This is a genomic window from Marinobacter mangrovi, assembly GCF_016798325.1.
Classification (GTDB): Bacteria; Pseudomonadota; Gammaproteobacteria; order Pseudomonadales; family Oleiphilaceae; genus Marinobacter_A; species Marinobacter_A mangrovi.
In genome coordinates this window covers 1-56762 of the sequence record NZ_JAERVO010000007.1, presented here as the reverse complement: position 1 = coordinate 56762, position 56762 = coordinate 1, and the positions used below count along the sequence as shown (strand labels likewise).

General features: G+C 62.9%; 56 protein-coding genes (1 of these 56 running past the window's edge). 29 read left to right on the top strand and 27 right to left on the bottom strand.

Annotated elements, in window-relative coordinates; genetic code table 11:
* From JL474_RS18365 to JL474_RS18345, 5 genes are all read left to right on the top strand, one after another.
* On the top strand, positions 1-947 hold the 3' portion of the coding sequence (locus tag JL474_RS18365; protein WP_203143211.1) for an amidase. The gene continues 511 nt to the left of window position 1, outside the view; 947 of the gene's 1458 nt are visible here — the last part of the coding sequence; the start codon falls outside the window, past its left edge; the stop codon is at positions 945-947.
* A 151-nt stretch (positions 948-1098) separates the two neighbouring features.
* Entirely contained in the window at positions 1099-2142 is a 1044-nt protein-coding gene (gene dctP, locus JL474_RS18360) for a TRAP transporter substrate-binding protein DctP (protein WP_131483033.1), read from the top strand.
* Positions 2143-2222: 80 nt separating this feature from the next.
* Complete coding sequence (locus JL474_RS18355; protein WP_123635593.1) at positions 2223-2771, top strand: TRAP transporter small permease subunit; 549 nt, start codon at positions 2223-2225, stop codon at positions 2769-2771.
* Positions 2768-4078, top strand: coding sequence for a TRAP transporter large permease (locus tag JL474_RS18350; RefSeq protein ID WP_203143210.1), 1311 nt, complete (start codon positions 2768-2770; stop codon positions 4076-4078). The genes JL474_RS18355 and JL474_RS18350 overlap by 4 nt, the downstream gene beginning before the upstream one ends.
* A 216-nt stretch (positions 4079-4294) precedes the next feature.
* On the top strand, positions 4295-6154 hold the full coding sequence (locus JL474_RS18345) for a methyl-accepting chemotaxis protein (RefSeq protein WP_203143209.1): 1860 nt from the start codon (positions 4295-4297) through the stop codon (positions 6152-6154).
* A 39-nt stretch (positions 6155-6193) separates the two neighbouring features.
* On the opposite strand, the gene JL474_RS18340 is transcribed toward JL474_RS18345, so the two are convergent.
* The 12 genes from JL474_RS18340 to JL474_RS18285 form a co-directional block, all read right to left on the bottom strand.
* Positions 6194-7186 (bottom strand): DctP family TRAP transporter solute-binding subunit, encoded by a 993-nt coding sequence (locus JL474_RS18340; protein ID WP_203143208.1) that lies wholly within the window; start codon positions 7184-7186, stop codon positions 6194-6196.
* Positions 7187-7525: 339 nt separating this feature from the next.
* The gene (msrB, locus tag JL474_RS18335; protein WP_203143207.1) at positions 7526-8716 is read right to left on the bottom strand and encodes a peptide-methionine (R)-S-oxide reductase MsrB; all 1191 of its coding nucleotides are present in this window, start codon (positions 8714-8716) and stop codon (positions 7526-7528) included.
* A 76-nt stretch (positions 8717-8792) separates the two neighbouring features.
* The gene (locus JL474_RS18330; protein WP_203143206.1) at positions 8793-10298 is read right to left on the bottom strand and encodes a sensor histidine kinase; all 1506 of its coding nucleotides are present in this window, start codon (positions 10296-10298) and stop codon (positions 8793-8795) included.
* Between the two features lie 3 nt (positions 10299-10301).
* Positions 10302-11003 (bottom strand): response regulator transcription factor, encoded by a 702-nt coding sequence (locus JL474_RS18325; RefSeq protein WP_203143205.1) that lies wholly within the window; start codon positions 11001-11003, stop codon positions 10302-10304.
* Positions 11004-11078: 75 nt separating this feature from the next.
* Positions 11079-11378 carry a hypothetical protein gene (locus tag JL474_RS18320; RefSeq protein WP_123635600.1) on the bottom strand — a complete coding sequence of 100 codons (300 nt, stop codon included), beginning with the start codon at positions 11376-11378 and terminating at the stop codon, positions 11079-11081.
* 441 nt (positions 11379-11819) lie between these two features.
* The gene (locus JL474_RS18315) at positions 11820-12698 is read right to left on the bottom strand and encodes a carboxylate/amino acid/amine transporter (RefSeq protein ID WP_203143204.1); all 879 of its coding nucleotides are present in this window, start codon (positions 12696-12698) and stop codon (positions 11820-11822) included.
* Between the two features lie 259 nt (positions 12699-12957).
* A complete protein-coding gene (gene folE / locus JL474_RS18310) occupies positions 12958-13653 on the bottom strand; it encodes a GTP cyclohydrolase I FolE (protein WP_131483042.1) in 696 nt (231 codons plus the stop codon).
* 268 nt (positions 13654-13921) lie between these two features.
* Positions 13922-14563 (bottom strand): tetratricopeptide repeat protein, encoded by a 642-nt coding sequence (locus JL474_RS18305; RefSeq protein WP_223807982.1) that lies wholly within the window; start codon positions 14561-14563, stop codon positions 13922-13924.
* Complete coding sequence (locus tag JL474_RS18300; RefSeq protein ID WP_203143203.1) at positions 14560-15345, bottom strand: SDR family oxidoreductase; 786 nt, start codon at positions 15343-15345, stop codon at positions 14560-14562. The genes JL474_RS18305 and JL474_RS18300 overlap by 4 nt, the downstream gene beginning before the upstream one ends.
* Positions 15332-16015: a TenA family transcriptional regulator gene (locus JL474_RS18295; RefSeq protein ID WP_203143202.1), complete on the bottom strand. Its 684-nt coding sequence runs from the start codon at positions 16013-16015 to the stop codon at positions 15332-15334. Before JL474_RS18295 ends, JL474_RS18300 begins: the two co-directional genes overlap by 14 nt.
* Positions 16016-16038: 23 nt before the next feature.
* A complete protein-coding gene (locus JL474_RS18290; protein WP_203143201.1) occupies positions 16039-17544 on the bottom strand; it encodes an AMP-binding protein in 1506 nt (501 codons plus the stop codon).
* Positions 17528-18214 (bottom strand): thermostable hemolysin, encoded by a 687-nt coding sequence (locus JL474_RS18285; RefSeq protein ID WP_236012370.1) that lies wholly within the window; start codon positions 18212-18214, stop codon positions 17528-17530. Before JL474_RS18285 ends, JL474_RS18290 begins: the two co-directional genes overlap by 17 nt.
* A 135-nt stretch (positions 18215-18349) precedes the next feature.
* On the opposite strand from JL474_RS18285, the gene JL474_RS18280 reads away from it, so the two are divergent.
* Both JL474_RS18280 and JL474_RS18275 read left to right on the top strand, forming a co-directional pair.
* Positions 18350-19036 (top strand): response regulator, encoded by a 687-nt coding sequence (locus tag JL474_RS18280; RefSeq protein WP_123635604.1) that lies wholly within the window; start codon positions 18350-18352, stop codon positions 19034-19036.
* Positions 19036-20430 carry an ATP-binding protein gene (locus tag JL474_RS18275; RefSeq protein WP_203143200.1) on the top strand — a complete coding sequence of 465 codons (1395 nt, stop codon included), beginning with the start codon at positions 19036-19038 and terminating at the stop codon, positions 20428-20430. The genes JL474_RS18280 and JL474_RS18275 overlap by 1 nt, the downstream gene beginning before the upstream one ends.
* On the opposite strand, the gene JL474_RS18270 is transcribed toward JL474_RS18275, so the two are convergent.
* Positions 20417-21331, bottom strand: coding sequence for an alpha/beta fold hydrolase (locus JL474_RS18270; RefSeq protein ID WP_203143199.1), 915 nt, complete (start codon positions 21329-21331; stop codon positions 20417-20419). The two genes, JL474_RS18275 and JL474_RS18270, sit on opposite strands and share 14 nt — an antisense overlap.
* A gap of 178 nt (positions 21332-21509) precedes the next feature.
* Between JL474_RS18270 and JL474_RS18265 the strand changes: the two genes are divergently transcribed.
* Positions 21510-22910: an MATE family efflux transporter gene (locus JL474_RS18265; RefSeq protein ID WP_203143198.1), complete on the top strand. Its 1401-nt coding sequence runs from the start codon at positions 21510-21512 to the stop codon at positions 22908-22910.
* On the opposite strand, the gene JL474_RS18260 is transcribed toward JL474_RS18265, so the two are convergent.
* The gene (locus tag JL474_RS18260; protein ID WP_328797847.1) at positions 22831-23862 is read right to left on the bottom strand and encodes a GGDEF domain-containing protein; all 1032 of its coding nucleotides are present in this window, start codon (positions 23860-23862) and stop codon (positions 22831-22833) included. The genes JL474_RS18265 and JL474_RS18260 overlap by 80 nt on opposite strands.
* Positions 23863-24086: 224 nt before the next feature.
* Here JL474_RS18260 and JL474_RS18255 point away from each other — a divergent pair, with 224 nt between their 5' ends.
* From JL474_RS18255 to JL474_RS18235, 5 genes are all read left to right on the top strand, one after another.
* The gene (locus JL474_RS18255; RefSeq protein WP_203143197.1) at positions 24087-24533 is read left to right on the top strand and encodes an acyl-CoA thioesterase; all 447 of its coding nucleotides are present in this window, start codon (positions 24087-24089) and stop codon (positions 24531-24533) included.
* Between the two features lie 140 nt (positions 24534-24673).
* On the top strand, positions 24674-25807 hold the full coding sequence (locus JL474_RS18250; RefSeq protein ID WP_131484034.1) for an HD-GYP domain-containing protein: 1134 nt from the start codon (positions 24674-24676) through the stop codon (positions 25805-25807).
* 44 nt (positions 25808-25851) lie between these two features.
* Positions 25852-26658, top strand: coding sequence for a phosphotransferase (locus JL474_RS18245; RefSeq protein ID WP_203143196.1), 807 nt, complete (start codon positions 25852-25854; stop codon positions 26656-26658).
* A 153-nt stretch (positions 26659-26811) separates the two neighbouring features.
* Entirely contained in the window at positions 26812-27492 is a 681-nt protein-coding gene (locus JL474_RS18240) for a type 1 glutamine amidotransferase domain-containing protein (RefSeq protein ID WP_203143195.1), read from the top strand.
* 4 nt (positions 27493-27496) lie between these two features.
* Complete coding sequence (locus JL474_RS18235; RefSeq protein ID WP_123635612.1) at positions 27497-28468, top strand: NAD(P)H-quinone oxidoreductase; 972 nt, start codon at positions 27497-27499, stop codon at positions 28466-28468.
* A 72-nt stretch (positions 28469-28540) separates the two neighbouring features.
* Here the strand turns inward: JL474_RS18235 and fghA are convergent, their stop codons facing one another.
* Together fghA and JL474_RS18225 are read right to left on the bottom strand one after the other, a co-directional pair.
* Positions 28541-29377, bottom strand: coding sequence for an S-formylglutathione hydrolase (gene fghA, locus JL474_RS18230; protein WP_203143194.1), 837 nt, complete (start codon positions 29375-29377; stop codon positions 28541-28543).
* A 251-nt stretch (positions 29378-29628) separates the two neighbouring features.
* Positions 29629-30057, bottom strand: a complete 429-nt coding sequence (locus JL474_RS18225) for a CBS domain-containing protein (RefSeq protein ID WP_123635614.1) — start codon at positions 30055-30057, stop codon at positions 29629-29631.
* 279 nt (positions 30058-30336) lie between these two features.
* On the opposite strand from JL474_RS18225, the gene JL474_RS18220 reads away from it, so the two are divergent.
* From JL474_RS18220 to JL474_RS18210, 3 genes are all read left to right on the top strand, one after another.
* Positions 30337-31380 (top strand): GAF domain-containing protein, encoded by a 1044-nt coding sequence (locus JL474_RS18220; protein WP_123635615.1) that lies wholly within the window; start codon positions 30337-30339, stop codon positions 31378-31380.
* Positions 31381-31648: 268 nt separating this feature from the next.
* The gene (locus JL474_RS18215; RefSeq protein ID WP_190294922.1) at positions 31649-31807 is read left to right on the top strand and encodes a hypothetical protein; all 159 of its coding nucleotides are present in this window, start codon (positions 31649-31651) and stop codon (positions 31805-31807) included.
* Between the two features lie 236 nt (positions 31808-32043).
* Positions 32044-32484, top strand: coding sequence for a VOC family protein (locus JL474_RS18210; protein ID WP_203143193.1), 441 nt, complete (start codon positions 32044-32046; stop codon positions 32482-32484).
* A gap of 4 nt (positions 32485-32488) precedes the next feature.
* On the opposite strand, the gene JL474_RS18205 is transcribed toward JL474_RS18210, so the two are convergent.
* Positions 32489-33415, bottom strand: coding sequence for an alpha/beta fold hydrolase (locus tag JL474_RS18205; protein WP_407944071.1), 927 nt, complete (start codon positions 33413-33415; stop codon positions 32489-32491).
* A 225-nt stretch (positions 33416-33640) separates the two neighbouring features.
* Between JL474_RS18205 and JL474_RS18200 the strand changes: the two genes are divergently transcribed.
* The gene (locus tag JL474_RS18200) at positions 33641-34996 is read left to right on the top strand and encodes an alanine/glycine:cation symporter family protein (protein ID WP_123635618.1); all 1356 of its coding nucleotides are present in this window, start codon (positions 33641-33643) and stop codon (positions 34994-34996) included.
* Between the two features lie 123 nt (positions 34997-35119).
* Complete coding sequence (locus JL474_RS18195) at positions 35120-35773, top strand: peroxiredoxin (RefSeq protein WP_123635619.1); 654 nt, start codon at positions 35120-35122, stop codon at positions 35771-35773.
* Positions 35774-35847: 74 nt separating this feature from the next.
* On the opposite strand, the gene JL474_RS18190 is transcribed toward JL474_RS18195, so the two are convergent.
* The 3 genes from JL474_RS18190 to JL474_RS18180 all read right to left on the bottom strand — a co-directional run bounded on the left by JL474_RS18190 (position 35848) and on the right by JL474_RS18180 (position 38369).
* A complete protein-coding gene (locus JL474_RS18190; RefSeq protein WP_131484087.1) occupies positions 35848-36627 on the bottom strand; it encodes a MetQ/NlpA family ABC transporter substrate-binding protein in 780 nt (259 codons plus the stop codon).
* Positions 36628-36696: 69 nt separating this feature from the next.
* Positions 36697-37362 (bottom strand): methionine ABC transporter permease, encoded by a 666-nt coding sequence (locus tag JL474_RS18185; RefSeq protein WP_123635640.1) that lies wholly within the window; start codon positions 37360-37362, stop codon positions 36697-36699.
* Positions 37362-38369, bottom strand: a complete 1008-nt coding sequence (locus JL474_RS18180; protein WP_123635621.1) for a methionine ABC transporter ATP-binding protein — start codon at positions 38367-38369, stop codon at positions 37362-37364. Before JL474_RS18180 ends, JL474_RS18185 begins: the two co-directional genes overlap by 1 nt.
* A 169-nt stretch (positions 38370-38538) precedes the next feature.
* On the opposite strand from JL474_RS18180, the gene JL474_RS18175 reads away from it, so the two are divergent.
* Positions 38539-39939, top strand: coding sequence for an HDOD domain-containing protein (locus JL474_RS18175; RefSeq protein WP_236012366.1), 1401 nt, complete (start codon positions 38539-38541; stop codon positions 39937-39939).
* Positions 39940-39948: 9 nt separating this feature from the next.
* Here the strand turns inward: JL474_RS18175 and JL474_RS18170 are convergent, their stop codons facing one another.
* Together JL474_RS18170 and JL474_RS18165 are read right to left on the bottom strand one after the other, a co-directional pair.
* Positions 39949-40653: an anti-sigma factor gene (locus JL474_RS18170; RefSeq protein WP_203143191.1), complete on the bottom strand. Its 705-nt coding sequence runs from the start codon at positions 40651-40653 to the stop codon at positions 39949-39951.
* Positions 40650-41204 carry a sigma-70 family RNA polymerase sigma factor gene (locus JL474_RS18165; protein ID WP_203143190.1) on the bottom strand — a complete coding sequence of 185 codons (555 nt, stop codon included), beginning with the start codon at positions 41202-41204 and terminating at the stop codon, positions 40650-40652. Before JL474_RS18165 ends, JL474_RS18170 begins: the two co-directional genes overlap by 4 nt.
* 212 nt (positions 41205-41416) lie before the next feature.
* On the opposite strand from JL474_RS18165, the gene JL474_RS18160 reads away from it, so the two are divergent.
* From JL474_RS18160 to JL474_RS18145, 4 genes are all read left to right on the top strand, one after another.
* Positions 41417-42940 carry a DUF4331 domain-containing protein gene (locus JL474_RS18160; RefSeq protein ID WP_203143189.1) on the top strand — a complete coding sequence of 508 codons (1524 nt, stop codon included), beginning with the start codon at positions 41417-41419 and terminating at the stop codon, positions 42938-42940.
* A 12-nt stretch (positions 42941-42952) separates the two neighbouring features.
* Positions 42953-43180 carry a hypothetical protein gene (locus tag JL474_RS18155; protein WP_148079187.1) on the top strand — a complete coding sequence of 76 codons (228 nt, stop codon included), beginning with the start codon at positions 42953-42955 and terminating at the stop codon, positions 43178-43180.
* Between the two features lie 184 nt (positions 43181-43364).
* Positions 43365-44372 carry a tetratricopeptide repeat protein gene (locus JL474_RS18150; protein ID WP_328797846.1) on the top strand — a complete coding sequence of 336 codons (1008 nt, stop codon included), beginning with the start codon at positions 43365-43367 and terminating at the stop codon, positions 44370-44372.
* Positions 44369-45490, top strand: a complete 1122-nt coding sequence (locus tag JL474_RS18145) for a HupE/UreJ family protein (protein WP_203143188.1) — start codon at positions 44369-44371, stop codon at positions 45488-45490. The genes JL474_RS18150 and JL474_RS18145 overlap by 4 nt, the downstream gene beginning before the upstream one ends.
* Before the next feature lie 88 nt (positions 45491-45578).
* On the opposite strand, the gene JL474_RS18140 is transcribed toward JL474_RS18145, so the two are convergent.
* The 3 genes from JL474_RS18140 to JL474_RS18130 all read right to left on the bottom strand — a co-directional run bounded on the left by JL474_RS18140 (position 45579) and on the right by JL474_RS18130 (position 48469).
* Positions 45579-46169, bottom strand: a complete 591-nt coding sequence (locus JL474_RS18140) for a hypothetical protein (RefSeq protein ID WP_123635627.1) — start codon at positions 46167-46169, stop codon at positions 45579-45581.
* A gap of 179 nt (positions 46170-46348) precedes the next feature.
* Positions 46349-47842, bottom strand: coding sequence for an amidase (locus JL474_RS18135; RefSeq protein WP_203143187.1), 1494 nt, complete (start codon positions 47840-47842; stop codon positions 46349-46351).
* Positions 47843-47923: 81 nt separating this feature from the next.
* Positions 47924-48469, bottom strand: coding sequence for a glutathione peroxidase (locus tag JL474_RS18130; RefSeq protein WP_203143186.1), 546 nt, complete (start codon positions 48467-48469; stop codon positions 47924-47926).
* Between the two features lie 146 nt (positions 48470-48615).
* On the opposite strand from JL474_RS18130, the gene JL474_RS18125 reads away from it, so the two are divergent.
* On the top strand, positions 48616-49707 hold the full coding sequence (locus JL474_RS18125; RefSeq protein ID WP_236012364.1) for a hypothetical protein: 1092 nt from the start codon (positions 48616-48618) through the stop codon (positions 49705-49707).
* 13 nt (positions 49708-49720) lie between these two features.
* Entirely contained in the window at positions 49721-50485 is a 765-nt protein-coding gene (locus JL474_RS18120) for a TSUP family transporter (RefSeq protein ID WP_203143185.1), read from the top strand.
* Here JL474_RS18120 and JL474_RS18115 read toward each other — a convergent pair.
* Positions 50447-51361, bottom strand: a complete 915-nt coding sequence (locus JL474_RS18115; protein ID WP_236012363.1) for a DMT family transporter — start codon at positions 51359-51361, stop codon at positions 50447-50449. The two genes, JL474_RS18120 and JL474_RS18115, sit on opposite strands and share 39 nt — an antisense overlap.
* 48 nt (positions 51362-51409) lie before the next feature.
* Positions 51410-53788 carry a sensor domain-containing diguanylate cyclase gene (locus JL474_RS18110; RefSeq protein ID WP_203143184.1) on the bottom strand — a complete coding sequence of 793 codons (2379 nt, stop codon included), beginning with the start codon at positions 53786-53788 and terminating at the stop codon, positions 51410-51412.
* A 191-nt stretch (positions 53789-53979) separates the two neighbouring features.
* On the opposite strand from JL474_RS18110, the gene JL474_RS18105 reads away from it, so the two are divergent.
* The 4 genes from JL474_RS18105 to JL474_RS18090 are packed head-to-tail and all read left to right on the top strand — an operon-like array spanning position 53980 to position 56402.
* Entirely contained in the window at positions 53980-54756 is a 777-nt protein-coding gene (locus JL474_RS18105; protein ID WP_203143183.1) for a MotA/TolQ/ExbB proton channel family protein, read from the top strand.
* Complete coding sequence (locus JL474_RS18100; protein ID WP_123635633.1) at positions 54743-55156, top strand: ExbD/TolR family protein; 414 nt, start codon at positions 54743-54745, stop codon at positions 55154-55156. The genes JL474_RS18105 and JL474_RS18100 overlap by 14 nt, the downstream gene beginning before the upstream one ends.
* Positions 55153-55566 (top strand): ExbD/TolR family protein, encoded by a 414-nt coding sequence (locus JL474_RS18095; protein WP_203143182.1) that lies wholly within the window; start codon positions 55153-55155, stop codon positions 55564-55566. The genes JL474_RS18100 and JL474_RS18095 overlap by 4 nt, the downstream gene beginning before the upstream one ends.
* A complete protein-coding gene (locus JL474_RS18090) occupies positions 55563-56402 on the top strand; it encodes an energy transducer TonB (RefSeq protein WP_203143181.1) in 840 nt (279 codons plus the stop codon). The genes JL474_RS18095 and JL474_RS18090 overlap by 4 nt, the downstream gene beginning before the upstream one ends.
* Positions 56403-56762: the final 360 nt, after the last annotated feature.

Genomic DNA, 56762 nt, shown 5'->3' with positions numbered 1-56762 from the left:
AGCTGGGCAGTGACATTGGCGGCTCGATCCGCACGCCCTCGGCGTTCTGTGGCATCTACGGCCTGAAAACCACTTACGGCATCGTGCCCACCCGCGGCCACGTCCCGGGCACGCCGGGCAGCCGGGGCAAGCGCGATATTGCAGTTGCCGGCCCCATGGGGCGCCATCTGGAAGATCTGGACCAGGCACTGGCGTTATTGGCCGGGCCGGACGAGGCGGACGCGCCGGCCTGGCGCATCGAACTGCCCGAACCGACGACGGCCACGCTGGGCAATCTGCGCGTGGCCGCCTGGCTGGATGATGTGTTCTGCCCGGTCGATCAAGCGGTGCGGGACGGCCTGCAGAGCTGCGTGGACGTGCTGCGCGCCGAAGGGGCGCGGGTGAATGAAGCGGCCCGGCCGGATCAACTGACCCTGAAAGCCAACCACGACCTGTATTACAACCTGCTCGCCGCCGCCATGGGCGCGGGACTGACCCCGAAAATCCGGGAGAAGCTGAAGCCGCTCACCGAAGACCCGAACGCCGACGACTACCGCAGCCGCTTTGCCCGCGGCGCCCTGCAGTCCCATGCCGACTGGATGGCCGGCGACGAACAGCGGGCCCAACTGCAACACCGCTGGGGGCAGTTCTTCGAGCGTTTTGACGTGGTGTTGTGTCCGGTCGTCAACACACTGGCCTTCCCACACGATCAGGAAACCGCCGCCACCGAGCGCACCCTGACCATCAACGGCCAGCCCCAGCCCTACATGGACGTGACCGTGTGGGCCGGCATTGCGGCGATTTCCGGGCTGCCCGCCCTGAGCCTGCCCGTGGGCTATTCTGACGAAGGACTGCCGCTGGCCGTGCAGCTGATCGGTCCGGCCTACAGCGATCGCAACCTGCTGCGGATCGGGCAGCTCCTGGCCCGGCACCTGCACCCGGACGGCCTCCCTTTCCCCCGGCTGTAAGTCGGGCGCCCGGGACGCGGGAAGATTCCACCCGCGTCCTATTGCAAAACGCGATGCGTATGATAAATTCGGAAAACAAAGATTCATTCTGCAGTCACAAGTACCGCAGAGCGAAACATAACGAATGACACAACAACAAAGAGGTCACGTCATGCCATCGCTAACCCTGTTCCGCAAGCAACTGACGGTGTTCGCGTCAGCGGCCACCCTGAGCCTGGGCGTGTTGTTCAGTGGCAGCGCAGCTGCTGCCGACACCATCACCTGGAAGGTACAGTCTCACTGGCCGGGTTCCAGCAGTTCCTACACCGACAGCCTGGAGCGCATCAAGCGTGTCATCGAAGAGCGCAGCGACGGCCGCCTGGAGCTCAAGCTTTACGAAGCCGGCGCGCTGTTCAAGGCCAAGCAGACTTTCGACGCGGTCAGCCGCGGCATCCTGGAAATGGGCACCATTTCCCCGTCCTACGCCCAGGACAAGATGACCCTGGCTGGCATCGCCTCCGGTCTGCCGTTTGCCTTCCGCCATGTGTGGGAAGCGGCCTACTTCCACAAGGGCCTCGGCTTCGAGCAGATGCTGCGTGACGAAGCCGCTCAATACGGCGTTTACTGGGCCACCGACAAAGTCTACCCGACCGAGATGGTGGTCAAGAAGCCGATCAAGAGCTGGGATGACTTCACGTCCCTGAAGCTGCGCTCCTCCGGTGCCCTGCAGAAATTCCTGACCGAAGCCGGTGCCGCCGCGTCCTATATTCCGGGCAGCGAACTCTACCCGGCCCTGGACAGTGGCGTGGTCGACGGTGCTCACTGGGGCGCGGCCCAGGGTGCGTACTCCATGGGTCTGTATGAAGTAGCCAAGTACCACGTAAAACCGGCCCTGAACATCGCCGGTACCGACGTCATCATCGTCAGCCAGAAGGCTCTGGACAAGCTGCCTGAGGACTTGCAGAACGTTGTGAAGCAGGCGCTGGAAGAAGAGTTCTGGTTCCGCACCAACGAGTACCAGTACAAAGAGCAGCTGGCCCTGGCCAAGGCCGAGAAAGAAGAAGGTGTCCAGGTCAACACCCTGCCGGACGACGTCCAGAAGCGCCTGACCCAGGTCGCCCAGAAAATGTGGGACGAGGAAGGCGAGCGTAGCGAGCGCTCCAAGAAAGCACTGGCTATGCTGAAAGATTACCTGCGTCAGCTGGGTTACCTGTAACACCCGTCAACACAGACCGGCGGGCCCCGCTCGCCGGTTTTTCCCGTTCCTGAAGACCCGATATTCCCCCGGAGGACACCATGCGTGCGCTGACCGCATTCATGAATGGGGTCACCCGTCTCAATGATTTCATTGGGCGCTGGGTTTCCCTGCTCGTCTTTGCCATGTTTGCCTTCCTGCTCCTTGAGGTCGGCTTCCGCTACCTGCTCGGCTCACCCACCGTCTGGACCAACGAACTGACCCAGATGCTGTTTGGTGTCTACGCCGTTATGTCCGGCGGCTACATCATGGCCCACCGGGGGCACGTGAATGTCGATCTCCTCTATTCCCATCTGGGCCCGCGGGTCCAGGCCGGGCTCGACATCTTCACGTCCACCATGTTTTTCGCGTTTACGCTGGCGCTGTTCTACTTCGGTTACGACATGGCCAGTGAATCCGTGGCCAGTTTCGAAACCACCTATTCCGCCTGGAACCCGCCGATCTGGCCGGTGAAGGTGGCGATTCCCCTGGGCACTGGCCTGCTGATCCTGCAGGGCGTGGTCAAGCTGCTGCAGGACATCGCCATTGCCCTGGACCTGGATTACTACAAACCTTCCGAGACCGATGACGAGCAGGGAGACGTGTTGTGAGCATTGAAGTCCTGACCCTGCTGTTTTTCGGCGCGCTGCTGTTCTTCCTGGTCCTCGGCCTGCCGCTGACCTTTGTCCTGGGCGGCGTGTCCGTCGTCTTCCTCTATTTCACCTGGGGTTTCGACTCCTTCTTTATGGTGGCTTCGCAGATCTGGAGCACCATGGAGAGTTTCACCCTGGTGGCGATTCCCCTGTTCGTCTTCATGGCGATGATCCTGGAACGCACCGGCGTCGCCAATGACCTCTACCGCATGATGCACCTGTGGTGGGGCGGCGTTCGCGGTGGCCTGGCCATCGGTACGCTGGGGATCTGTGCGCTGTTTGCCGCCATGTGTGGCATCAGTGGCGCGGCCGTGGTGGCCATGGGCACCATCGCGCTGCCATCAATGCTGGAACGGGGCTACGACAAGAACATGGCGCTGGGCTGCATCAATACCGGCGGCGGTTGGGGCATCCTGATTCCACCCAGCATTCTGATGATCCTGTATTCGCTGATTACCGGCGTGTCCGTGGGCAAGATGTTTGCGGCCGGTATTCTGCCCGGCATCCTGCTGATGGTGCTGACGACGGCGTACATCATCATCCGCTGCTACCTGCAGCCGCACCTGGCCCCGGCCCTGCCGCCGGAAGAGCGGGCCAGTTGGGGTGAGAAGTTCCGCGCCCTGCGGGCGGTCATCCTGCCGATCGCCATTGTGGTGATGGTGCTCGGCTCCATCATCGGCGGGATCACCACGCCAACGGAGGCCGCTGCTGTGGGCGTGCTGGGCGCGCTGATCTCCGCTATGGTCTACCGCAAGTTCACCTGGTCACTCATGCACGAGGCGGCGATTCGCACGTTCAAGCTGACCGGCATGATCATGTGGATCCTGTTCGCGGCCCACGCGTTCAGTGCCGCCTACCAGAGCATGGGCGCGCAGGAGCTGATCGAAGGCCTGATGGAAATGATCCCGGGCGGTCCCTGGGGCGTCATCCTGTCGATGATGCTGATTGTCTTCCTGCTGGCCATGGTGCTGGATCCGGTGGGCATCATGCTGATCACGTTGCCGGTGTTCATGCCCATCGTGGAGGGGCTGGGCTTCGATCCGATCTGGTTCGGCATCCTGTTCGTGATCAACATGGAAATCGGCTACATGACACCGCCGTTCGGCTTCAACCTGTTCTACCTGAAAGGCGTGGTGCCGCCGAGCATCACCATGCAGGACATCTACAAGTCGATCATTCCGTTCGTGCTGGTCCAGGTGCTGGGCATGGCCGTGATCATGGTGTTCCCGGACATTGCCACCTATCTGCCGGAACTCTTCTTCTGACCGCACTCCGCCAGGCCGCTGTGATTCCCCTCACAGCGGCTCACCCGGCCATCATGCGGTAGCATTCTGTAACGCTTGACTCATTGATCGAGTTCAATTTTCAAACTTAAATAGTGATACTCCGATCACACTATGAACAAAACGACCTATAACCAAAAACGCTAGCGCTTCAGAGCAGCCCCACGCTCGATGACGCCCCATTCCAGGAAGTTCATCATGCGACTGCCCCAGTTTTTCACGTCCCTCTCGATTGGACGCAAACTCGGTATCGGCTTTGCGATCCTGATCATCCTCTCGGTTATTACCGGCTCAATCGGCCTCACCGCCCTGGACAACTACGCCGATCGCGGTGATGTGGTGGGCCTGGTCGGCGCCATGGAAACCAACCTGTTGCAAGCCCGTCTGGCGGAGAAATCCTTCCTGATGGAAGCCGCCGACGACGACCTGGCCAAAGCCCGAAAGCAAAGCGCCGCGGCCGGCCAGATGGCCGAATCCCTGAGTCATCAGGTGAGCAACAGCACCGACCAGGCCCGACTCGCCACGGTCATTGACGGCTCTGCCCACTACGGCGATCTATTGGCCGAGGTTGCGACTACCCAGAAGTCGCGCGACGAGACCGTCAAGAAACTTGAAGTCGATGCCCGCAAAACCGAGAGCCGCCTGAGTACCGAAGATCAGCTCTACGTCGCCAGTGCCGCCCTCAAGCAGATGCGCCGCAGTGAGCGCAATTTCCTGATCGAGGGCGACGACAAGGCCATCAAGGCGTTTGACGATGCGAACAACCGGGCCCTGAAGTCCGTCAAATCCTCCTTTGTCGACAAATCCGTCAAAGAGGAAGTCAGCGGCCTGTTCCAGGCCTACAGCGACAGTTTCCACAGTGCCGTCGACCAGGTTCGGAAGACCCACACGCTCGAGCAGGACATGATCGATACGGCGCGTTCCATCCTGCAGGCAACCAACGACATGAAGCAGGACCAACTGGCGAAGATGAAGAGCGATCACCAGTCGGCCATCGTCATGATTGCGGTGACCATGGTGATCGTGATCCTGATGGGCATCGGGCTGGCCTGGGTGCTCGGTCGCTCCATCGTGCGTCCGATTCGGGAAGCGGTGGATGTGGCGTCCAAGGTGGCGTCCGGCGATCTGCGCCAGCAGGTCAGCAGCAACCGCAAGGACGAGCTGGGACAACTGCTCAGCGCCCTGGGCGGCATGGTCACGAACCTGCGCGCGTTGGTACAAGGCATTGACCAGGGCTCCAACGACATCGCCGCTTCAACAGGCGAACTGTCCACGGTCACCGAACAGACCAGCCTGGGTATGACCCAGCAGCGCGATCAGACCGACCAGGTAGCCACCGCCATGAATGAAATGGTGGCCACCGTCAGCGAAGTGGCGCGCAGCGCGGAGGAAGCCTTCTCCGCCGCCAACCAGGCCAGCCAGACCGCCGCCGACGGGGAAACCGCCGTGGGCGAAACCCTGGCTTACGTCAGCGAACTGAACACACTGGTTGAGAACGTCATGCAGAAGCTCAATGGCCTGCAGGCGGACACCCAGAACATCGGTACCGTGCTCGACGTCATCAAGTCGGTGGCGGAACAGACCAATCTGCTGGCGCTGAACGCAGCCATCGAGGCGGCCCGTGCCGGCGAACAGGGGCGCGGCTTTGCGGTGGTCGCGGACGAAGTACGCTCCCTGGCCCAGCGCACGCAGAGCTCGGCGACGGAGATCGAGACGCTGATCACCAATCTGGTCAGCAGCGCGGAGAGTTCCGTGACGGCCATGGAATCCGGCACCCGCCTGGCCGGGCAGACCCTGGACAGCGCACGCACCACCGGCCAGACCATTGAAGCGATTGCCAGCGCGGTGGAACAGATCCGCCAGCTCAACAGTCAGATCGCCACGGCGGCGGAAGAACAGTCGTCGGTGGCCGAGGACATCAACCACAACGTCACGAGCATCCGGGACATCAGCGACCAGTCCGCCACGGCGGCCACCCAGGTGGCGTCGTCCTCGACGGAGCTGGCGCAGTTGGGCGAGAACCTGCGCCGTCAGGTGGCGCAGTTCAGCGTACAATAGGCAGGATGGCGGCCGGCCCCACGGGCCGGCCAAGGTTGATCAGTTGGTACGCGCAGCCGCCTGTTCCGCTGCCTGCAATGTTTTCTCTCCCACCGCAGACGCATACTCCTGCCACAACGGCTTCATCGCCGCCTGCCAGTCGGACAGTTCCTGGGGTGTTGGCTTCACCAGGGTGACGCCACGGGCATTCTTCAGCGCTTCACGATCGTTCATGCTCTTGGCCTTGGCCACCGCATTGCCGTAGCCCAGCGCGTTGCTCATGGCATAACTGAAGTGGCGACGCTCGTCGTCGGTCAGGCTCTGCCAGAAGGTCGCGTTGGTGATCACCATGTAATCCAGCACACCGTGGTTGGATTCCATGATGTAGGGCTGGTACTCGTAAAAGCGTTTCGAGTAGATATTGGACCAAGTGTTTTCCTGCCCCTGGATCCGGTCATCCGCCAGCGCCTGATACACGTCGGAGAACGCCATCGGGACCGGTATGGCATTGATGGTTTCGAACTGTTTTTTCAGCACGTCGGAATTCATGATGCGAAAGCGCAGGCCCGCCAGGTCGCCCGGCTCACGGAACGGCTTGTTGGCGGACAGCTGCTTGAGCCCGTTATGCAGATAGCCCAGACCGACAATGCCTTCCTGCGTCATGCTGGTCAGCAGGGCTTGGCCGGTGGCGCTCTGCTGGAATTGCTCGACCGCGTCCATATTGGGGAACAGGAACGGGAGATCGAAGACTTTCAGTTTCTGGGTGTAGGCATCGAACTTGGAGACCGACGGCGCCGCAAACTGGATGCGACCGTCGGCAATCGCACTGACCGCCTCGTTGTCGTCCATCAGGGTGCCGTTGGGGTGGATCTCGATGCGAAACCGATCGCCCATCTTGCGCTCGACAATCTTCTTGAACATCTCCGCCATCTTGCCCTTGGGGGTATCCGGGCTCACGACGTGGGAAAAGACGAGCGTGCGGGGTTCAGCCGACAGGGCGAGAGGCAGCGCCAGCAGAATCGCCAGCGCTATCCGGGGGAAAATCCGTGTCATCAATTTGCTCCTGAGTCTTGTTTCTTTTTATCGGGACTGCCAAAAGGCTTCTAATCGGTAGCAATTGTGAGACCAGTCACAGGAACAGCGGCTTTAACCGCCCCGGGCAACCGTTGCGTTACGTGATGGATTCATTCAGCAACAAACGGACACGCGCAACCGGCTGAAATGGGTAAACATTCACCCATTACTTGGAATTGATGGGCGAACATCCACCCATTCTTTGGTGCCATGGAAAAGTCGAGCGTTCCGGAAAGCGAGCGAACAGGAGGTGCCTGAGTGGGGGGAAGCGAATGGGTGGAAACCCACCCATTCGCGAACGGATTGATCAGGGAGCGACTACATCTTGCCGTGGGGCGGGCCCACCTTGTCGAGATACTCGCCGTAGCCGGCCGCCGCCATCTGATCCTTGGGAATGAATCGCAGGGCCGCCGAGTTCATGCAGTAACGCAGTCCGGTGGGTTGCGGGCCATCCTTGAAGACGTGCCCCAGATGGGAGTCCGCCACACGGCTGCGGATTTCAGTGCGGGTCATGAAGAAGGACTTGTCCTCTTTTTCCACCACGGCGTTGGGCTCGATCGGCTGGGTGAAACTCGGCCAGCCCGTGCCAGATTTGTACTTGTCCGCCGAGGAGAACAGGGGCTCGCCGGAGACCACATCCACATAGATTCCTTCTTTCTTGTTGTCCCAGTAGGCGTTATCGAACGCCGGTTCGGTGCCGTCCTCCTGGGTCACCTTGTACTGCATGGGCGTCAGCGTCGACTTCAACTTCTTGTCGCTCGGCTTGACGAAGCTGGCTTCCTTGAAGCCCAGGCTATCGGCACCGGCTTTCGCCTGATCTTCACCGCCGGCCGCCATGTTATCCGGGCGGTACTTCGACCAGTCGACTTTCTGGTCCTCGCCCCAGACCCGGTCGATAAACTGGTAACGGCCGGAGTTGAAGGTATAGAACTTGTAGCGGACCGGATTCTTCTTGTAGTAATCCTGATGGTATTTTTCCGCCACGTAGAAGGTACTGAAGGGCGTGATTTCGATCACCACCGGCTTGTCATAGCGGCCGGACTCGTCCAACGCCTTGACCGCGGCTTCGGCCAGCCGTTTCTGCTCGGCATTGTGATAGAAGATCGCCGGACGGTACTGGTTGCCGCGGTCGACAAACTGGCCTTTGGCGTCGGTCGGATCCATAAATCGGAAGAAGCCCTGGAGCAGCCCCTCGTACGTGATCTTCTTTGGATCGTAGTAGACCTGGACCGATTCCGTGTGCCCGGTGGTGCCGGAAGAGACTTCCTCATAAGTGGGATTTTCCTTGTCCCCACCGGTATAGCCGGAGACGGCCTCGACCACGCCGGGAATCTTCTCGAAACCGGCTTCAACACACCAGAAGCAGCCACCCGCGAAGGTCGCCACTTTCAGTGACGGATCGTTCGGCGCGTATTCGCCATCCGCCTTTTCATCATCCGCCATGCTGACCTGCAGCCCGGCCAGACTGGCCAGCAGGATCAACAGGGCGGCCACAAATGTCCGTTTCATGCTACTCACCTCATGGGGTCTCAAGGGTTGAGACTCTACTTTCGCGCGAAAATTTCACGCGGTTTTCTCCCGGATGTTACGAATTCATAACGGCTTCGGTTTCCCGGGCGGCGGATTCCAGAGGCAGCTGAATCGTAAACGCAGCACCACCCCCGGCGCGGTTGCACACGTCGATGCGGCCGCCCTGCAGCACCATGATGCGTTTGGCGATGGCCAGGCCCAGGCCGGCATGACCGGGCTCGTCGCGGTTCTCGCCGCGATACAGGGCGTCGAACACATGGGGCAGATCCGCTTCGCTGATGCCCGGCCCGGCATCGGACACGGTGACGGTCAGCCAGTCGTCGTCCGCCGCCAGATCGAGCGTGACCTCACGCCCGGACGGGCTGTATTCGAGGGCGTTGCGGATCAGGTTATCCAGCACCCGCTCGGTCATGCCCAGATCCCCCAACACCCGGGGCAGCGTCATGGAGCCGGTGACCTGCAGGCGGATGTCCCGCTTGGCGGCCTCATGGCCGTGCTTCTGGGCCACGTCGTGGATCAGCTCAGCCGGCACGAAGGGTTCAAGCCGGGGCTGTTTCTCCCGGGCTTCCAGGGCGGCCAACTCGAACAGTTCATCCACCAGATGGCTCAGACGACGCCCCTCTTCCAGAGCGATATCCAGGAAACGGGCCTGTTCGTCAGGCGACAGGCTGTCGCGTTTCATGCGCAGGCTTTCCACATAACCTTGCATCGAGGCCAGCGGCGTGCGCAGGTCGTGGGACACCTGGGCGATCAGGCGCCGGCGCAAAGCGTCCTTTTCCTGGAGCTGTTCGATCTGGGAGGCAATGCGATCCGCCATGCGGTCGAACGTCATGCCCAGATAGTCGATCTCGTCATGGCCCCGGCCGCGCTCGTCCGCCCAGCGCAGGCGATCCGGACGCAGGCCGTCGGCTTGTTCGAACTGCTCCACCAGTCGGGTCAGGCGGGTGAGCCGGCGGGTCAGCAGACGGAACACCCAGAGCCCGGCCAGCAGCCCGAACAGCAGACTGACCGCCATGGCCCAGGCGCTCATGCTGATGAAGTGGCCTTCCCGCGCCATCATTTCCACCGAGTCGTATTCCTCGCCGCGCAGGACCACGTAGAGGTACCCCTGCAGGTTGCTGGCTGAGGGCACCGGGGTGACGGAAAACACTTTCTGCCGGTCGTGGCTGCGGGGATCATCGCCCAGCACCGGATACGCTTTCCTGTCGTCGAGCAGCTTGTGGATCGGGCCCAGGGAGACGCGATTGCGCTTGATTTTGGCCGGGTCCGCGGAATAGGACAGGATCTTGCCCTGGGGATCGAGCAGGTAGATCTCGATGCTGGGGTTGATCGTCATGTAGAGGGCGAACAGCTTTTTCAGAGCCGACTGATCGATGCGCCCTTCGTCCACCAGGTTGCGGTCGGATACCAGATCCCGGGCCAGGTCCCGGTTCAGTTCCTGGTTGACGGAGGCGTAGTACTCCCGCAGGGAAAAGGTGCTCACTACGGTGTACACCAGCCCCACGGCAATCAGCAGAACAATCAGACCCGCGGCGAGGCGGGTGTACAACGATTTCAGCATGGGTCAGTCCCGGAAACGATAGCCCACCCCCCAGACGGTCTGGACATAATAGGGGTCGGAAGGGTCGCGCTCGATCTTGCCGCGCAGGCGGTTGATGTGGGTGTTGACGGTGTGCTCGTAGCCTTCGTGGTTGTAGCCCCAGACGGCATCCAGCAGTTGGGTGCGGCTGAACACGCGACCGGGCTGGCGCGCGAAGTGGAACAGCAGGTCAAACTCGCGGGCGGTCAGGTCCACCTCGTCGCCGTTCACGGTAACTTTGCGCCGGTCCGGATCGATGGTCAGGCCGTCCACTTCGATCCGACCGCCGGTAGCTTCCGGTTCGCGGGGAGCAGACAGGGCGTCCACGCGGCGAAACAGCGCTTTGATGCGGGCCGCCAGCTCCGCCACGCTGAAGGGTTTGGTCAGGTAGTCGTCGGCGCCCATTTCCAGGCCCAGTACCCGGTCCAGTTCGGTGGTCTTGGCGGTGAGCATCAGCACGGGCACATAGCCGGGGCCGGAGCGGATTTCCCGGCAGATGGACAGGCCGTCCAGGCCAGGGAGCATCAGGTCGAGGACCACCAGGTCGATGCCGCCTTCCTGGTAATGGGCCAGGCCGTCGTCGCCCCGGGTCATCAGGATGGCTTCACAGCCCAGGTCTTCGATGTGCATCTTGACCAGCTGGCCGATGCCGGGGTTGTCTTCGATGATCAATACGGTTCGGGTCATGGAGACGTCTCTGTCGCAGGCGGACCGGAAGAGCGTGCCACCGGTTCCGTCGCCGGTGGCACTGCCCCCGGCCGGTTACATGCTGTCCTTTTTGTCGTCGGACATCATGTCGTCCTTCATCATGTCATCCTTTTTCATATCATCATGATGCATGTCGTCCTGCATCATCTCATCCTTTTTCATGTCGTCGTGATGCATGCCATCGTCCTGCATCATGCTGTCTTTCTTCATGTCGTCATGGTGCATGCTGTCGTCCTGCATCCTATCGTCATGGCTCTTGTCGCCTTTCATCATGTCGTCCGCCTGCGCCAGGCCGGCGCCGAGGCCGAACAGGGCGGTGGTGAGTGCGAAGGCGATCGGGGTCAGTGTTTTCATCGTGCATTCTCCTTGTCATCCGAGCCCGCGGCCGCATGCCGTGGGTGTCACGATGCAGAATGGAGGACAGCACTCACAGCCCCATCACGTGGGCCTAAAGACTCTATAAAGGAAAGATCACAAAAACATCACGGGCAAGGGATTGGACGATACGGGGATGTGGGAGTTGGGCAAGCTTGCAATCTCGTGCCGGGAAGCGAGTGGGCGCCCTTGCCTTCGCTGGATTAGACGGCCATCCGTGGCCGCTAATCCGACCAGGACGTCCCTGTCCTTCCTTCGGCAAGGGCACCCACTCGCTTCCATCGAACCTTTGAGATACCGCAGCTACTTCAAAAGCGATGCGGATCTTCCCTGAAAACGACTACTCCCTCTTCCCTCTGATGGGACAGGAGCTGGGTGGTCCGACGCATCGGAGAGGGGGGAACGTTTTGCCGGAGGACCCTACTTCGCCGCCCCACGCAAAGCCAGCCGCCCCCGCGAAAACCGCGCATTGACCCACAGCGACAGCGCCATCACCGCACCGCCCGCCAGCAACCGGCCCAGATCGGCATCACGGTTCCAGATCAGCAGGTTCACCAGCAACCCGGCCGGCACCAGCGCGTTGTTCATGATCGCCAGGGTGCCGGCGTCCACCAGGCACGCCCCGCGGTTCCACAGGAACAGGCCAATACCGGAGGCGGCCAGCCCGAGCCAGGTCAGAATGCCCCACTGCAACGCGGTGTGCGGCAGCTTGTCGGGATTACCGAAGATCAGGAAAGACGGCAGGGCGAACAGCAGCGCACCGGCGTAGAAGTAGCCAAAGAAACGGTAGAGTGGGATGTCAGTCGGGAAGCGCTGAATCAGGTGTTTGTAACCCACCTGCCCCGCTGCGAATGTAGCGTTGGCCACCTGCAGCAACAGGAAGCCGGTGAGGAAGTCCTCACTCAAGCCGTCGTAGCGGATAATGCCCGCCCCGAGGGTGGCAATTGCGGCTGCAACCAGGGCCATGGGCGAGAAGCGCCGGTTGAGGGCGTCGTCGATCAGGGTGACGTAAAGCGGCGTGAAGATGGTGAACAGCAACACTTCCGGCACGCTCAGGTAGGCGAACGAGCGGTAGAGGCACAGGTAAGTGATCCCGAACTGCAGCGCGCCGACGACGGTCACCCCGGTTTTCAGCTCCCAGCGCACGCCGCGCCAGCGGGTCAACGGCAGGAAGGCCAGGCCGGCCAGCACCACGCGGCTCATCACCGCAAAATCGCTGTCCACGTGACCGGCCAGGAACTCACCGATCAGGCTGAAAGAAAAGGCCCAGAGAACCGTTACGAAAACCAGCAGCGCCACAGAAAACTCCCTAAACGGCGAAAGGTGGATAACCCGGAAATGCAGCAACAGCGGGATCAATGGGAACGGGTTCGATTCTCGCTTGAGCCGATGTAGCGGACGCTTCAGCTTCCGAGCAGGCCGCAGGCCTGCCGATATACCCGGGGCCCTGGCGGGCCCTCCGAAGCTGAAGCGTCGGCTACATCGAAACGCCAACCGCACGGCATCTTCTCAGGCCGCGCAGTATACGGGATTGAGAGGGGAAGTGTCGCGACGACCGTCAGGCCAGAAACTCGCGACGATACTGCGGATCCGTCTTGAAGCGCCCGCCCAGCGCCATCGTCTCGGTACTGGAGCTGGTGTCCTGCACGCCGCGGGCTTTCACGCAGTAGTGGGTCGCGTCGATGTGGACCGCCACGTCCTCCACTTCCAGCAGGGTCTGCAACGCCACCAGGATCTGGTGGGTCAGTCGCTCCTGCACCTGCGGGCGCTGGGCGAAGAAGCGCACGATGCGGTTGATCTTGGACAGGCCGATCACCTTGTCCTTCGGCAGGTACGCCACCCGGGCCAGGCCGTCGATGGTGACGAAGTGGTGCTCGCAGGTGCTGGTCAAGCTGATGTCACGCACCTTGACCATCTCTTCCACACCCATCTTGTTCTCAATCTGGGTGATCTTGGGGAACTGGCTGTAATCCAGGCCGGCGAAGATCTCGTCCACGTACATGCGGGCGATGCGCGCCGGCGTGTCCATCAGACTGTCGTCGGTCAGGTCCAGCCCCAGCGTCTCGGCGACCCGGGCCATCAGGTCCGAGATGCGCTCGACTTTCTGGTCACGGGACAAGCGGTTATCCACCATCGGTGTTTCCAGCCCCTGCTCCACCAACGCCGATCGCACCGCCAGCGCTTCCTGGCTCAAGCTGGATACCGCTACGGACTGGCCGTCAAGAAAGGATGAGGTCTGCAATTGCTGCGACATGGGAAAGCCTCTGCCCTGATTTCTGCACACATTGACGCTATCTACGCTGGCGCCCGCAGGTGGATTACTTTGACGGCCACCGCCGTTGACCTGGATCGCGTAAACCAGGCCAGCCTGCCGGACCCCGTTAGGGTGTTCCGGAGAAAGGCGGCAATTATCCTTGTCACGGGAAAGAAGCGCAAAAAAAGATCGCATAAGACCGCGATAGTCAGGCCCTATGCGACGAAGGGAAGACCAGCCGGTTGCGGCTATCAACCGGCTGCAAGACTCACTGGATATCTTTGAGCAGCGCCTGGATTTCCTGGCGGCGGCCGGCGTCGGCGACCGGTCGTTCGGGCCGATCCGGCGCGGCGAGGGCGCGTTCCAGGTAGACCTTGGCCCGTTCGGGCTGGTCCTGGTCGACCAGGTAATCCCCGTAGAAGTAGTTGGGATCGATCCCGTTCGGATTGATCTTCAGGGCCGCTCGCAGGTGCTCTTCCGCCTTTTCATCGTCGCCGAAGGAAATCGGCCAGCCCGGCACTTTGTAGTAGAGGCTGCCAAGGGAGGTGTGGGCGGATCCCTCGAGCGCGTTCTCATCGATCTTCAGCGCCTTTTCCAGGGACGCTTTGGCGTCCTTCACCAGACCCAGGGCGCCCAGGCCGCCCTTGGCGCCGGCATAGGTGCTGAGAATGATGCCCTGCCAGATCAGCGGCTCAGCCCGGTCCGGGTAGGCCTTCACGAAGGCTTCCGCCTCGGGGACGAGATCCTTGAAGGCTTTCTCGCGGGCATCGTCGCCTTTCACTTCGTAATTCACGTGGGCCCAGTCACGCTGGACTTTCAGCAGGTCCTGGTCGAGGTTCGCGGCCTGGGCCTGGCCAAAGGCCAGCAGCGTCAGGGCCAGTGCGGCCGTCCAATGGATCAGGGTTTTCATGAAGACACTCCGGATTGCAGGAAACGACGGATAATGGGCAACTGTTTGAGCATGGCGCGATCCACCAGCCGTGGCAGTATCCCGTTGAGACGAACGAACAGCTTTTCCGGCCAGCCCAGGTAACGACGCTGCTGGTCGCTCTTCATGGCGGCCAGGATCTCCCCGGCAACGGCTTCCGGCGAATCCATCCGGTTGCCCAGGGCGGCATTAAGGTCGTTGACCGCGGTTGGATTCATCGACGTCTGGGTCGCCCGGGGCGCAACGTAAAGCACCTGTATCGCGGTATCCGCCAGTTCCCGACGCAGGGATTCGCTGAAGCCCCGCACGCCAAATTTGGTGGCGCAGTAGACGCCATAGCCGGGAAAGCCGATGCTGCCGAAGGTGGAACCCACAAAGACCAACGCGCCGCGCCCCTGACGCCGGAAACGCGGCACGAAGTGGTGAGCCACCAGGATAGCGCTGCGCAGGTTGACGCTGAGCAGGCTGTCCAGCGCCGCCACCGGCAGGTCCTCGATACCGGTGAAGATGTTCTGGCCGGCGCAGTGAATCACACCGTCAATGTCGGGATAGGCTTTCGACAGATCCGCCAGCACCCGGGGCAGGTCCGGCGCAGCCAGGTCGAGACTGACCTGCTCCACGCCATCGGCCTGACCGACCATCGGCTTGGGGTGGCGACTGGCCACAATGACCCGGCTGCCGGCTTCCACCAGCGGCTGGATCAGGGCCTGGCCGATGCCGCCACTGCCGCCCAGCAGCAGGAAAACGCGGTTACGCAGTTCCATACAGTCGACTCTCCTCCTGGTCGGGCAACGGAATGGCGTGCAGCATGTCGCCGTACAACCGGTACACCACCTTGGCGGTGTCCACGATCGCCGCCTGATCAGCCGGGTCGGTGATGCTGTCCATCAGGTTGCGGAAAAAGTCGAAGTGGTCCTGGTCCAGGCTGCCGTGGGAATAGAGGTAGCTGAAGGCCTGGTTGGGCAGCCCCAGGTGCTTCTGGATCTGCTGGCCCATCGGCGTGGCCAGCGACACGCTGGTGCCCTCCAGCACCTGGACCATGCCGAACAGACCAACCGGGTTGCCCCGCGCAATCAGGTCATACAGGTAGGACACCATCAGACGGATCGGCAGATCCGGCGTGCCGTGACGTACGGCGTCAGCCTCGGCGCCGCAGGCGGTGAGGTCGTTCAGGATCCACTCGTGGTGGCCGTACTCTTCCTCGATGTATTCCACCAGGGCCTTGCGCACGTGTTCCAGACGCTCCGGCAAACGACCGCCACAGGCCATCATCAACGGCGCCGTGTGTTTGACGTGGTGATAGGCCTGGCTCAGGAAGTACGTGTAGCTGTCCAGGGTAAAGCGCCCTTCCTGGATGGCCCCCATCACCGGTGCGCCGGTCACGTGCGCCCGGTCCGGTTCGGTCTGTGCCTGGAGTTGGTCAAAGAAAGCCATGGATCATTCCTCGTGGTTCTGGATCAGCCGCAACGGGCTTCGGATAGGGTGATGGCGGCCGGATCGCTTTGTTCAGCGGCCGCCAGCAGCTCACCGAGATCGGCCATTAAACGGGGCCGGATCAGGCGGCCATTGGGAGTAACGTGCCCCTGATGCGGTGACAACGGTTCACGGCGGATATAGAGCTGTGACAAGCGGGCGTAGTCCGGAAGCGTCCGATTCAGCTCCGCCACGGCACGCGCCACGGCGTCACTGTCCCGGCTGTCGGCTATCACCAACAGGGCACGGGGTCTCGGCTCACCGTCACCAAACACCAGCGCCTGACGCGCGCCGACAGACTGCACCAGCTCACTCTCCAGCCACTCGGGATTGATATTGCGACCGTAGCTGGTGATCAGCAGGTTCTTGGAACGGCCGTTGACGACCAGGAAGCCATCGTCATCGAACCGGCCCAGATCGCCGGTAGCCAGAGGCTCCCGGGGACGTTGTTCATCGCCCAGATAGCCCAGGTGGGTATTGCCGCGCACCAGGATCTCGCCCAGATTGCTCACCGACACCTCGACATGGGAGAGCGGCTTGCCCACGCAACCGGGCCGGTTGGCGTCGGGGCCGTTGAGCGCCACCACCGAGCCACACTCGGACAGGCCATAGCCTTCATAAAGCGGCAGGCCCTGAGCATCGGCGCGATCCAGCAACGCCGTCGAGACCTTACCGCCTCCCACAGCCAGGAAGCGGAAGCGCAGTCCCGATAGTGCGCCCTGTTCCGCGGCGGTCACCAGCAGCGTGGCCAGCTCCGGCACCAGGATCAGCGAATCGGGCTGACAGGCGTGCAAGGCCTGCAGCAACTTCGGCACATCCAGCTGGCTGCTGCCGGTGAAGCCCAGCTGGCTGACTGGCCAGACATGGACCGTCGCCCCCAGGGACAAAGGCAGATAGACGCCGGCGACGTTCTCCAGCAGCGTCGCCAGCGGCAGCACACAGAGGTGGCGTCGAATGCCGAGGGAGCCGACCCGCTCCGCCAGTGCCCGGACCGTCGCATCCTGATGCTCGCCGGACAGGCAGACGCCGCGTGGGGTGCCCGTGCTGCCAGAGGTAAAGGTGATCTTGGCCGTACTTGCCGGCACGTGGCCTTCAACGCCGGTCGTGTGCAGCGTCCGCAGGCAGACCGGCCCCCAGATCGGGACCGATTCGATATCGCCTGACGGCAAATCCGCAGGGCGACCGAACAGCAGCCCCTGTAATCCGGCGCTGTCGCACAGATGCTGCACCTGTTTCTCCGAAAAGAAACCGGGGACCGGCACACACACCAGCTCGGCCAGACGGCAGGCCAGATCCGCAATGATCCACCCCGGACTGTTGTCACCACACAGACCCAGCCGCTGCAAGCCACTCTCACGCAGGCGTTCTGCCAGCACTTCCACGGCGGTCATCAGTTCTTCGTAAGTGAAGCTTTCATCCGGCGACTTCAGGGCAATGGCGTCGGGCTGCTCCATCACCCGCTGCAAGACAGTATCAAGCAGAGAGCTCATAGCGCCCTCCCGCAGCTGGCACCCGGTGGATGTGCCGCAGCAGGCCCAGTCGCGTGAGGGCATCATGGCCCGAGGGCACATGAGCCACCATGACCATGGGCGAGTGCTGGTAATAGCGGCCCCAGCCGCGGCCCTTGTCAGGCAGGCGCGCAGGATCGGCGTTGCCGACGATCTCGGTGCGGATGCCCATCCGATCGAAGCTGTTTCGCAGGTGTGACGTGCCGGTAAAGGCGATCCACTGCACGTCGCGGTCGGCGAGCCAGATGGTCAGTAGCGGGAACAGGAACCGGCTGACGCCGGGCTCGACCCCGGCCAGGTGCGCCACTTCGATAATGGAAGAGCGGGCGGAACCGTCCGGAATGGCGGACTCGATCGGCCCGTCCAGGTAATCCTCGAGAAACAGGCGTTCTTCGGCGGCGCAACGGACACCCACCGCAGCGGATACCCGGTTTTCGGGACTCAGCAGGGCCATCAGGCTGGCAATACGTAGGCGTGGTCGCGCACCATAGGCATCCAGGAAGCGACTTTGAATGAATCGGACAACCTGCTCTTCGGCAGGGGAATCCGGGCTGACGGAACACAGGCTACGACCGGCCAGGCTCAGCTCGGGGCGAAAATCCTCGGGCCATGAAAGCCGGTCCGGATGAGGCAAGGTATCAGGCATGGTCATCGGTCTCTCTCGTCAGGTTTACACAGACTAGAGGACCCGCCTTAATGGAAACTTAAGCCGCCAATATCGCTTTCTTAAGCCATACTTAAGCTTTATATGGAAGCCTTGCGGGCGTTGCGGGAAAAGGATTCAGGAATGCGGATACTGCTGGTCGAAGACGATCACCACCTGGCCAGGACCATGCTGGGCATGTTGCGGGAACACCACGATACCGTCGACTGGATCGACGATGGCCAGAAAGCGGCCAATGCCATTGCCGACGAGCATTTCGATCTCGTCCTGCTGGACCTGACCCTGCCCCGCAAGGATGGGCTGGACGTCCTCAAGGACGTGCGCAAGCGCGGCGTTCCAACGCCCATCATCATCCTCACTGCCCGTGGCGATATGGATGAAAAGCTCACAGGACTGGATGCCGGCGCCGACGACTATATGACCAAGCCATTCGTCATGGCCGAGCTGAAAGCCCGCATCCGTGCCGTGACCCGCCGCGCCGAGGGCAAGGCCGACAGCAGCCTGGTCGTCGGCCATCTGAAGCTGAATCCCGAACACGGCCAGCTGTTCCTCGCCGACAGTGCCGTGACCCTGCCCCGGGCGGAATTCCAGATCCTGCACTACCTGATGCGCCACCCGGACCAGGTCGCCACACGCCGGCGCCTGGAGGATCAACTGTACGGCTGGGACCACGGCGCCGAAAGCAACGCCCTGGAAGTCCACATCCACCACCTGCGCCGGCGAATCGGCAAGACGCTGATTCGCACTGTCCGCGGGGTCGGCTACATGCTCGACTCCAATGAAGCCCGCAACGCCGATGCCGTGTCCTGATGTCCCTGACCCGCAAGCTTTCCCTGACCGTCGCCCTGTTGACCCTGTTCCTGGCCCTGGTTGCCGCCGTCTGGAGTTATCTGGGCAGCAACCATGAACTGGAAGAGGTGTTCGATGCCGAACTGGCCCAGAGCGCCCGGATCGTTCAGGGTCTGGTTCACCACCTCTCTCACGATCAGCCACTGGGCCAGTTGAAGGACGCGCTGGAAGACTCGCTGCAACTGCCGCCCGGCGTGGACGACCCGGACGACGACGATGAAGCCCTGCCCAATCAGCTGGGCCATAAATACGAGAAGAAAATCGCCTTCCAGATCTGGGCGAAGGACAGCACCCCCCTGCTGTCGTCGCCCGCCCTCACCGAACAGAGTGACCGGCCCTCGCCCGGCTATGCGTGGGCCGAGTCCGGCGGCTACCAGTGGCGCACCTTCACGCTGCGCGATCCGGAAACCGGCCTGTGGATCCTGAGCGGTCAGCGCGAGGATATCCGCAGCGAACTGAGCGGTGAACTGGCCATGAGCAACGTGCTGCCGCTGTTGATCGTATTGCCTGTCCTGCTGGTTTTGGTGGTCCTGGCCATCCGCTGGACCTTCCGGCCGCTGCGCCAACTGGAACGCCCGATCCGCAACATGGCGCCGGAACGCATTCACCACCTCGACGAAAAGCAGGCTCCGCCGGAAGTCCATGGTCTGGTCAGTGCCGTCAACGGCCTGCTGCGACGCCTGGATCAGGCGCTGGAGCGGGAACGCCAGTTCTCCGCCGATGCCGCCCATGAGCTGCGCACACCGCTGGCCGCCCTGCGCCTGAACCTGGAAGAGGCCAGCGAAAAATCTCCCGGGCAATTTGCGGACCTGTTGGCGTCGGTAGACCGGATGAATCACCTGGTCGAACAGATGCTGTTGCTGAGTCGCATTGACGCTGGCGCCCCCGGCGAACCCCAGTTGGACAGCATTTCGGACATCGTGGCCCAGGCCGTGGCCGATGTGGCCCCGGTGGCGCTCCGGGACAACGTGGAACTGATTCTCGACGATCGCGTCGACAGCGACCGGGTTCTCTGCCACAGCGCGCTGATTGCCACCCTGGTGCGGTCACTGACCGCCAACGCCATCCAGTACAGCCCGGCCGGCAGTGAAGTCACCCTGCAATTAACGGAAAAGGGCGCCGACACCTGCCTGAGGATCTGCGACAGTGGACCGGGCATTGCCCCGGAGGCTCGGGAACGGGCCCTGCAACGGTTCGTAAGACTGGATCAGCGCCAGGGCAGCGGCGCCGGTCTGGGGCTGGCCATCGCCAACCGGATTGCCGAACTCCACGGCGGCCGCCTTGTGCTGGAAGACCGGGACGACGGGCGCCCCGGACTCTGCGTCCGGGTCATGTTGCCCCTCACGCGGCTTTGACGATTTCCCGCAGACGCTCGAACAGCTCAGCCTGGAAAGTTTCAGACAGCGGATAAAGATGCCCAGCGTCCGGAAGCAGGCGGACATCCGCATTGGGCAGGTTCTCCGCCAGGTGACGGGCATAGGCCACCGGCACGAACGGATCCTCGCGCCCCTGGTAGATCAGCGTGCGCACGCCGACTTCCCGCAGACGGAACCCCCAGTCCACCAGTTCGGTCATCAAATCCTGGGCGATGGCCCGGCCCCCGCTTTCCAGACAGGTGATCTGATCCGCCCGGAACAGCTGGGTGCGCATGAAGGACGACAGCAGTGCCCGATCGTCCGCGCTGATCAGCTGACGGGCCTCACGCATGTACAGGCCCGGATGGCGGCGTGACAGGCGCATCACCACCCGCACCACCAACCGCAGCAGCATCGGGCTGATCCGCGCCAGCATCGGACCCGGCCAGCGGGTGGCCTCCAGCAACACCTTGCGGCCGTCGTATTCGGCGAAATTGGTATACCCGGACAGGGACACCGCCAGCCGGACCCGCTCGGGCATGGCATAGGCACAGGCCAGGGTCCGCGAGCCGCCGCTGGACCAGCCCATGTGGATAAACCGGTCGATGCCGAGCGCATCCGCCAGCTGGGCCACATCATCGGGATAGTCCAACAGCACGCGGTCCGCCTGGAACGTGGAGCCGCCAATCCCCGGCCGGTCCGGCGTGATGATGCGAAACCCGTGGCGCCGGGCCTGGCGATGGAAGAACCAGCCCTCCATGCGGCAGCCGGGCATACCGTGGGCAAACAGGATCGGCGTACCCTGAGGATCCCCCAGGTCGGTGTAGACCAGATCGCGACCGTCTCGCAGCGAGAGGCGGCCGTCGTGACTTCGAAACTGGACAAAGCGGTTGATGGTCATCTTCCTTGTGACGGTGGGTGCCGGCGGACCCGACACAACGGGACTTCCGCAGTCTAGCAGGTGTCCGGGCATCCGTAGATTCCACTATGACCTGAGTCAGCTCTGCGGTGTGGCTTCATGATAGTCTCAACCGCGCTCTATCTCCCTGAACCGCCCTTTCACCTTGGACGCAAGACCCGTGGACGACACCCATCAGCCCATTCCCGAAGCCCGGCAAGGCACCGTGGCCCGCACCCTGGCGGAGTGGAAGACGTTGGCGCTTCTGGGCGGCCCCATCCTGATCGCTCAGATCGCCCAGGTGGCCAACGGCGTGATCGATACGGTCATGGCCGGCCACGCCAGCGCCGAAGACCTGGCCGCGGTGGGCATCGGCAGTAGCCTGTGGGTGCCGCTGTTCCTGATGTTCATGGGTGTGTTGGGTGCGCTGCAGCCCATCGTTTCCGGTCACCGGGGCGCCCGGGCCTTCGGGCAGATCATGCCGGTCACCTGGCAGGGCATCTACATCGGGCTGGGCGCCGCGCTGATCATGGTGGGCCTGCTGCTCAACGTGCGGCCCGTGCTCAACCTGCTACGGCTGGACCTGCACACTGCGCTGCTGACCCAGGGCTACCTGGACGCCTTCTGCTGGGGCGTGCCGGCCATCCTGCTGATGACTGCCCTGCGTGGGTTGACGGACGGGCTGGGCCATACGCATGTGATCATGGCGTTCTCGGTGCTGGGCACGCTGATCAACCTGCCCCTGAACTACATCTTCATCTACGGCAAGCTGGGCATGCCGGCCATGGGCGGCGTCGGCTGCGGCTGGGCCACGTCGATATCCAGCTGGATCGCCATGCTCAGCCTGCTGGTCTACCTGAATCGCAGCCGGGTCTTCCACCACTTTCACCTGTGGCGGGAGCGTGCCAGGCCGGACTGGGAGATCATCAACGAAGTCCTGCGACTGGGCGTACCGATCGGGTTCACCATCTTCGTCGAGGCCAGCATGTTCTCGGTGATCGCGCTGTTTCTCGCCCCATTGGGCCCCGTTGTGGTGGCGGGTCATCAGATTGCCCTGAACGTGGTGTCGCTGGTGTTCATGGTGCCGCTCAGCCTGGGCATGGCCCTGACGCTGCGCATCAGCTTCCTGGTAGGCGCCCGCGAGACGGACACTGCACGCCTGCTCGGTCGCAGTACGCTGATACTGTCGGTCGCCATTGCCCTGTGTTTCGCCTCGATCCTGTGGCTGGGCAACAGCCTGATCGCCGCCCTCTACACCAACGATCCGGCGGTGCAGGCGGTGTCGATGCACCTGCTGGTGTTCGCCGCCCTGTTCCAGATCGCCGACGTCACCCAGGTCACCTGCATCAGCGCGCTGCGCGGTTACAAGGACACCAGCGTTCCCATGGTGATCATGGTGTTCTCGTTCTGGGGGATCGGTTTGCCGCTGGGCTGGGTATTGACGTTCACCGATACGTTCGCCGATCCCATGGGCGCGGCCGGGTTCTGGGTCGGGCTGACGGTCAGCCTGGTATCCGCTGGTCTGATGCTGGGGACCCGGCTATTCCGCTTCCGGGTGTCGGCTCAGCCGGCAACAGCCTGATCACCACCTGGTTGCGACCGCGGCTCTTGGCTTCGTAGAGGGCGTCGTCGGCGCGGGCCAGCCAGGATTCGGCATCGTCCCCCGGCTGCAGGCAGGAGACACCGAACGACGCGGTGATCGGGCCGGTGGGCGTCTGCAGTTCGCTGGCCACCTTGTGCCGCAGGTTTTCCGCCACCGCCTGGATGCCGCTGGCCTGTACACCGGGCATCAACAGGACGAATTCTTCTCCACCAAACCGGAACAGCTGATCGCTGCGGCGGGTACAGCGCCGGACCAGGTCGGTGCACTCCACCAGCGCCTCATCCCCCCGGGCGTGTCCGTAGGCATCGTTGATGCGCTTGAAGTGATCGAGATCGAAGATGATCAGGGCGTAGGGCATGTCATTGCGGATGTGGTTGGCCACCGCTGCCTGCATCTCCTCCTCCATGGCCCGCCGATTCTTCACACCGGTGAGCGGGTCATGGGTGGCCAGCCGTTCGAGGCGCTCCCGTTGGTGCTCGTTGCGCCGGGCAAAGATGTAGGCGCAACTGCTGACCACGATGCAGGTGGTCACGAAAGACAGCATCTGCTCATGGGAATCAAAGGCGGAACCGTCAATCATCAGCGCCGCCAGGGCCAGGCTGTTCACCACCACCGCCAAAATCGGCGAGGCCAGGAAGAAACTGGTCACCAGGGCGGGAAACAGCCAGAACAACCCTTCATCCCCCAGCAGAGTGGCCACCATCACTCCGCCGGTACAGGCAAACACCGCCAGGCAGAATCCGGCCCGCCGGTTATCCCCAGTCAGCCAGGCGTACACCACGGCGGCACAGATTGAAGCCAGGATCAGCAGGTCGGTCACGCCAGCCATGACGTTACCGGTCAGGAAACGGAACACGGCAAACGGGGTAATGCCAAAGACCGCACAGGCACCGAGCAGGGTAATAATCGACAGTTGAAAGTCGTGTCTCAATCGATAGAACATGGTGCGCAAGCCAGCCACAGCAGGGACGGCAGTGTCCCGATTATTATTGGTTATTGTCGGTGGGCGACCCGACCTTGCGCCATGACACGGCGCACAGTCCTTCCGTGATCCGCCCGGAATCTGTCAACAGCGTAGTCGGTTCCGGAAAAAAGGGTAGCCTCTTGTGACAAATGTTACGAAGCAGGTCCCATAATTGAAAGGAGCATGACCGCATGCCAGAGCCTTTTGAATTCCGCCTGCGGGTTCGCTATGGCGAATGCGACGCCCAGGGCGTGGTGTTCAACGCCCGCTACGGCGACTATGTCGACATCGCCATGAACGAGTACATCCGCACGCTGTTCGGCGATTACCAGCGCCTGCTGGACCAGGGCGTGGATATCCAGGTGGTCAACTTGAACCAGAACTGGCGCGCCCCGGCTCACTTCGATGACGTCCTCTGCGCCCGCATCGAGCCGGGCCGGATCGGCAACACGTCGTTCAGCCTGCACATCGCGTTTGTGGAATATCGCGAACAGCGCCTTGTCATGACCGCCGACATCACCTATGTCCTGATCGACGCCCGGGCCGGCGGCAAGACCCCCATCCCCGAGGCCATCCGTCGCCAACTGGCCGACGGGGCCCCCGAGACGGTGATCAGCCACGCCGGAGAGACCGCCTGAGCCCTCCGGAAAGCAAAAACTTGTTACAGGGGCGCTTTCGGGCACCCGTTCTATTACAACACGTACAGAAATAGGCTAAATTGGTCGGATGGGCCTCTGGAAGGCCTCAATTATAATAAGCTCCGGAAAGCGTGCGCGTTGTGCCAAACCTAGTCCGAATTGCCCCTGGCGCCCTGATTATCGGCAAGCCACTGCCGTGGACCGTCTACGACGCGGACGGCAATGTGCTGTTGACCCAGGGCTACGTCATCCAGACGGACGTGCAGCTGGAGCAGCTGTTCGAGCGCGGCCTGTTCTACCCCCGCCGCAGCGATACCCCCGAACCGGAGCCGGAACCCGAAGAAGACATCCGGCCCCGCAACCCCTTCAGCGACTACCCGGAACTCCTGCGGACCCTGGAAGTGACGCTGCAGTCGGTGCAGAACCAGTCGCCGGATGCCCAGCGTCGGGTGATCGGCCTGGCCAACCTGGTGGCCCGCTGCTGTCGGGAAGCGCCGGATCCGTGCCTGGCGCTGGTGCACCTGTATTCCGTGGAGCCAACCGCCTACGAACAAACCCTGTTCTACGCCATCATTTGCTATTTCACGGCCCAGCAGTTGGGAATGGACGACAAACGGGTGCTGGTTCTGCTGGGCGCCGCCCTGACCGCCAACCTCGCCCTGCTGCCGATCCTCGACAAGCTCAACCAGTCCCGGCGCCGGCTGAGCGACGACCAGCGCGCCATCATCCGTAAACACCCGATCCTGAGCGTGGCCGCATTGGAGCGGGCAGGAATCGACAACCGCCTGCTGCTGAAGATCGTCAGCCAGCACCATGAGCAACCGGACGGCTCCGGTTATCCCGAGGGCCTCAGCGGCCGGGACATCCTGCCGGAAGCGCGTATGCTGGCGCTGGCCGAGCGTTACACCGCGATGATCACCCGGCGCGCCTACCGCGACCGTTTCAGCATCACCCAGGCCCGGTCCGAACTGGCCGAAGCCAGCCACGGGTTGCACGACCGCAGTATCCACGACGCCCTGCTCAAGGCCATTACGGCTTATCCGCCGGGCTCACTGGTGCGGCTGGCCAACGGCGAAGTGGCGGTGGTGACCCATCGCGCCTCCGGCCTGCAGGGCACCCAGGCCCAGGCCATTATGAGCCCCACCGGCAACCGCTACATCGGCGCCTTCAGGCGCGACTGCTCCCGCCCGGAATACGAAATCCAGCAGGTGGAAGTCCCGGAAATGCTGCCGTCCATGGACTACGGCCAACTCTGGTCATTTGATCGTCATTGACTGCTGTGCGATAACACCGGCCAGAGCTTTCTGCCGGATCCGCCATGACGTCACCGCCTTCCCCCGACATCGACCGTTTGCTTGCCCCTCTGCCGGAGGACTGGCAACGCCGATTGCGCCATGCCCACGCCGCTCGCGTCAATGCGGGCCTGTGCAATGAGGTGTATCGGCTCACCGCCGACGAAGGCGTGTTTGCACTGCGCCTGAACCATCCGCACCCGGATGCGCTGGGGATCGATACCGCCCGGGAACGGCAGGTGCTCAACACCATCGCCGGACAGCCCTGGGCGCCCATCGTCCATCACCACGATGCCCACAGCATGCTGAGCGAATGGATGCACGGCGAAGCGCCCCTGGGTGGCGCGTCGACCCGGCTCCACTGGCTGGCTCACGCCCTGGAAAGCGTCCACACCATCACGACGCCGCTGCCTGTCATCGATATTCCGGAGCAGATGACCCGACTGGCACAACGCTGCGGCCCTGAGGCGTCCGCTGCACAACGGCGTGTTGATGCCCTGTTGACTCACTACCAGCCACCCAACTGCCGGGTCCTCTGCCACCACGACTGGCATCCGGGGAACCTGCTGATCGGTCGCGGCGGCTGGACGCTGCTGGATTGGGAATTCGCCGGCGCCGGCGATCCGCGCCTGGATGTGGGCGGCGCCATCAACGGTTTCGCCCTGAACAGTGATCAAATCACCACACTGAGCCGTATGACCGGGTTCGGCGTATCGGAACTGAAACGGGCCAGCGCGATCATGACCGCACTGGAACGGCTCTGGTTTGCCGCCAACCCGACCCTGACGGATGACGCTCAGCTCCGCCTGAGACAATGGATCGAGGCGAACTGATCATCCCGACGTGACGGGTTGAATAACGGCGGTATCGGTCCCTATATACTTCTATAGAGGCAGAAATATACCGGCAAACAGCTATTAGACGACCGGTCTAATATACGTTAGCGTTGAATCACGGTATTCAATGACGCACTCAGGAGGAACAACATGAAAGTACTGATGGTACTGACCTCGCACGACCAGATGGGCGACACCGGGCACAAGACCGGCTTCTGGCTCGAGGAATTTGCCTCCCCCTATTACGCCTTCGTGGACGCCGGCATCGACGTCACCCTGGCATCCCCTGCCGGCGGCCAGCCTCCGGTTGACCCCAACAGCGACGCCGAAGACGCCCAGACCGACGCCACGCGCCGTTTCAAACAGGACACCGAAGCCCGCAAGGCGCTGGCCAATACGTTGAAGCTGGACAGCGTCAGCTCATCCGATTTCGACGCCATTTTCTATCCGGGCGGTCACGGTCCGCTGTGGGATCTTGCCGAGGACCCGACGTCCATCACGCTGCTGGAAGCAGCGGCGGGCAACAGCACGGTGATCGGCGCGGTGTGTCACGCCCCCGGTGTCTTCCGTCACGTCAAGGGGCCCAACGGCGAAGCCCTGGTCAAAGGCCGCAAGGTGACCGGGTTCACCAACAGCGAGGAAGCGGCGGTTCAGCTGACCGATGTGGTTCCGTTCCTGGTGGAAGACATGCTCAAGGAGAGCGGTGGTGATTACAGTCGGACCGACGACTGGGGCTCTCACGTGGTGGTCGACGGCAACCTGATTACCGGCCAGAACCCGGCATCGTCGGAAGACGCCGCAAATGCGGTCATCAAGGCCATCAAGGGCTGACACCATGAAAGCGATTGCCATCGACAACGACCGGCTCGAGTGGCGGGATCACCCGTCGCCGGGCTCGCCAAGAGCGAACGAGGTCCTGATCGACGTTGCCTATGCCGGTATGAACCGGGCCGATCTGATGCAACGCGCCGGGGCCTATCCACCGCCGCCGGGCGCGTCGGCGATTCTGGGCCTGGAAGTGAGCGGGCATGTGCATGCGGTGGGTGAGGACGTCACCCATCTCCAGGTCGGCGACCCGGTTTGTGCCTTGCTGGCCGGCGGTGGCTACGCGGAGCAGGTGATGGTGCCCGCGCCGCAGGTTCTGCCGCTACCGGAGAACGTGTCGCTGCGCGAAGCCGCGGGCCTGCCCGAAGTCTTCGCCACGGCGTGGCTCAATCTCTACATGGAAGCAGCGCTCAAACCGGGCGAACGCATCCTGCTCCATGCCGGCGCCAGCGGCGTCGGCACTGCCGTGATCCAGTTGGGTCGTGCGCTGGGCAATCCGGTCTTCGTGACGGCCGGCAGCGACGCCAAGGTGGAAGCCTGCATGAGACTGGGCGCAGACGACGGCTGGAATCGCCACAACGGCAGCTTTGTATCGGCCGTGCTGGACTGGGGCGGAGCCGATATGGTGCTGGACCCGGTCGGTGGCGATTACATCGGTTTGGATCAGCAGGTGCTGCGGCCCAACGGGCGCATCGTGCTGATCGGACTGATGGGTGGCCGGCAGGCCCAGTTGGATCTGGGCCTGATGCTGATGAAGCGTCAGCGCCTGATCGGCTCCACCCTCCGCTCACAGCCGGTGGCGGTCAAGGGTGACGTCATGGACGCGCTGTACGAGACGGTCTGGCCGTTGCTGGCCGAAGGTGAGGTGCGGCCGATCATCGATCGGGAATACCCCATCGAAAAGGCCGCCAGTGCCATGGATTACCTGCAGTCCAACACCAGCCAGGGTAAGGTGGTGCTGCAGGTGGACGGCGACGCCTGACACGCCACCCCATCTCTGGTCCGGGGGCGCGAGTCCAGCGCCCCCGACGTCAAGCCCCCAAGGCCGCGTGAATTACAGCAGGCCCAGCGACTTGGCGTGGTGATCCAGGTGCTCGTCAATGAACGAGGCGATGAAGAAGTAGCTGTGGTCATAGCCGCTGTGCATGCGCAGCGTCACGTGGTGATGCACGCGCTCACAGGCCTCGGCCAGCGTCTCCGGATAGAGCTGCTCCTCCAGGAACTGGTCGGCCGTGCCCTGATCGATCAGCAGAGGCAGACGCTCCTCCGCCTCCGGAATCAGCAACGTAGCGTCGTATTCCGCCCAGGTGGATTCATCCCCGCCCAGATACCCCAGGAACGCTTTCTGGCCCCAGGGGCAGGCCGTGGGGTGGCAAATGGGCGCGAACGCCGAAACCGAGGCGTAGCGGCCCGGATTTTTCAGGGCGGCGATCAACGCGCCGTGCCCGCCCATGGAATGACCGGATACCGCTCGCTGGTCGGTCACCGGCAATTCGGCCTCCAGCAATGCCGGCAGTTCCCGGACCACGTAATCGTACATGCGGTAGTGCTTTGACCAGGGCGCCTGGGTGGCGTTGACGTAAAAGCCGGCCCCGCTGCCAAAATCATAGCTGTCGTCTTCGCCGGGCAGATCCACCCCACGCGGGCTGGTGTCCGGGCAGACGATGGCCAGGCCCAACTCTGCGGCCCGCTTCTGGGCTCCGGCCTTCTGCATGAAGTTTTCATCCGTGCAGGTCAGTCCCGACAACCAGTAAAGCACGGGCACAGGCGCCTTCCGGGCCTGCGGTGGCAGGAATACGGCAAACACCATGTCGCAATCCAGCACATCGGAACGATGGCGATACCGGCGGTGCTCGCCATTAAAGCAGCGGTTGGATGAAAGCAGTTCCATCGTTGATTCCTCTCTACCCAGTCCGGGGCAGCGCACAACCGTGTGACCCATCGCGATCGGCCCGCCTTCTGCGCCACCCTCAATTGCGGGAAAGGCGTCCGGGTCTATAGCCGGACGCCCGCCAGTGTCCATCCTTCGGGCAGGCGTCGGCCTGCCTCGGGGTCCGTCGGGGTGAGCGGTTCAACCCGCCTGCCGCGGTTCTGTCAGGATCCGATCGCCCGGAGCCATGCCGATTTCCCCGTCGGCGGCGATCAATCCTCGGTGGCAAACCTCGGCACGGCCACCCCATAGCCGGTCTTGGCCAGAGCAGCCAGGATCGCGGCCCGGGTTATGATACCGACCAGACGGCCACCGTCCACCACGGGATAGATCTTGGGCTTGTTACGACCGAGATTCTGCGCCAGATCCACAACGGCCATCTCCGGTGGCACGGTCAGCGGATCGGAGAACATGACGTCCTCCACGACCGGCTCCCCTTCATGGTGATAACTGGTCACCAGCATGGCATGAATGCAGTCCTGCTCGGAAACGAAGCCGAGCACGTGGCGCTTGTCATCCACGACTGGCAAGCCGGTAACGTGATTGCGCAGCAACACCTCCACGACCTTGGTCAGTGGCGTTCCACTGTGCACCGGTTCGATGTGATTCCACATCACATCGCCGACCTTGAGTGATCGCATGACGGACTCTCCTGTTCCAGCGGGGCGCTTGCCCCCGGAGGCATCGCAGGCGGGCGGTGGCGATGGCAGGACGGGCGTTTTGAAGCGACGCCAATCCGCTACGGCCGGCCCCGTCGTTCGGCAATGCCCTGTTCCCTTAAACTAGGCAAAGTTGCGCCGATAGGGAAATACAAAAAAGGGATCGCAGGCGCCTTGACCATTGCCAACCCGGTGCTGTGAGCGATCCCGGAATATGCCTATACTGGTGTCAGTTCTTCAACCGTTTGCCGAAGGGACTCCATGAAAACACCACCCCGCCCGCACGATGAAATGCAGCGCCTGGACGCCCTGCGCACTCTCCGGGCTCTGGACACACCGGTGGAGGAGCGTTTCGAGCGCATCACGCGCCTGGCCCAGAAGTTCTTTGGCGTGGCCATGGCGGCCATCACGTTGGTGGACGAGGAACGCCAGTGGTTCAAGTCGATCCAGGGGCTGGACACCCGCCAGACCGACCGGCGTATTTCCTTCTGCGGGCACGCACTGCTCGAGGAACACCTGTTTGTTGTCGAGGACGCTGCCCAGGATCCCCGTTTCGCCGACAATCCGCTGGTCACCGGGCACCCCCATATTCGCTTCTACGCCGGCATTCCGCTCCGGGCGCGCAATCGTCAGCCGGTGGGCACCCTGTGTCTCATCGACAATCGTCCACGCCAAGCCGCGGATATGGACTTCGATGCCCTGCAGGACCTGGCCAGTCTGACGGAACGGGAATTTACGTTCGACAGCCCCGGCAACCGCGCTCCTACGAACACCATTCGCGGCGGCGCCCGGGAGAACCTGCTGGACGAAGTCACGGGCCTCTGGAACTGGGCCGGGCTGGTGCGCCAACTGGAGGAGTCCAACCAGCGTCTGAAGCTGATTGGTGGCGACATGACCCTGGTCTGGCTGCGGGTCGGGTTCGACAGGACGAGCCTCAGTGCAGAAGAAACCAATCATCTGCGCCGCGACTGGGCCGAGAAATTGCTGTCCGGGCTGGAGTTCTTCGATACGGCAGGGGTCGTGTCCGAAGGGGACTTCCTGATGATGGTCAGCGAGAGCGATCGCGCCCAGTTGCTGGTTCGACTGGGCATGGTGGCCCAACGCCTGAGCCCGGAAGAGGGCAGGGACGGGGACCAACGGTTTCCCACGCACCTGGCCTTCGCGGCGATACGCTGCATTGACGGCCGCCTGGGCGTTGCGGAACTGCTCGACCAGTTGGAGATGGCCCTGCCGGACCCCGACAACGCCTCCGGCACCCTGGCCCTGATCGACGGCAACCAGCGCTCCCGGGTGGCGCTGCTGTAACCGGACATCACACGCTACTGTTCAGATTTTACGCAACATTTTCTTACAAAATTCGTAGACTACTTATTCCCCAAACTGCCGGATTATTGTACATTTCTCCTGCGTTTCGGGGATCCCCTCCAGAGACGTACTCCGAGTTCTTTCGGGGTGACCTGCGTGGCCTCCACAGCAGCGTCTGACACTGACATATTTTATCGCTTAGGCGTTTATGAACAGGACGTTCCCATCGTGGAGCGCCTGGACAAACTCGTTCTTTTGGAGGTGTATTATGCGTTTGAACAACCTGGTCGTCCGTTTCCGCCGCAACGTGGCTGTGCCCGAGCAGTCTCGTGTTGAGGCCATCAGCCGTCGTCAGACCATGAGCCTGGAAGCGCTCAATCGTCCGGCTCAGTCTCGCAGCATCAAGGCGGCCCTGCGCCAGCGCTAAAACCGGCGCGGTACAAGACGAACAACAAGGAGGAATCTCGTTTTGAGTATTCCCAATTGATAGCCAGCTCAAGTCTCTTGGGCTGGCTATTTTATTTCTGACCCCCGTGTTTTTGCCCGCCGATTTCCCGCGTCACCATCCGCGAAACCCCGCATGCCCCATCAGCCGCCACCCTGGCCAATCTGTGCGAGAATAGCCCCATCACACCTGTCCCTGTTTCTGATGAGGAGCGACTGATGCAATACCTGCACACCATGGTTCGCGTTGCCGATCTCGAGGCTTCCCTGCATTTTTACTGCGATCTCCTGGGCCTGGAGGAAGTGCGCCGCATGGACAACGACAAGGGCCGCTTCACGCTGGTGTTCCTTGCCGCGCCGGAAGACAAGGAGCGGGCGCTGGCCGATAAGGCGCCGATGGTGGAACTGACCCACAACTGGGATCCGGAAGAATACAGCGGCGGGCGCAACTTCGGTCACCTGGCCTACCGCGTGGACGACCTCTATGCGCTGTGCGAGAAGCTGCAAGCCGGCGGCGTTACCATCAACCGCCCACCCCGCGATGGCCACATGGCCTTCGTCCGCTCCCCGGACAACATTTCCATCGAACTGCTGCAGAAAGGCGATGCCCTGCCGCCGCAGGAGCCCTGGGCCAGCATGGAAAATACCGGCTCCTGGTAAGCCTTCAGCCCCGCGCCTGCTTGATGGTGGCCAGACTTTGTTCGGCAATGGTGTCCAGCAGCGGAGCGGGCATGTCGTGTCCCATGCCGGGAATCAGCTTGAGGCGGGCGTGGGGTATCAGGTACCGCAACTGATCGGCCGCCGCCGGTCGCACCAGGGGATCCGCCGCGCCGTGGATGATGCTGGTGGGCACCTGGATGCGACGGGTGATCGATGACAGGCTGCCGGTGGCGAGAATCGCCCGGGTCTGGCGCAGGATGCCCGCTGGATGATAGCTGCGCCGGTAGTCGTTGATCAGGCGATCACGCACCTCGTGCGGTGAGGTCGGATAATCCGGACTCTGGATCGCCCGCCAGAAATCGAGCGAGCGCGCCACCACCGCGTCTTCGTCGTGGCCCTTCACCCCCACACCCGACAGCCGCCAGACCAGCGCCAGCTTCGGCATGGGCAGGCGCGGGCTGTTGGTGGAGGTCATCACCAACGTCGCCGAACGCACCCGGCGCGGATGGTTGCCCGCCAGGATCTGACTGATCATGCCGCCCATGGACACGCCAACAATATGCGCACTCTCCAGCCCCAGGCTGTGCATCAGGCCACAGACGTCCGCTGCCATGTCATGCAGGGTGTAGGGCGCCGCTATCGGCCGGCCCAGCCGTGACAGGGCCATAGCCTTGAGCGGATGCCCTTCCAACCGCGCCTTCAGGTGCGTCGACAGGCCAATGTCCCGGTTATCAAAGCGAATGACGCGATAGCCGGCAGCCGCATAGCGATCCAGCAGCGCCTCTGGCCACAGGGTCATCTGTGCCCCCAGGCCCATGATGAACACCACCGGCTCACCGTCGACCGGGCCACGGGTTTCCACACAGAAGTCCAGGCCGTTGGCCGATACGGTATGGAGCTGGGGCGGACTGCTTCTCAGGGCTACGTTCACGGACATCTCCTTTTCTCTGTGACTAGGATACTGCATTCCTGCCCCCCAGCCATGCCCGGATTCCCCGATCCAATGAGTCAGTACGGCAAACCGATGCATGCCCAAAAATGACCAATTATTCATCTATCGCATTGTTTCCTATGAATATTTCGGTAATTATCGGCATTTGAGTCTATACTCCTTCCATTCCAACAACACCAACCCGCACCTCAGGAGGAAACGCACATGGAAGCCCTTTCCGATTTCATAAAACTGATCAACGGCTGGGTCTGGGGCCCGCCCATGCTGGTCCTGATCCTGGGCGTCGGTCTGTTCCTGAGCCTCGGCCTGAAACTGATGCCGGTGCTCAAGCTCCGCGCGGGCTTCCGTTTGATGTGGCAGGGGCGCAAGTCCACGGATGAAGGCGAGATACCGCCCTTCCAGGCACTGATGACCGCCCTCTCGGCCACCGTCGGTACCGGCAACATCGCCGGCGTGGCGACTGCGGTCTTCCTGGGCGGACCCGGCGCGCTGTTCTGGATGTGGCTGACGGCGCTGGTGGGCATGGCCACCAAGTATTCCGAAGCGGTGCTGGCGGTCAATTTTCGGGAAGTCGACGAACGCGGCGACCATGTCGGCGGCCCCATGTACTACATCCGCAACGGGCTGGGGCGACACTGGAGCTGGCTGGCCGTGCTGTTTGCGATTTTCGCGTCCATTGCCGGCTTCGGTATTGGCAACACGGTTCAGGCCAACTCGGTCGCCGACGTGGTTCAAACCAATTTTGGCCTGCCCCATTGGGTGACAGGTCTGGTCCTGGCGATACTGGTGGGCCTGGTGCTGATTGGCGGCATCAAGCGGATCGGCCAGGTGGCGTCCTCCCTGGTGCCGCTGATGGCGATTGCCTATCTCGTCTCCGGGCTGATTGTCCTGGCCCTGAACGCCACCGAGATCCCCCACGCCATTGTCATGGTGGTCAAGCACGCCTTCACGCCCGTGGCGGCCCAGGGGGGCTTTGCCGGTGCCGCCGTGTGGGCAGCGATCCGCTTCGGTGTCGCCCGGGGCATCTTCTCGAATGAAGCGGGGCTGGGTTCGGCGCCGATTGCCCACGCCGCGGCGCAGACCAACAACCCGATCAAGCAGGGCATGGTGGCGATGCTGGGCACGTTCATCGACACCATCATCATCTGCACCATCACCGGGCTGGTGATCATCACCTCCGGCGCCTGGACCAGCGGGGAATCCGGCGCCGCCCTCACCTCCATGGCGTTTGCCAACGTCTTACCCGGCGTCGGCAACTACATGGTCGCCATCGCGCTGGCGGTGTTTGCCTTCACCACCATCCTGGGCTGGTCGTTCTACGGCGAACGCTGTATCGAATTCCTGTTTGGCGTGAAGGCGATCTGGCCGTATCGTGTGTTGTGGATCATTGCCATTCCGGTGGGCGCCACCTCGAACCTGGGCATTATCTGGCTGATTGCCGACACGCTGAATGCGATGATGGCGATCCCCAACCTGATCGCGCTGGCCCTGCTGAGCCCGATCGTGTTCCGCCTGACCCGGGAACATTTCGCCCGCGAAGCGATCAAACCGCAGTCATAACAGGGCGTTATAAGCTAGAGTAAAAAGGTCTTTTGAGTTCAACCGGGCCGGCCCAATAGTCACTGGAAGCAATGGACGATCAGCGCCGTGGGCCGGCGTTACCGACTAACAGGAGGAGCATCAATGAGCTTACGTCTAGGCGATACCGCACCCGACTTTGAACAGGATTCCAGCGAAGGCCGCATTCGGTTCCACGAATGGCTGGGCGACAGCTGGGGCATCCTGTTCTCGCATCCGGCGGACTTTACCCCGGTCTGCACCACGGAGCTGGGGCTCACTGCCAAACTGAAGGACGAGTTCGCCAAGCGTAACGTCAAGGCGATCGCACTGAGCGTCGACGATGTGGAGTCCCACAAGCGGTGGATCAACGACATCAACGAGACCCAGGGCTGCACCGTCAACTTCCCGATCCTCGCGGACGGTGACCGCACGGTTTCCACCCTGTACGACATGATTCACCCCAACGCCGACGACAGCATGACCGTACGCTCCCTGTTCGTGATCGACCCGAACAAGAAGGTACGGCTGATGATCACCTACCCGGCCAGCACCGGCCGCAACTTCAACGAAGTACTGCGCGTGGTGGATTCGCTGCAATTGACCGACGATCACAAGGTCGCCACCCCGGGCAACTGGACCGCCGGCGACGACGTGGTCATCGTGCCGTCCCTGCAGGACGAGGAAGAGATCCAGAAGCGTTTCCCGAAAGGCTACAAGGCGGTGCGCCCCTACCTGCGCATGACGCCGGACCCGAAAGCCAACTGGAGCGGCGACTGAATCAGTCGTTGCCCCAAACAAAAAGACCCCGGCCTCGGCCGGGGTCTTTTTTTGTACGGTGATCCGTACCGGGATCAGAAGGCCGGTACGACAGCACCCTTGTACTTTTCCTTGATGAACTCGCGCACGTCGTCGCTGGTCAGGGCATCGGCCAGCTTCTTCATGGCATCGCTGTCCTTGTTGTCCGGACGGGCGACCAGGATGTTCACGTAAGGCGAGTCCGCACCCTCGATGATCAGCGCGTCCTTGGTCGGGTTCAGGCCCGCTTCCAGCGCGTAGTTGGTGTTGATCATCGCCAGGTCGACCTGACTCAGGACACGCGGCAGGGTGGCCGCTTCCAGTTCGTAAAAGTTCAGGTTCTTCGGGTTCTCGGCGATGTCACGCGGAGTCGCGGTGATCTTGCTGCTGTCCTTCAGCTTGATCAGGCCCGCCTTCTGCAGCAGCAGGAGCGCCCGGCCGCCGTTGGTCGGATCGTTGGGGATCGCGACGGTGGCACCGTCTTCCAGCTGGTCCAGGGAATCGATCTTCTTGGAGTAGGCGCCGAACGGCTCGACGTGAACGCCCACCACGCTGACCAGGTTGGTGCCCTTGCCGTCGTTGAATTCGGTCAGGTACGGCTGGTGCTGGAAGTAGTTGGCGTCCATCCGCTTCTGGGCCACCTGGATATTGGGCTGGACGTAGTCCGTGAAGACCTTCACTTCCAGGTCCACACCTTCTTTAGCCAGGGTCGGCTTGATGTGCTCGAGAATTTCAGCGTGCGGTACGGCGGTCGCCGCCACGGTCAGCTTGTCCGCAGCCTGTACGGAAAATGCCGCCAGGGTGGCAGCCAGCGCCAGAATCTTGGTCAGTTTCATAATGTCCTCGTTGTTACGATGGCAATTTTTCTTTTAGGCGGCGCCCGGAAAGCGCCGCATGATGCGGTGTCAGCGACGGCTGAAGTAAAGAACGAGCCGGTCGCCAACCATTTGCAATATCTGAACAAAAATAACCAGAAGCGCCACGGTAATGACCATCACGTCGGTCTGGAATCGCTGATAACCGAAACGGATGGCCAGGTCACCCAGGCCGCCCCCGCCGATCACACCGGACATGGCGGCGTAGGACACCAGCGTAATCGCAGTCACGGTGATGCCGGCGATGATGCCCGGCATGGCTTCGGGCAGCAGCGCCCCGAAGATCACCTGGCGCACCGTCGCGCCCATCGCCTGGGTCGCCTCGATGATGCCACGATCCACTTCCCGCAGTGAGGTTTCCACCAGCCGCGCGAAGAAAGGCGCACCGCCGGCCACCAGTGGCGGAATGGCCCCGGCCACACCGAGCGACGTGCCGATCAGCATCACCGTGAACGGAATCATCACGATCAGCAGGATAATAAACGGCACCGAGCGCAGGACGTTCACCACGAACGACAGCACGGCGTAGGCCACCGGCTGTTCCAGCAGCTGGCGCTTGCCGGTCAGGAACAGCAGGACGCCCAGCGGCAGGCCGAACAGCACACTGAAGAACAGCGACGCGCCGACCATCACCAGCGTGTCCCAGCTGGCCCCGCCGATTTCGCCCCAGTCCACGTTGGTCAGCAGATCATCCATCATCGCACCACCTCCACGTGAACGTCGGCCGCTTCCAGAGCAGCCTGTGCGGCTTGCAGGTCACCGCCCACCAGTGACAGGGTGAGCTGGCCGTAGGGCGTGTCCTTGATACGGTCGATACGCCCGGAAAGAATACTGAAATCCACGCCGGTCTCCCGCGCCACACTGCCCAACAACGGCTTGTAGGTCGACTCGCCGCGGAACGTCAGGCGCAGGATGCGGCCTTCGGCCTGTTCGAAATTGGCCTGCATTTCCTGCTCGTCCACATGCTCGCTCTCAAACACGAAATCGCGCGTGGTGGGGTGCTTCGGATGCAGGAACACGTCGGTGACCGGGCCCATCTCGACCACCTCACCGGCGTCCATCACGGCCACCCGGTCGCAAACCCGGCGCACCACGTCCATTTCGTGGGTGATCAGGACAATCGTCAGCTTCAGTTCCCGATTCAGATCCCCCAGCAGACGCAGCACCGATTGGGTGGTCTGCGGGTCCAGCGCGCTGGTGGCTTCGTCACACAGCAGGATGGTCGGACGACAGGCCAGGGCGCGGGCGATGCCGACCCGCTGCTTTTGCCCGCCGGACAACTGGGACGGGAACTTGCGCGCGTGATGGGTCAGGCCCACCCGCTCCAGCAATTCCGCCACACGGGTGCGGATCTCGTCCCGGGAATAGATGCCCGCCAGCTTCATGGGAAAGGCGATGTTGTCTTCCACCGTCTTGGAGGACAACAGGTTGAAGTGCTGGAAAATCATCCCGACCTTGCGCCGGAAATTGCGCAGGTCGTCGCTGTCGTACCCGGTCACGTCCTCGTCATCGATCACGATCCTGCCGCCGCTGGGACGTTCCAGCAGGTTGATAAGGCGAACCAGCGTCGATTTGCCCGCCCCGGAATGACCGACGATGCCGAACACCTCGCCGTTCTCGATCGCGAGACTGGTGGGCTGCAGCGCGGGGATCGCCCGGCCTTCCACCTCATAGGCCTTGTGGACCTGATCAAACTCAATCACTTGGCATCTCTGCAAACCTGAAAATGATCGCGCAGTATAGCGCAGGCCGGCGCCAAACCCGAATCGGGGCATGCCGCAACGCCGCCCGAAACGCGGCACTCGGCGGGAAGGGCGCAATCAGCTAGACTCATAAGATGAACAAGCAGTCACAAATCTCGGAGCCACATTCTTGAGCGACACGCCAACGCGTCTGCAGTCGACCCAGGCCTGGGTGGATTACCTCAGCCAGGTCGAACTGCCTGTCCTGGCCAACACCCTGCGCCGCATTAACCAGCTGGCGGAAAGTAACAACTCGACCGTGAGCGAGCTGGCGGCCGTGATTCTCAACGACGCCCAGCTCACGTCCCAGGTGCTGCGCCTGTCGAATTCGGCCTTCTATAACCACAGCCGGGTTCAGGTGAGCACCGTGAGCCGTGCGATCACGCTGATTGGCTTCGATGCGGTGAAATCGATGGCCATCTCGTCCCTGTTGATCGATACGCTGATTCAGCGCAACCCCCGCCCACACCTGCTGAAATCCCTGGCGCGGGCGCTGCATGCGGCGGTTCAGGCACGCTGCCTGCTGCCCGGCGGCAATGAACAGGCCCATGAGGAGGTGTTTATCGGGGCGTTGCTGATGAACATCGGCGAACTGGCTTTCTGGTCGTGCCCCACCGAACAGGCGGCGGAACTCGCCGCCCGCATGCCGGCTGACAAACCCGCCGAACTGCAGAAAGAGATTCTCGGCACCACGTTTGTCGAAATCACCCGCGGTCTGGTGGACGTCTGGAAACTGGGTCGCTTTATTCACGATGTCGTCAGCGCCGGACGGGCCAGTTCACCCGCGGTTGCGCTGGTGCGTGATTCCGTTGAATTGGCCCGTGAGGCCGAGAACGGCTGGCGCTCGGCGGCGGTGGACAAACGCCTCGCCCGCATCGCCGAGAACATCGGTGAGCAGCCTGCCAGCGTGCGGGACCAGGTGCGACTCAATGCCGGCGAGGCGGAGGAGATTGCCGTCTCCTTTGGCATCCCCCAGATCCGTGGTCTCCTGCCCGGAAATGCGGAATCCGATGCGGGAGAAGCCCCCGAGGCGCCGCAGGGGGATCCCGGTTTGCAACTCAGTATCCTGCGAGATATTTCCGCCGCGCTGGCGACCCAACCGGATCTGAACGGCATTTGCCAGATGGTCGTGGAGGGCATTCATCGGGCCGTCGGGTTGCGTCGGGTTGCGCTGCTGATGGCCGATCGCAGCGGCGCCGAGCTGGTGCCCCGCAAGGTGCTGGGCAGCGGCACCGCCGCCTGGCGCGATCATTTTATGGTCCACCGGGACGGCGCCGACGGTCTCAGGAGCTTGCTCACCGACCAATGCGAAATCCTGCCCGCCGGAGATCGGCCGCTGCTGCCGAACTGCGATGCCTGGATCGGCACCCGCCCGGCTTTAGCGGGACCGCTGTATGCCGGTTCCCGCCGGGTGGGCCTGTTCTATGCCGACAATGGCGACCTGCAGGCCAGCCTGTCCGAGGACCAGCTGACCGCTTTCAGCCATTTCGTGCAGCAGGCCCAGCTCTGCATCACCCTGCTGGCCCGGTAACCGGGCCGGTTACTCCAGCTCATGCAACTTCGTGATGTGCAGAATCGGGCCGGTGGGTGCGCCACTGGGGGATCCGCCTTTCGGCTCCAGGCTGATCGCCAGCGTCTTTGAGGCCCGCAGGGCGGCGCGAGCTGCCGGCGACAGCGTGATCTGCAGGCTGTCCTTGCCCACCGGAATGACGCCCAGCGAGAGCGGGTTGCCATCCGCGGGGACGACCCACAGCTCATAATCATGCTGGCCTTCCGGCGCCGTGGCCGCCACCGGCCGCAGTCTCAGTTTGCCCGGTTCGCCGGTTTCCGCCACCAGCCACAGGGGATCCTTCACATCCGGCTGCACCACCGCGCCCGACAACAGCGGCCCCTGGGCCTGGGGTGCCGGTTCACGCACCAGCATCACCGCCAGCACCAGCACGGCGGCCGTGGCCACCAGGCTCCAGCCGGCCCAGAGCCAGCTCAGTCCGCCGCGCCGTACCGGTGCTTCGACGGTGTTCGGCCAAAGCCGCCGTTCGATCGCCGTCCAGACACGCTGCGGTGGTTCTTCCTCAGGGACCGCATCGGCCAGCGGCGCGAGTTTGTTTTCCCAGTACCAGACCTCCTGCCGGACCGCCCAGGATTCCATCATCCAGCGCTCAAAACGCCGCCGTGCCCCGCCTTGCAGGGCACCGAGCGCGTATTCCGCCGCCAGGCGTTCGATGCGTTCCGGTGTTCTCTTCATCGTTCCAGGCACCTCTTCAAAGCCTGTAATCCCCGGCGAATCCAGCTCTTCACCGTACCGATCGGCGTACTCAGCGTGACCGACAGCTCTTCATGGGTCAGCCCGCGGTAATAGGACAGCAGGATGCTGTCCCGCTGGGTGTCGCTTAACTCTTCCAGGCAGCCCTGCAGGGCTGCGGCCCCATCGGCCTGCATCGAGGCATCCAGCGGACTGAGGCTGTCGTCTGCCACGTTCTCGAGCTGGTCATCGCCCGCGGTCCGGCGCACCTTGCGCGCCCGGATGAGATCAAGCGTGCGGTAGCGGGCGATGGTCAGCATCCAGTTGAGGGGCGTGCCCCGCTCCCGGTGATATTCCCCGGCGTGGTGCCAGATGCGAACGAACGCATCCTGTAAGGCCTCCTCGGCCAGTTCCGGTTGGGCCGCCAGTTTCTGGCACACGCCGAACATCCGCCCGGCCATTTGCCGATATAAGGCCTGGAAGGCCGCCCGATCCTGCTGGGCAACCCGCGCCAACAGGCCCATCAATTCTTCCTGATCCGTCTCTGATGCCATAAATCCCTGCTCTTCAGGTTCGACGTTCTTCCAGATCAGGTAGCACCAGTACGTCTGACCCGTTCGGGAAGATGCGCTGTGGTGACTGCCTGAATAATTTATTGACGAGGTGCAACTTTTCAGAAGAGGGGGCCGTACCGGCCTCAGACAGCACACACGAACCGCTGTCTCTCAGAACCATTCGCCACCTAAAAATAGCAGAGGAATGGATAATGAACCTGAATCTGAAGCGATCGCTCCTCGCGGTTTCGATCGCAGGGCTCTGTACAACCCCTCTCGCCGGCTTTGCATCCAGCCACCGTGAAGCCCCATTCATTACCGAGACCCCGAAGGTCGACGGCACCGACTTCTACATGTTCCGCAGTTATGAACCGGGGCATGAGGACACCGTCACCCTGATTGCCAACTACCTGCCTCTCCAGGACCCATACGGCGGCCCCAACTATTTCGATCTGGACGACGACGCCATTTATGAAATTCACATCGACAATACGGCAGATGCACAGGAAGACATCACCTTCCGTTTCGATCTGTCGGATGTGAAACAGGACCTGAAGTTGGATATCGGTGGGGAGATGGTCTCCGTGCCGCTCAAGAACATTGGCGCCATCGGCCCGGCGGCCACAGACACCAACAACGTCCAGGTGCGTCAGGAATACACGCTGGAAGTCATCCGCGGCGATCGTCGATCCGGCACGGTACAGATGGCCACCAACGTGGATACCGGCACCGAAACCTTCCGCAAACCGCTGGACAACATCGGCACCAATTCGATCAGCGACTATGCCGCCTACGCCGCCAATCACGTCTACGATGTGTCGCTGCCCGGCTGCAGCGGTAACGGCCGGGTCTTCGTGGGCCAGCGGAAGGACGCCTTTGCGGTGAACCTGGGTGAAATCTTCGATCTGGTGAACCTCGCCAATCCACTGGGCGCTCGGGACCAGGGCCTCGACACCCTGGCTGACGCGAACGTGACCTCCTTTGCCCTGGAAGTGCCCACCGACTGCCTGACCGGCTCCTCCCAGACGGCCGGCGGCGACCCGGTGATTGGCGGCTGGACGACCGCCAGCATCCGTCAGGCCCAGGTCATCAATCCGGCCCCGACCCGTAACGGCAAGGGTGCCAGCGTCAAGGGCGGCGCCTACACCCAGGTCTCCCGACTGGGCATGCCGCTGGTGAACGAGGTGGTGATTGGCCTGGCCGACAAGGATCGCTTCAACGCCAGTGAACCGGCAGACGACAACCAGTTTGCCACCTACGTGACCAACCCGACCCTGCCCAAACTGCTGCAGGTGGTCACCAGCGGCGCCATCCAGGAACCGCAGGTGTTCCCGAGGGTGGATCTGGTGGCCGCCTTCCTGACCGGCCTGACCCTCAAGGACGGCGGTGGTTCGGTGATCTTCTCCAACCAGCCCGCTGGCGTGCAGGCAGCCGACATGCTGCGCCTGAACACCGCTATTCCGGCGGCCGACCCGGACGTGAACAACCAGTCTGATCTTGGCCTGCTCGCCAGCAGCCCGGATGCCACCGGTTTCCCCAACGGCCGTCGACCGGTGGATGACGTGGTGGACATCGCGCTGCGCGTAGCCATTGGCGCCACCCTGCCGTTCTTTGGCGAGACCGACCCGAACAGCGGCGCGCCGCTGACCGACGGCGCCGTGGTTGACCGGTCCCAGCTGCTGGATGGCTTCCCGTACCTGGGCACGCCGATTCCCGGCTCGCCCACAACGCCGTAACCGGAGGTTGCCATGAAAGCGATTATGACTTTGATCGCTCTGTCGTTGTTGGGCTTGGCAGGTTGCTCCAGTAACCACGACAGCGACGACGACAATAACGCCGAGGTGGATTTCACCGCCTTCGTGAAGTCGGAAATCAAGAACACGCAGGATGATCGCGACGCCGTAGACGTCAACGACGTGACCTTTTCGTTCAACGATCAGGACGACCCCGATGCCTACGATGACATCCTGCAGTAACACCGCGTCTGTTGGCCGCCTCCAACGAGGCAGGGGGCCGGCCAACCCTCACCCCGCCCCTCCGGGCGGGGGCTTTTTCGCACTCCTGTTCTGTCTTTTCTTCGCACCGGTCTGTCTGGCGGCTGCCCCGCCATTGGAGCCCATTCCAGCGCGGACGGTACTGGTCAACCTGCCGGAGACCGGCGTGTCCGCGGCGCCCACGAGCCAGAGCGCCGATGCGCTGGCCGCAGAGGTCCGCCACCAGTTGAAGGCGGCCCGCCAACAGGGCGACCCGCGTTTTCTGGGCTACGCCCAGCGCGCCCTGGACCAGTGGCCCACCGCCCGGCTGACGTCGGAACTGCGCCTGCTACGAGGCAGCCTGCGCCAGAGCCTGCACCAATTCGACGGGGCGGAAGCGGACCTGAAAGCCGTGCTGCAGGCCCAACGGTCCGGTCCCCTGCGCAGTCAGGCCTGGCTGACGCTGGCCAGTATCCGGCTGGTCCGGGGCGACTATGCCGGGTCCCGACAGGCCTGCGAGGCGTTTGCCGACGACTATCCCGGCCTGATCGCGGCCAGCTGTTTCGCCCAGGTGGACGCCCGAACCGGCCAGGCCCGCGCGGCCTATGAACGACTGTCCCGGGCTGTACACCAATCGCGCTCTACCCGCGATCCCGTGAGTCGCGCCTGGGCGGAAGGCACCCTGGCGTCACTGGCCGCACAGCTCGGCCTGGATGCGGCGCAGACGCACTGGCGGCGAGTCCTGGTGATGGATCCCGGCGATCTCTACAGCCGCGCGCTCTACGCCGACTGGCTGCTGCAGCAGCATCAGCCGGAAGCGGCGCTGGCTCTGACCCAGGGCTACGAGCAAGTCGATAGCCTGGCCGTCCTCAAGGCGATCGCACTGAAACGCAGCCAGCAGGACGACCGGGATTTCGAGCAACGCCTGGCGCAGCGCTTCGCCGAGGCCCGGTGGCGCGGCAACCTCCTGCACAAGCGGGACTACGCCCGTTACCTGCTGGATGTGGGCCAGCAGCCGGAGGCCGCCTTCCACTACGCCAGTCTCAACTGGCAAAGCCAGCGCGAACCGCTCGACACCCGCCTGCTGCTGCGCGCGGCCTCCGCCGCCGGTGAAACATCGGCCCGACAGGACCTGGTCGACTGGCTGGCCGACAACCACCAGTCGGACGCACGCTATCCGGAGACCACCCCATGACCCGATGGTTGGCAGGACTGACCCTGCTGTTTGCAATGGCGGGGCCGGCCCTGGCCCACAAGGCCAGCGACGGCTTCGTCTACCTCGACACGTCGACAGAGCCGTCGCAGTTGCGGATCGACGTGGCCCTGCGCGACCTGGCGCTGGTGGTGCCGCTTGATGCCAACGGCGACCGGCAGGTCACCAGCGACGAGCTGAACCGGGCCCGGGGCGACATCACTCGCTACCTGGAACAGGGCGTCCAGCTCCAGGCCGGTTCGCGGAACTGCCGCCTGGTGGGCCAGGATTGGGGCCTGAGCCGTCACAGCGACGGCCCTTACGCCGCCCTGCGCTATCAGGTGCGCTGCCCGGCGGATGCCGCTCCGGACCAGCTGCGCTACGATCTCCTGTTCGAGGTCGACAGCCTGCATCGCGGCCTGATCCAGCAGACCGATGGCGACCAGGAACAGCTCGCCGTGCTCGGCCCGGACGACCATGCCTTGTCCCTGGATGCCGCCGGGCGCAGCTGGTTCAGTGTGTTCGCGGATTTCCTGCAACAGGGCATCTGGCACCTGCTGCTGGGCTTCGACCACCTGCTGTTCCTACTGGTGCTGATCCTGCCCGCCACCCTGGCCCGCCACCAGTCGACGCGCGATCCCAAGATCCTGCGCAGTCGCCTGTGGGAACTGGCCGGCATCGTGTCTTCGTTCACGGTGGCGCATTCCCTCACCCTGGGCATGACGGTGCTGGGACTGGTCCATCCACCCAGCGGGCCGGTGGAGATCATCATCGCGCTCTCCATTGCCGTCACGGCGATCAACCTGCTTTTCCCGGTCCTGGGTCACCGGACCTGGAAGATCGCCTTCGGATTCGGGTTGGTGCACGGCTTCGGGTTCGCCAGCGTTCTGGAGGAATTGACTCACGGCACGTCAGAAAGGGTCCTGGCCCTCGCCGGCTTCAATCTGGGGGTAGAGGCGGGGCAGCTGTTGATCCTGGCCGTGATTTTCCCGCTGCTGTATGCCATCAGCCGGTATCGCCTGTACCAGCGCGCGGCGGTTCCGGCCATCGCCCTGGTGGTGACCGTGATCAGCCTGTATTGGGCCGCGCAGCGGTTTGTGGCGTTGCCGATGATGTCTTGAGGTAGGTGCGGACGTCACCGGTCACGTCGGGTTGCCTGTCCGACGTGACCGGAGCCCGTTTAATGACGGTACGTGCCCGTCTGGCGTGTCAGTGAAGGTTGCGCATCTGGCGCGGATACAGGGCCGCGCTGACTTCCGGCTCTTCCAGCAGGTCGGCCAGTTCCCGGTCCACTTCGGTTTCCTCACCCTCGTCCGGCAACGGCTCGAACAGTGTGTTCAACCAGGCGGCGACGGTCGGCACGTCGTCCCGGTCGTAGTCCGTCGACAGGGCACCGATTCGCTTGAAGCCGATGATGCGCTGATGCCGCGGATCGCGAATCTGCTCGAAGCCACGCCAGTAGACCCGGTCCCGGGTATGCAGCTGCACGAACAGGGTGTCGATCGGATCCGGTGCGTCATCCTCCTTGGGTTCGGGGTCCGTTTCGCGCTTGTTGCGGATTGTGGTCCAGGCCGGATAGAGCACGGCCACCGCGTCCGCTTCGACATGTTCCCGGGCCGCGCGCAGGATCAACGCCCAGCGGGCCTTGTCTGCTTCGGTTTCCAGGGACTGGATAGGCAAGTCGTAACTCTGATCTGAAGACAGGACGATAGCCATCATGGGAGCATCCAGCTCTCCCATCGCTTCACCCTGTGCGACAGATACCAGTTCGTCGATCGCAATCGGTTGCGGATAGTTCATGGTACGCTCGCCTCCTCGGTGCCATCAGGGTAGGGGGAGACACTGGACACAACTGCCTGTCCGGCGCACTTACGTTAGACAGGCTGTCTATTCAGTGATCGCCTCGGGAGTCGGGCAACTCCCTCCTACAGCATAGCGTGTCTCTCCAAAAGGTTAAACGTGGAGACGACCGGGGCGGATCACAAGGTGTCCGCCGAAGAAAGTGCGTCGTAGCGATGCCACCAGGGCAAAGCCGCTTCCAGCTGCCCCGCCAGTTGGAACAGCGTGGCCTCGCCTCCGTGGGGTGCGCCGAACTGAACGCCCACAGGCATGCCCTGCACCGTCCAGTGCAACGGCATCGACATGGCCGGCGTGCCGGTGAGGTTGGCCAGCTGGGTAAACGGCGTGCGCGCCAGGGACTCCAGCGCCAGCTGATCCACCATGCCACTGCGATGGACCAGCCGGCCGGCCTTGAGCAGCAGCATGAGGCGACTCACGATCTGCAGGTGCGCCGGGGTGTCCAGTTCCCCGATGCAGGCCGGCATCTGGCCGGTGGTCGGGCACAGGTAAAGGTCATAGGTTTCGAAGAACAGCCCCAATGCCCGGGAGAAGTCGTTCCATTGCTGGCGCAGGCGGACGTAATCCGGCGTCGGCAGTGTGCGGCCTAACATGCCGATCAACCGCGTATCCAGTTCGAAATCCCGGTCGTGGGCGCCGTATCGCTCTGCCGCCCGTGCCATCGCCGCGGAGACCTCGCCGAAGTACAACGCCAGGTAACAGCGGGCCAGGGCCATACCGTCAAAGTCGGGGCGGGCGTATTCAATCGTGTGCCCCAGGTTTTCCAGGGTCTTGGCGGTGCTTTCTACCGCGTCGATGCACTCCTGCGCCACGTCGCCGCCGTAGGGCGAGTTGGTGAACACACCAATCCGCAGCGGGCGCGGCGTCTCGGTCACCTTATCGGCATAGGAGCCCTCCGGCGGGGCGATGGTAAACGGATCACCCGATTCGGCGCCAGCCAGGTAATCCAGCATGGTGGCGCTGTCCCGCACGCTGCGGCTGACCACATGATCGGCCGAGGCGCCGGTCCAGTGTTCGCCCATGCCCGGTCCGGCGGATACCCGCCCGCGGGAAGGTTTGAGGCCAAACAGACCGTTATAGGCGGCCGGGATGCGGATCGAGCCGCCACCATCGTTGGCACCGGCCATCGGCACGATGCCGGCGGCCACGGCGGCGCCGGAACCACCACTGGAACCGCCCGGCGTGCGCTCGGTATCCCAGGGGTTCAGGGTCGGACCCCACAACCGGGATTCAGTGACTGCCTTGAGCCCCAGCTCTGGCGTCGCGGTACGCCCCAGGATCACCAGGCCCGCTTCCCGCGTCCGTTTCACGTAGGCGGAATCCCGCTCGGCAATCTGGTGACGCAGCGCGCGGCTGCCGAAGGTGCAGGGCTCACCGGCCTGTTCCTGGGCAAGATCCTTGAGCAGAAAGGGCACGCCGGCCAATAGCCCGGTGGTCGATGCAGGATGTTCCAGCGCCGCGCTGAACTGGGCATGGCAGATGGCGTTGAGGGTCGGATTCACCGCCTCGGCGCGTTCAATGGCGGCGTTGATGATTTCACGGGGCGTGGCTTTCTTGCGGCGTACCAGATCGGCCAGTCCGACGGCATCGAACTGCAGGTAATCGCTGACATTCATAGGCATCCTGACCTTGGGTAGTGGCATGTCACCGTGCCCGACAAGCATACCCCAACAGCGAAATAATGACAGGCCGTTCAGCTATTCCAGTAACGCCTTGATTCGGGAGGTGAGTTCAGGGTCGTCCGGTGCCACTCGAGAAGGGTAATGCCAGACCTCGTTCCCCTGCGGATCGATCAGGTATTTGTTGAAATTCCAGCCCGGCGCGGCGCCGCTTTTTTCAGCCAGTTTGCGGAACAACGGATGGGCTTCCGGACCGGTGACGGACTGCGGCGCGGTCATGGGGAAGGTCACACCGTAGTCGACAAAGCAGATTTCGGCCGTCTTGGCTTCGTTGCTGGCTTCCTGGCGGAAGTCATTCGACGGGACGCCAACGATGGTGAAGCCCTGATCCCGGTAGCGTTTGTAAAGCGCTTCGAGCCCCCGGAACTGGCCCGTGTAACCGCAAAAACTGGCGGTATTCACGATCAGCATGGGGTGGCCATCCTGCAGGTCACACAGGTTGACCGTCTCCGTGGAACGCAGGCGGTTGATGTCCACATCGAGCCAGTCGGGACAGGCCGCTGACGCCAGCCCCGGCAACGCGCCGATTGCCAGGATGATCCACAGCTTCAGAGTGTACGTCATGATGATTCCTCCCTGACTCCAATACGCCGCGAGGGCCGATTCAGTTTCACGTCCCGCGCCTTCGCCGACAGTTGCAGCCAGCCGGTCCTGCGGCCAAAATCCGGAGACCGCGCCTTTCAACCTCATGCTTGCGGTGGAGCGTTTCTATGCCGATGCGGACAGTCTGCCTGTCGCTTTTCCTGATTCTGTTGTCCGGCACCGGCCATGCCGAAAAACTCAAGGACTGGACGTCCGTCATCCGGGAATCGCCCTATTGGGAAAGCCAGGGCGTCTACCAGAACATCCTGACCATCCGCCGCTGGATACTGGAAAGCAGCGGCTATTGCAGTAAGACCGAACGCCATATCCTGTTTGACCGGCGCGGCCAGTTCCTCGGCTACATGGAAAACGCCGACACCCGCGAAGCCACCCAGAAGAAACTGAACGCCACCCGCCGACGGATGGCGCAAGAGGGCCGTAGCGAGTACTGGGTGGCCGGCGACCCCGAGACCACCGGCTATCCCTTTGCGCTGGCCTGCGACCAGCCTCACGTCAATATGAACGAGGCGATTGGACGTTACCTCGGCACCGCGCCTGACGATCGCCTGTGGGGCAGTTGGGACGACCTGACTGTCGGCACCGCACAGAAACCCGAATCCCTGCACGCCGCCCTGTCCTATGTCTACCAGACCCGCCGTAACCAGCAACGGCTGGATCTGCCGGCGGAAATGGACCGCTATCTCGCCGGCCAGTTGCTGATCGAGAGCGGTGCCCAGCAACAGGCCCACTCGGCCGCCAACGCCCGCGGCATCATGCAGCTGTCCGATATGGTGCTCAGTGATTGCGGGATCGGCCCGGAAAACTACTGGCATCGGCTGGCGCAACTGGACTGCGCCATGCGCCTGACCAGCCAGAACGCTCGCAACCTGCGGCCTGTGTTCGACGCCCGCTTCGGCAACCTGCCCAGGAAAAAGCGCGACCGGCTCTTCACCTTGTTGCTGGTACAGGCCTACCACGGGGGCGCCGCCCGGGTGGAAACCCTGCTGGATGACGATGAACTGTCCCAGCCGGCGGCCTATTTTTCCGCCAACCACGAAAGCTACACCGCCGGCGATATCGCCTTCGGTCTGGTGTTCCACAACCTGGGACGGAATCGACTGGGCCTGTCGTCCCTGTATTATGTCGCCGATGTGGAACTGGCCGGTGCGGCCCTGTGCAACCAGCCCAAAATGAAGAACGACCCGCTTTGCGCGGACTGACCGGAGACTCGCCTTGGCGTTGCTGTACCTGCCTGACGCACTGAGCCCGACGCTGGCCGGCCTGCTGTTGGCCACGTCGGTCCTCACTTCGATGATCACCGCCGCCCTCGGCGCGGGTGGTGGTGCGCTGCTGCTGGCGCTGATGGCGCTGTGGCTGCCGCCGGCCGCCATTATCCCGGTCCACGGCCTGATCCAGCTTGGCTCCAACGCCGGACGTGCCGGCCTGACCTGGCGTCACATCGACTGGAAAGTGATTGCCGCGTTCCTGCCGGGCGTGCTGCTGGGCGGGTTGATCGGCGGTCTGATGCTGGTCCATCTGCCGGCCGCTGTCTGGCAGATGGCCATTGCCCTGTTCATCCTCTACCTGTGCTGGGGTCCGTCGCTGCCCAAGGCGATCCTCAGCCCGCTGGGCACCTTCTTCGCGGCGTTGGCCACCACGTTCCTGACCCTGTTCGTCGGCGCCACCGGCCCGCTGGTCGCGGCCTTCGTCAAACAGATCCACCGTGATCGCTTCCGGACCGTTGCCACCTTCGCCTGCGCCATGACGCTGCAGCACAGCGCCAAGGGCCTGGTGTTCGGACTGGCGGGCTTTGCCCTGCATGAGTGGTTGCCGTTTATCGCGGGGATGATTGCCTGCGGCTTCCTGGGGACCTGGCTCGGGCTGCGGTTGCTGATCCGCCTCAGCAACCTGCACTTCCAGAAATACTTCAACATCCTGCTGACGCTGCTGGCCCTGCGCTTACTCTGGCAGGCGGCTCGCACGGCCGGCTTTTTTTAATCGTGAGGCCCGCCGACGCTGGCGCCAGTCCTCAATAAAGCCATTCACCGCCAGGGCGGTCAGGATAATCGCGCCGCCGGCGAATGCCAGGGGGCCAGGTATCTCGTCGAGAAACAGCCACACCAGAAAACCGCCGATCACGGTTTCCAGCAGCAGGAGCAGGCTCACTTCCGCCGCCGGCAGGTAGCGGGGACCGGTCTGGATCAGGATACTGGCTGCCGGCAGGAAGCAGATACACAGCAGGAGGATCCGGCCGAAGTCGTGCCAGCCGGGCCACTGTGCGCCACCAAAGCAAGCGGCCACAATGCAGATGAGCAGGGCACCGAAGATCAGCATCAGGCTCATGTCTGCCTGCGGCCGGGAACGGGCCACCGCCAGATTGGAGGCCAGCGAAAACGCCGCAACGCCGGCCATGATCAGCCCCAGCGGCTGTCCCTTGCCCATCTCGCCGACGGCCATCAGGGTGGCGCCGCCAATACAGACCAGGATGAGGACCCAGGTTCGCAGGGGCAAACGCTCCCGCCAGACCAGCCACGCCAGCACCGCCGCAATCACCGGGGCGGTATTGAGGATGACCAGCACGTTGCCCGCGGCGGTGTGCTTCATGCCGGTCACAAACCCCAGGGTGCTGCCGGCAAACGCCACGCCGCAGTAGAGCCCTCGCCGCCCGCACGCGCGCATGGCCGGCAGCAGCTGACTGCGGTAGCGCAGGCTGTTAATCACGGCAAAGCTCAACGCCAGCAACAGCCCGCGCCAGAATAGGAATACCACGGGCGGGACGCTGGTGGATTTTACCAACAGGGCATCGGGCGACAGGAACAGAACCCCGAGACCGGCAATCAGGAAGCCCTTGGTGCGATCAGACATCTCAGCCATGCCACCCGCCTGACGACATGGGCTTGCCGCTTGTTTGCGGGCAACGCATCAGGTGCGGACCGTTTCCGGCGACTGTGCCATCGCCTCCTCACCATAGACCACCACCCGATTCCGTCCCCGGGCCTTGGCGGTGTAGGCCGCTTCGTCCGCCCGCGCCATGACCGTCTTATTGGTGGTGTCGTCGGTGCGGACATCGGTCAGGCCGATGCTGGCCGTCACCCCGTAATGGCGCCCGTCCTGTTCCAGCACCAACGCCTCGATGCCGGCACGCAGCGACTCGGCAATGCTCTGCGCCCGGTCCAGACCGCAGGCCGGCAGGATCACACCAAACTCGTCACCCCCCAGACGGGCGACCACGTCCGATTGACGCACCCGGCTGCGCAGGATGTCGGCAATGTGGCGCAGCAGTTCGTCACCCAGCAAGTGACCGCCGTTGTCGTTGACGGGCTTGAAGTGGTCGAGGTCGATCACCATCAGGACCGTCGGGTTGCTGTGCTCGGCCGTCTGCAGCAGCTGGTTGCCCAGACTCGTCGAAAACGCACGCCGATTGACCAGCCGGGTCAACGGATCGTGACTGGCGTCCCAGGAGAGCTGGGCCTCCTGACGCCGGCGTTCGCTGTCATCACGCAGGACAAAGACGAACTGGTCCGCCCCCTGCTCGCTTTCCAGGCGAAGCATGGTGAGCTCCACTTCCAGGCCGTCACCCCGCGCGTTGGTCAACACGGCGTCCAGGCCGGTCACCTGGGGTTGTTCGCGAAACTCGCCGAAGCCCCAGGGTTCACCATCGACCGCCACCTGCACGATATCGAACAGGTTGCTGCCAACCGGCGAGGCATGGGTGCCGATAAACAGTTGTGACGGCGGATTGGCGAAGCTGATGAAACCCTGGCCGTCAGTCAGGACCACGCCTTCATCCAGTACGCCCAGGATCCGTTCGGCGCGGGTACGGGCCACCCGCAGCTCGGCTTCGATTTCCAGCTCATGGGTGATGTCCCGAACCACGGTGATGGTCCCCAGTGAGCGATCCGGCGTCTCGATCGGGGCCGTCATACTGGCGACCCAGATCACCCGGTCCGTGCGGATGTCGTAGAGTCGGTACTGACCCTGGAAGACTTCTCCGCTGTAGAGAACACGGCTGCGATCTTTCAGCACCTGCGCCCGGTCTTCCCGATAAATACCCTGCAGATAGTGCTGTCCCCGGAGGCGCTCAAGGGGCTGTCCGAGAATCGCTTCCAGCGCCGGATTGACGAACTCGATACGGCCCAGCACATCGGTCTGGACGATGCCGATGGGCGAGCGCTCCGACAGCGAACGGAAGTAGGCTTCCTGCTGCTCCATTTCCACCCGGGCAGCTTCCCGTTCTTCCCGCACCTGATTGAAAGTCGTCACCAACTCCCGGATCTCGTGGCCACCCCCGACTTCAATCGGGGCGTCACGCAATCCCATGTGGCGGGCCTTGATCTGGTCGGTCAGTTGCTGCAACGGATTGAGCAACTTGCTGAACAGGCGCAGGGACAGTGGAATGAACAGCAGCAAAAGCCCCACGGCCACCCAGAACATGACGTTGGACAGTTTACGGATCGGCTCGAATGCTTCCCGGGTGGGGAGCGACACGGTGACAAACCAGGGCGCCTCATTCAGCTGCCGGTAGGCCACCAGCCGCTGTTGCCCGTTCGCCATGGGAGCCAGAGTGACCCCTTCTTCGCCCTCCCGGGCCGCTTCATGCAGGGGGTTGCCGTCACTCAGCTGTCCCAACTGGTTTTCCTGGCGGGGATGGATCAGGACAAAGCCAGAGCGCGTGCCCATCCCGACGAAGCCGGTATCACCGATTTTCAGGCTCTTGAGATCCCCAAGAAAACTGCGCTCGTCGAGATTGATCGTCCCCGCCAGGATACCGATCAGCTTTTTTTTGTGATTGAACAGCGGCGTGGTGATCGCCACGATGGGAATGCCTTCGTCGCGGGAAACAAAGGGCTCGGAGATCAGCGTGGTCATCTGCTGGCCGGTCATCTGGAAAAACCGGCGATCGGACACATCCAGACCTCGCCCGATGCCGGCTTCGGGCAGGGTGGCCTGTATGATTCCGGAAGGATCAATCAGGTAGAGGCGGTGGAACAGGGACACCAGTGCCGCCTGGCGGTTGAGGATAGGCTGGGCCCGGCTCAGCAGGCTCTCCTCTTCCATCGTCAGGTTCCCGGCAACGCGGGTCATCGCATCGAAGCGCTCGGCCAGCTTGGCATCCACATCACCGGCGATCAGGTCGGCGTGAGTCGCGAGTTGGACCCTGGCTTGACTTTCGAGCTCCGCCTGCCCCGCGGAAATACTCACCAGTGTCGCCAGAAAGACAATCAGGACGACAAGCAGGACCACCACGCCAACTGCCCGGTTCTTGAGACTGTCGAACCAGCGCCGGATCCCTTTGATCAACAATTTTCCTCCGCCCGTCCAAAACCACTACATGTCATGCATGTATACCGACCGCTTCAAAGAATGCACCCGGCAACTATCTTTGTAGTCTAACAGACCTGTCATGACCTGACTGTCTTCAACAGGTAGCTAGACCTAATAATAATCGTTATTATTTGCACTTCAGACTCAATGTGCCGAGGGTTCCCATCGTGCCGGATTCAAACGCCACTACCAGCCTCGCCGGACAATTCGGTCCACTTCACCAGTTGCTTGATTACGGCGGCCCCGTCATGGGGGTGCTGCTTGTCCTGGCTCTGATCGGACTGGCGACCTTTATTTACGCCATCCTGGTGGGCGTCCTGTTTGCACCGCGTGCCAGTCGCACGCTTCGGGACGCGGTTTCCCGGTGGGAACAGGCACCCGGTCATCCTGTGATTGAAGAGGCGGGCCAGACCCGTTCAGGACTCGATCGTCTGAACCCTTTGCCTGCCGTTGTCGCCCGCGCCATGCAAGGCGTGCTGGGTGGCGCCACCGAAACCCAGCAGCGCGAGACCGTCGCCCGTCTGGCACAGCGAGCGCTGCAACCGTTCGAGTCACCGCTGAAAATCATCGAAGTGATCGCCGCCCTGGCGCCCCTGCTGGGCCTGCTGGGCACGGTCATGGGCATGATGGAGGCGTTCAGCACCATGGCATCGACCGCCGGCCGCGCCAGTGCCAGCCAACTGAGTGGCGGCATCTACCAGGCGCTGATGACCACCGCTGCCGGCCTGGTCATTGCCATTCCGATGGCGGCCATGGCAGCCTGGATGGAATTCCGCCTGCGCCGACTGAGTACCCAGATGAACGACCTGCTGGTTCGCGTGCTGTCCGTCACGACGGAGGCTGAGCCCGAAGAGGCCTCAGATCCGGTGACCCAGGCCGAGGTCAAGCGGGTCAACCTGACAGAGCGGGAACGGGAGAAGCGGTTCGCCCATGCAACTGGTTGAGCCTCGCCCCCACCGGCGCCTGCCCATTCGGATGACGCCGCTGATCGATGTGGTCTTCATCCTGCTGGTCTTCTTCATGGTCACGTCACGCCTGGCGCCGACCAGTCAGTTGCAGCTGGACAACGACACCCGCGCCTCCGCAGGCAGCGACGGCGACCCGGTGCCCAGCCTGATGATGCAGTCAGATGGCCGCATCCAATGGGGCGACCGGGTGGAGACACCGACACAGATGGCCCAGGCGCTGGCCAGTGCGGGTAAATCCGAAGTCAATCTGGAGACGGACGGGCAGGTGCCGCTGGGCGACTTCACGGCAGGCCTGACCCGGCTGCAGGACGCCGGCATCACCACCCATTGGCAACGTTCGCCCGGTAACGCCTCATCCCCGCAAGAGTCGCCATGAACCCACTGCTCCCGAAACTTCAGGACAGCGACAACCGCACGCTGCTTGATCGTGTGGAAGACGCCATGCTTCCGCTGATCAATCTGGTCTTTCTCTTGCTGCTGTTCTTTATCGTCGCCGGTCACCTGACGGACGACCCCTTGCCGGCCTTGCCCGGTACCGCCCAGGAAGGCGAGAGCAGTGCCCCGGCGGCCGACCTGGTCATCAACGGTGATGGTCAATTACGCGTACACCAGTCTCCGGTCAGTCGCGAAGAACTGGCGAGTAAACTACCCAAACCCGATGCCGACAAGCCCCTGCGTATCGCAGCGGACAAGGGCTTAACCATGGACAATCTGGAGTCGGTATTGCGGCTGCTGGAAAAAGCCGGGTACCGCAAAGTGGACCTGCTGACGGAGCCGAGTCTGTGAGTCGAGTGATCCGGTCCGGCATCGCCCTGTTTGCGATACTCTGCTCTCTTGGTGCGGGTTATATCCTGGCTCGCTCTGCGGACGACATTCCCGTTCCCAAAGGCAATGGAAACGTTACCGCCCAAGCGGTGATCAGCCTGGATCTGGCGGGCATGAAAGCGCAAACCGACACCGCTGCGAAAACGGCTGACGCCAATAAGCCCCAGCCCACCCCGGAACCTGAGGCGGCACCGGCGCCCAAACCGGAACCACCCAAGGTGGAACCGAAACCAGAGCCCAAGCCTGACCCCAAACCGGAGCCCAGGCCAAAACCTGAGCCCACTCCGGAACCGAAACCAACGCCCAAGCCGGCACCTAAACCAGACCCGAAACCTGAGCCCAAGCCCGAGCCGAAACCGGTCGCCAAGGCGGAGAAGACACCCAGCCAACAGGCGCCAACTCAGGCGAACGCTCAGTCGGCAAAAACCGCCAGTTCGGCAGCGGACGCCAATAAAGGAGCATCAGAGCAGCCCAGCCAGGTACAGCTGACGGCGGGTCGCTCGGATGCGGAGGACAGCTACCTGTCCGAGCTCAACCGGCATCTGGCCCAACACTACGACTATCCTCGCCGTGCGCGCCGTCGTGGCCAGGAAGGCACGCCGGTTGTCCACTTCAAGTTCGGGCGGGACGGTCACCTGATCTCTGCCACGATCGAGAAAAGCTCCCGCTTCCGGATTCTTGATGAAGCCGCTCTGGAAATCATTCGGTCCAGCGCACCGCTGCCCGCTGTTCCCGATGATATGAAGGGAAACAACTTCTCTTTCACGATTCCGATCCGATATCAGCTGCGTAATTAAGCCAGATCTCCACCAGCGCTATCGCGAGCCTGGATCGAAGCCCTGGGCACCCTCCGCTTCCGCAGCGGGACAGGACGTCCCGCGCCGCATCCGGCGGTCAGGGATGACCCTCGGAGGCGGCGGAAGCGGAGGGTGTCCAGGGCTTCTGGCTTGAGGTCTATTCCCCCTCTGCGCTTTTGTTATCTTCCGGATAAGACTGGATTCTCGGGGGCGGAAGCGGGTAGTCGCTTGGTCCGATTCCTTTCTGGTTTTCCTTCCGGCTCTGGCCTGGGATTTATTGTCTTGGCGCAGGCAAGATTTCGCCCAGTCAGCAAGATGTGGCCCGCCGGGAGCCATTGTTTGCTTGGTGCTGGGGGTTGG

What these genes read in the sequence shown, in the direction of transcription:
- JL474_RS18345 (WP_203143209.1), top strand. Translation starts at nt 4,295, where the DNA reads ATGCGACTGCCCCAGTTTTTCACGTCCCTCTCGATTGGACGCAAACTC.
- JL474_RS18130 (WP_203143186.1), bottom strand. Translation starts at nt 48,469, where the DNA reads ATGACGTACACTCTGAAGCTGTGGATCATCCTGGCAATCGGCGCGTTG.
- JL474_RS18125 (WP_236012364.1), top strand. Translation starts at nt 48,616, where the DNA reads ATGCCGATGCGGACAGTCTGCCTGTCGCTTTTCCTGATTCTGTTGTCC.
- JL474_RS18305 (WP_223807982.1), bottom strand. Translation starts at nt 14,563, where the DNA reads ATGAAAACCCTGATCCATTGGACGGCCGCACTGGCCCTGACGCTGCTG.
- JL474_RS18215 (WP_190294922.1), top strand. Translation starts at nt 31,649, where the DNA reads ATGCGTTTGAACAACCTGGTCGTCCGTTTCCGCCGCAACGTGGCTGTG.
- JL474_RS18140 (WP_123635627.1), bottom strand. Translation starts at nt 46,169, where the DNA reads ATGAACTATCCGCAACCGATTGCGATCGACGAACTGGTATCTGTCGCA.
- JL474_RS18320 (WP_123635600.1), bottom strand. Translation starts at nt 11,378, where the DNA reads ATGAAAACACTGACCCCGATCGCCTTCGCACTCACCACCGCCCTGTTC.
- JL474_RS18200 (WP_123635618.1), top strand. Translation starts at nt 33,641, where the DNA reads ATGGAAGCCCTTTCCGATTTCATAAAACTGATCAACGGCTGGGTCTGG.
- JL474_RS18340 (WP_203143208.1), bottom strand. Translation starts at nt 7,186, where the DNA reads ATGACACGGATTTTCCCCCGGATAGCGCTGGCGATTCTGCTGGCGCTG.
- JL474_RS18295 (WP_203143202.1), bottom strand. Translation starts at nt 16,015, where the DNA reads ATGGCTTTCTTTGACCAACTCCAGGCACAGACCGAACCGGACCGGGCG.
- JL474_RS18225 (WP_123635614.1), bottom strand. Translation starts at nt 30,057, where the DNA reads ATGCGATCACTCAAGGTCGGCGATGTGATGTGGAATCACATCGAACCG.
- fghA (WP_203143194.1), bottom strand. Translation starts at nt 29,377, where the DNA reads ATGGAACTGCTTTCATCCAACCGCTGCTTTAATGGCGAGCACCGCCGG.
- JL474_RS18355 (WP_123635593.1), top strand. Translation starts at nt 2,223, where the DNA reads ATGCGTGCGCTGACCGCATTCATGAATGGGGTCACCCGTCTCAATGAT.
- JL474_RS18325 (WP_203143205.1), bottom strand. Translation starts at nt 11,003, where the DNA reads ATGACCCGAACCGTATTGATCATCGAAGACAACCCCGGCATCGGCCAG.
- JL474_RS18270 (WP_203143199.1), bottom strand. Translation starts at nt 21,331, where the DNA reads ATGACCATCAACCGCTTTGTCCAGTTTCGAAGTCACGACGGCCGCCTC.
- JL474_RS18190 (WP_131484087.1), bottom strand. Translation starts at nt 36,627, where the DNA reads ATGAAACTGACCAAGATTCTGGCGCTGGCTGCCACCCTGGCGGCATTT.
- JL474_RS18210 (WP_203143193.1), top strand. Translation starts at nt 32,044, where the DNA reads ATGCAATACCTGCACACCATGGTTCGCGTTGCCGATCTCGAGGCTTCC.
- JL474_RS18285 (WP_236012370.1), bottom strand. Translation starts at nt 18,214, where the DNA reads ATGACCATGCCTGATACCTTGCCTCATCCGGACCGGCTTTCATGGCCC.
- JL474_RS18170 (WP_203143191.1), bottom strand. Translation starts at nt 40,653, where the DNA reads ATGAAGAGAACACCGGAACGCATCGAACGCCTGGCGGCGGAATACGCG.
- msrB (WP_203143207.1), bottom strand. Translation starts at nt 8,716, where the DNA reads ATGAAACGGACATTTGTGGCCGCCCTGTTGATCCTGCTGGCCAGTCTG.
- JL474_RS18300 (WP_203143203.1), bottom strand. Translation starts at nt 15,345, where the DNA reads ATGGAACTGCGTAACCGCGTTTTCCTGCTGCTGGGCGGCAGTGGCGGC.
- JL474_RS18195 (WP_123635619.1), top strand. Translation starts at nt 35,120, where the DNA reads ATGAGCTTACGTCTAGGCGATACCGCACCCGACTTTGAACAGGATTCC.
- JL474_RS18280 (WP_123635604.1), top strand. Translation starts at nt 18,350, where the DNA reads ATGCGGATACTGCTGGTCGAAGACGATCACCACCTGGCCAGGACCATG.
- JL474_RS18255 (WP_203143197.1), top strand. Translation starts at nt 24,087, where the DNA reads ATGCCAGAGCCTTTTGAATTCCGCCTGCGGGTTCGCTATGGCGAATGC.
- JL474_RS18165 (WP_203143190.1), bottom strand. Translation starts at nt 41,204, where the DNA reads ATGGCATCAGAGACGGATCAGGAAGAATTGATGGGCCTGTTGGCGCGG.
- JL474_RS18245 (WP_203143196.1), top strand. Translation starts at nt 25,852, where the DNA reads ATGACGTCACCGCCTTCCCCCGACATCGACCGTTTGCTTGCCCCTCTG.
- JL474_RS18160 (WP_203143189.1), top strand. Translation starts at nt 41,417, where the DNA reads ATGAACCTGAATCTGAAGCGATCGCTCCTCGCGGTTTCGATCGCAGGG.
- JL474_RS18135 (WP_203143187.1), bottom strand. Translation starts at nt 47,842, where the DNA reads ATGAATGTCAGCGATTACCTGCAGTTCGATGCCGTCGGACTGGCCGAT.
- folE (WP_131483042.1), bottom strand. Translation starts at nt 13,653, where the DNA reads ATGTCGCAGCAATTGCAGACCTCATCCTTTCTTGACGGCCAGTCCGTA.
- JL474_RS18290 (WP_203143201.1), bottom strand. Translation starts at nt 17,544, where the DNA reads ATGAGCTCTCTGCTTGATACTGTCTTGCAGCGGGTGATGGAGCAGCCC.
- JL474_RS18115 (WP_236012363.1), bottom strand. Translation starts at nt 51,361, where the DNA reads ATGGCTGAGATGTCTGATCGCACCAAGGGCTTCCTGATTGCCGGTCTC.
- JL474_RS18235 (WP_123635612.1), top strand. Translation starts at nt 27,497, where the DNA reads ATGAAAGCGATTGCCATCGACAACGACCGGCTCGAGTGGCGGGATCAC.
- JL474_RS18100 (WP_123635633.1), top strand. Translation starts at nt 54,743, where the DNA reads ATGCAACTGGTTGAGCCTCGCCCCCACCGGCGCCTGCCCATTCGGATG.
- JL474_RS18095 (WP_203143182.1), top strand. Translation starts at nt 55,153, where the DNA reads ATGAACCCACTGCTCCCGAAACTTCAGGACAGCGACAACCGCACGCTG.
- JL474_RS18155 (WP_148079187.1), top strand. Translation starts at nt 42,953, where the DNA reads ATGAAAGCGATTATGACTTTGATCGCTCTGTCGTTGTTGGGCTTGGCA.
- dctP (WP_131483033.1), top strand. Translation starts at nt 1,099, where the DNA reads ATGCCATCGCTAACCCTGTTCCGCAAGCAACTGACGGTGTTCGCGTCA.
- JL474_RS18185 (WP_123635640.1), bottom strand. Translation starts at nt 37,362, where the DNA reads ATGGATGATCTGCTGACCAACGTGGACTGGGGCGAAATCGGCGGGGCC.
- JL474_RS18275 (WP_203143200.1), top strand. Translation starts at nt 19,036, where the DNA reads ATGTCCCTGACCCGCAAGCTTTCCCTGACCGTCGCCCTGTTGACCCTG.
- JL474_RS18240 (WP_203143195.1), top strand. Translation starts at nt 26,812, where the DNA reads ATGAAAGTACTGATGGTACTGACCTCGCACGACCAGATGGGCGACACC.
- JL474_RS18220 (WP_123635615.1), top strand. Translation starts at nt 30,337, where the DNA reads ATGAAAACACCACCCCGCCCGCACGATGAAATGCAGCGCCTGGACGCC.
- JL474_RS18145 (WP_203143188.1), top strand. Translation starts at nt 44,369, where the DNA reads ATGACCCGATGGTTGGCAGGACTGACCCTGCTGTTTGCAATGGCGGGG.
- JL474_RS18330 (WP_203143206.1), bottom strand. Translation starts at nt 10,298, where the DNA reads ATGCTGAAATCGTTGTACACCCGCCTCGCCGCGGGTCTGATTGTTCTG.